This is a genomic window from Rothia sp. HMSC069C03, assembly GCF_001811075.1.
In the GTDB taxonomy this organism is placed as follows: Bacteria; Actinomycetota; Actinomycetes; order Actinomycetales; family Micrococcaceae; genus Rothia; species Rothia mucilaginosa.
Genome location: NZ_KZ627140.1, coordinates 300,512 through 358,182, shown reverse-complemented (window position 1 = coordinate 358,182; position 57,671 = coordinate 300,512). Strand labels below are relative to the sequence as shown.

Below are 57,671 nucleotides of genomic sequence, written 5' to 3'. Positions count from 1 at the left end.
GGGGTTTGGTTCGGGCGGGGTGGGGTTTGGTGCGGGGCTCCGGCTAGGGCGAAGCGCCGGGGGTATTAGAACAGCGAGCCCGCTTAGAAGAGCAAGCCCGCTTAGAACAGAGAACCCTGCACCCTCACCCGCGTGAACTCCTGCGCCGGCTCCACCAGCACATTCCGCCACGCGGCAGTATTCACCAGGAACGCCGCGTCAGCATCGCCGGTGTGGGCGCTCAAAAACTGACCCGCCGCGCCCGTGCAGAAGAAGCCAGCCGCCCCGCTCTCAGTACCGGAACCACCCAGACCAGATTCACAGGGCGCCAGCGGTTCGGGCGATTGCGCGCGCAGAGCCGCATACGGGCGGTTCATGGCAAGCGACGGAATCCACGGCTCATCCAGGGCGGTGAGCGGCACCTCCGGGTCGGTACGTGCTAGTTCGGCGAGCGCTTCGCGGGCGCGGGCAACCGCCTCCTGATGGGCAACACGAAGCTGCGCACCGGGCAGCGGGTTCGTCCAGGCGCGGTACTTGCTCGCCACCTGCTTGACCTGCGGAATCTTCGCGAGGGCGGTCACGGCGTCCTCGGCGCGGCGAATGGCAAGGCCGTCAGGTGCAAGCGCAATGTAGGTGGCGGTGGCGACCGCCTGCTCATCCAGGCGGCGCGGGGTCGAATGCAGAGAGCTCGTGCCGACCTTGTGCGTGCCGTCCGGGAAAGTCGCGATGTAGAGGCGATGCTCCAGCATGGCGTAGGCGCGCATGGATTCGGTGAGCGTTCCGGGGTACAGGTGCGCGCTGTGCAGGGCGGTGAATTCGTCGCGGGCGGTGCAGCGCGGGCACTGCTGGCCACGCTGGATGCGGGTGCCCTCGGGGCAGGGTACGCGGCGGATTCCCGCAGATTCGGGGGCGGCGTTATTGCTCGTGCCGGTGGTGTATCCGGCGCAGTAGCGGTAGAGTTCCCCCTCGCTATCGCGCGGAATACGCAACCCCAGGTAGGCGCCGGGGGTCAACGGAATCTGGATGCGAACCCCGCTTGGAACGCCACGCTGCGCGGGGCTGCTTTCCTGATTAGGGGCACTCTCCCCCGTCATATGGGGCGCCCCCGCCGCTTGAGATGCCCGGTTATGAGCTCCTTCAGGGACCCCGCCGGGCACGACCGGTTCCACCTCAATGAGCGGGCGGCGGTTGGACCAGCGGATCTGCCTCCAGATGAGTAGTTGCGGCGCGCCTGCAGAATCACCGGCGGCGGGCACAGCGCTAAACTCGTCGAAAGCAGTCTCAAGCAGGTTGGGGTAGTCCATAGCATTCCACTCTAGCGGGTCTGGCGGGTTCTTTCTCCTGGGTTCTTTCTCGAGGGGTGCGGGTGCATCCGGGTATCACGTCTTCGGCGGCGCATCCTGGCGCAACGTCCCTGAGGGGCAAAAGCAGTGCCCTCAAAAAGCAAAAAAGAGGCCAGCGTCCTTCACGCTAATCCGCACCCCCGCAGTGTTGCCGTGCGTTCACGCACGACGGGGTGGATTCTCAGCTGAGGCGCTGACCTCTGTGGTTGAGGCAGGGCGTTCACCCTGCCAAGCCCGAAAGCGATCGGTGACCGCTATTTTTCGGTGAGCTATGCGGTGTTCATGGAAGCCGGAAGCTTCCCCGCAGCGTCGCTGCATTTAAAACTTTGCCATACATAGCAGACGTAACATCATTCAAATGAGCGTTAAACACCTAATCTACGCATTTATGAAGCAAATTTTTTCTGCACTGGTTTGCAAATTAAAGCAATTAGTGCAGATTCGCAAACTCACCAAGCCTCTCAACCAGTGCACCGAGCTATCTAGCTGAGGCGGGCAAACCCCTCCGCAATGGCCACACGCATATCATCCAGCGTGCGTGACATGGTCTTGGTGTGAGCGATAATCGGCAGGAAGTTCGTGTCCCCACTCCAGCGCGGCAGAATGTGCTGATGCAGGTGATCAGCAATGCCCGCGCCGCCCACCTTGCCCTGATTAATGCCAATGTTGAAGCCATCATTATGCGACACCTCACGCAGAACCTTCATGGCGAGCTGAGTCAGCTGCGCGATCTCAACGGTTTCCGCCTCGGTTGCATCATCGTAGAACGGGATGTGGCGGTACGGGCAGACCAGCAAGTGACCGGGGTTGTACGGGTAGAGGTTGAGAATCACGAAGGCATGCTTGCCGCGATGCACAATCAGCGACTCCTCATCACTGCGGCTGGGCGCAGTGCAGAAGGGGCAGGTCTTCTCGGTGTAGTCCTTCTGGCCACCGCTCACGTAAGCGGTGCGGTGAGGGGTCCACAGGCGCTGGAACTGGTCCGGTGCGCTGGGCAGCTCGAAGGAATCCTGCACCGAGGCTGCGGTGCCGTGCTCGGGGGTCATGTTCTCGCTCATAGTCCCATTCTATAGCCCGCACGCGGCAACGGGAACGCCTCATCCGTCATGCATGCCAGATATGAGATGACTCCCCCGGCAGTGCGCTTAGCCGTGAAGCTTTTCCAGGTGAATGATGCGGGTGGCACCCTCAAAGGTCATGGGTAAGCTCAGCACGCCGTCCTCCATGGTGAATTCCTTAGTTTCCTTGTTGGAGGCATATGGTGCGCGGGTCAGCTTCACACGGTCCACGTGAGAAACGTGGGTGAAGTTACCGTCTTTCGCTTCGAAAGTACCAAACCAGAAGGGGGTTGCCAGCTCTTCGTGGTTCAGGTGGTAGGTGACTTCAATAATGCCGTCGTGGATGACGGCGTCCATGTAGTTCTGAAGGTCGGCGGCACCCTGCTGAATCCAGGTGCCGTCCATGATTTTCTGCGAGCGCGCAACGGCTACCGAGGAAGGCATGGGTGCCGCGGTGGAGATGGTCTGCTCCTGAGCATCCGGCGTATAGCTACCGGCACCCGCCGGCGCGGGGGTCTCAGTGGGCTGAGTCGCGGTCGGGTGAATCGACGGGTCATGCGAGGCATTAACCGCCGCCTTAATTCCGGTGCTGTCATCGCCGGGGGCGGAAACGGCACTAGGCTCGACGGTTTCAAAAGCTGCGGGGTCAACAACCGCACTTGCGGAGGCGTTATTCGGTGCGGATGCGCACGCGGTGAGGGAGAGCGCGCCGAGTAGTGCGAGCGCGCTCAGAGTTGACTTAGGTGCCACGAACGTGTCCTAACAGAGTATGTGTTTGAGTGAGTTTGTGAGTTGAGTGGTGCCTCCCCGTGAGTGAGGTGGGGATACGACGACACCCCGTAGCGCATTGAGGCTACAGGGCGTTCGATAACCGGCACGGTAGATAGTTTATAGGCTCTGGCTAGGAGTTTCACCAGTAGCGGTCATTTTTAAAAAGATAGTTTGGTCACATTAGACCTTAAGTTGAGGGGTTTTTCACGCACATGAGCCCCAATTTGCACTCCGCGGGCTAATTTTGCCTCGACAAGGCGAAATATCTCGCACGGTGGCGTGGGTGGCAGTTTTCTTGCCTTCGTCTTGCCTTAACGTGGGCTCGGCACCCAAACCCACCGCCACAACGGGTATGCGGTGTGGGTTTGAGTGCCGAGCCTCAACCAAACTGTCATATCTGCGCTACCGCAACCGAGCCGCTACAGCCCGGTTACTGTCCGCAGGGTATTTGCGAGCGGACTACTGCTTGCGGGAACGTAGCGAGAACTTCTCACGAATAATCGTGAACGTCTGGCGGGTCTCCTCCAGCAGGGCGACCGGCTCCTGCTCGCGCACCGCAACCTCATGAGATGCCGAGGAGTCGGCAGGTTCACCAGCCCGCGCGGCGCCGGGCGCGGTGTTCGGGGTAGCCTCCGCAGAAGCTGCCGCAGCAGCACCCGGAGCGCCAGGAGTACCAGGGGCAGTAAAGCCCGCGGCGGCGCTGAAACCGGCGCGGCGTGCCGCCTCCGCCTCCGAAGGAACGGGGTGCACGCCCTCCTCATCTACGACCTCACGCAGCCTGCAGTCGTGGGCTTCACGGCGCGCATACTCACGAGCTAGCAGGGCGCGCAGCTCAGAAATCTCCTGGCGAAGATCGTCCACGTCAGCCTTGGTTGCGGGGTACTCCTGCTCCTCCCTGCCACCAAACTTTTCGATAATCCAGCTCGCGAGCGCACCGGTAGCAACCGCGACCAAGCCCCCGCCGTACAGCATGACGATCACGGCGATGACCCTGCCGATACCGGTGACCGGGTAAACGTCTCCGTAGCCGACCGTGGCGAGGGTCGTGAACATCCACCAGTAGGCGGTGGGCAGGTCACGAATCATCGCGCCCGGCTCGGAGGACTCCACCGAATAGATCGACAGGGCAAACATGATGATGAAGATCGCGGTGTATCCGAAGAGCTTCACCGCCAGCTCTGAGAGCCTCTTATATTGGCGGTTGGCGGTCATATAAATCATGGAGAGGAAGCTGACAATACGCCACGCGGGCAGCAGCACAATCGCCAGGTTCATCAGGTTATGCGTGATGAAGTAGAGTCGCCGCGGCGCCAAGTACAGGCGAATGCAGTAGTCGGCGGCGAATAGGCCCCACAGGATCATCTGAATGATGTTGAGGTACGCGTCGTACGGCTCCTGAATGCGTGTGCTCATGATGGGCGCGGCGAACGCGAGCAGGTACAGTACGGACGCCACGAACATGGGCGTGGAGGAGCGTTCCTCCCACGCCGCCAGGTTCTTCTCGCCGCGGTACTTGCTGAGCGTGCGGAACAGGCGGGTGCGCGGGGCGCGACGCGGCGGGTCCGTGACGGTGCGGGTGACCGTGCGGATAGTCGTGGTGTGCGTTTCAGGTTCGCCTACATCAATAATCTCGGCGTCACCATCGGGGTTACCCTGGGTGCCCGCTTTCTGGTCGCCCTTGCCGTGCGGGTGATGCGTGGTGCGGGTGATGCGACGCTCCTCGCGGTGCGTACCGTCCGGCGCGTCGGTGGTGGCGTATTCTTCGACGACCTCTTCGTAGTCGTCGGGGTCCAGGTCGGTGGAGTAGACGGAGTGGGTGCTGTCCAGGCGGGCGCTATCAATCTGCACGGCATCAACCTGTACTGCCTCCATGCCGGGGGCGGTAGCCTCTGCGGGGCTACTTGCTGCAGCACTAGTTTTGGCGGCACTGGATTCTGCCGGTGCCGACTGGGTATAACCAGCCTTCGTGGTATTCTCAGCGGCGGCTTCAGATGCGGTAGTTTCAGATGCAACAGTTTCAGGGCGCGCAGACGCACCCACCGGGCTGTTCCCCGGAATATTGCCCGAGGTATTCCCCGAGGTATTGGGTGCTGTGCCGTTCTTTACCGTGTTGTCTGTCTGGTTCTGTTCTGCCTTATCCATAGTGTGAATGATACTCCACGCCGTTGCGTTTGCGTTTCTATTTCGTTGCACTGTGACCTTGTGCTGTGACCTTTGGGCGGCGGTCTTTACACCGCGGTTTTGTGCACGATACTGTGTCGAAATCGGGCGGCGGTTCGGTTGCGGTGGAGAACCGTTCGGGTGCGAAGATGACGGTGTATTGTGCGGGTGTGGATCGTAAGGAGCGTAGTGTGCCTGCGGGTGGCCGCGTGTTTGTGGAGGATTTGGGGGTGCGTGCTTCGGCGGGTTCTCCCCTATTTTGTGGTGTGGTGACTTCTGATAGTACTGCTAGCTGGAATGTTACGGCCCTCGGCGGGCGTGCCTAAGAGCAGCTGCGGCGCTAATAAAGCCTGCACAAGGGAAAACAGGCACCTCTGGTAACGATTATCTTTTGTATTAGAGGTATATTAAGAACGGACTACCCGCCGTTATTAACCAGCCGTTATCAATCAATGGAGATACACCGATGACCGCTCAGTCGCCTGATACCACTGAGGTTGAACTTCCCAAGTTCTACGAATTCATTCCCAGCATTCTTGCTTACCTATCTGACGGCAACTCCCGCACCAATAAAGAGATTTATAGCGCTGTAGCAGAGCGCTACCCGCTTTCTGACGAGCAGCTACTACCCTACCTGCCGAACGGCAAGCGTCCCGTCTATGTGGACCGCATTAGTTGGGGCTTGACCTATCTCAAGATGTTCGGTGCGGTTGATTCCCCTCGCCGCGGTCAGCAGGTTATTTCTGACGAAGGCTTGAAGCTGATTGAGGCTCATCCTGGGGGCATCCCCGATGATGTCGTCGCGCATATCGTTCGTTCCGCCCGCAGCACGCGTGAGCGTTCCCAGTCTGATAGTTCCGAGCAGGACCCGCAGGAAACCCCGAAGACCGCTACCAAGACTGTTGCCGTCACGACTGCACCCGCTGAGGTGTCTGATAGCACCCCGCAGGAACTCATCGACGAAAGCATCACTCAGATTGAGTCCGCCCTGACGCACGACATTTTGGAACGCGTCCGCGCAATGTCTCCGACTGCGTTTGAGCATCTGGTGGTGGATATTCTCTTGGCGATGGGCTACGGTGGCCCTGCAGGACGCGGCACCGTTACTCCGGCTTCCAATGACGGCGGCGTGGATGGAATCATTGACCAGGATGCGTTGGGTCTTTCAAAGATTTATGTCCAGGCTAAGCGTTACGCCAAGGACAATGTGGTGAGCCGCCCCGACCTTCAGAACTTTGTGGGCGCGCTGCACGGCAAGGCAACGCAGGGTGTGTTCATCACGTCGAGCTCCTTTACGTCTGGCGCACGCGGCTACGCGGAGGAACTTGGTAGCGGAATTTCTCTCGTTCTGATTGATGGTGAGCACCTGGCACGCTTCATGATTAAGTACGGTGTTGGTGTGCAGGTGGCACGTACGTACACCATCATGAAGCTTGATGAGGACTTCTTCGACGAAGCCTAAACATTACATAAGCGTGGGGTGGAAAGCATGTAGCTTTCTGCCCCACGCTTTCTTTTGGGTTAGCCGCTGGAATGTTACGGCACTCGGCGGCCGCGCCTAAGAAAAACTCAAACCAGGTTGAGGGAGGCGAGCGCGCCTCCACAGATGCGCGCGGGCAACCCCGCGAAACACCCCGGGAAGCCCGCCAACACGCGGCACACCCCGCCGCTCGCTTCGGTGTAAAACCGACACCCAGTATGGTGACAAGTAGTCGCCAAGCTTAGCCATAACTAACCAGAAAAGACGGCGTTCAAAGGAAGATACTGGAATAAAGACAGCATTCACACACCTGTCACCAGTAAGGAAGCAAGATTATGACCGTCGTGTCAAACACGTCCGAAGCACTCAAGTCCCCCTACGAAGACACCCTCAAGCGCCTGCTCTCTGACGCGCGCGCCGAGGCAGTCGAATCCAGCGTCTCCGAACTCGAACGCCTGGCAATCTCGCACGACGCATCCCACTACCTGCTCGTGCCCGCCGGCCTGATCCGCCCCGACTCCGCCGAAGACGTCGCAAACATCTTCCGCGCAGCCGGCGACCTCGGCCTGCCGCTCACCTTCCGCTCCGGCGGCACCTCCCTCTCCGGCCAGGCAAGCGGTGACGGCCTCATGATCGACACCCGCCGCCACTTCAAGAAGATCGAGGTCCTTGAAGACGGCAAGAAGGTGCGTGTGCAGCCCGGCGCGACCATCATGATGGTCAACAACTACCTGGCACCCTACGGCTACAAGCTCGGCCCCGACCCGGCATCATGGTCCGCATGCACCATCGGTGGCGTGGTTGCGAACAACTCCTCCGGTATGTCTTCGGGTACCGCCTACAACACGTACAACACCCTGGACTCCATGGTGTTCGTGCTCCCCAGCGGCACCATCATTGACACCGCCGAGCCGGACGCCGACCAGAAGCTACGCTCCCTCGAACCTGAACTTCACGAGGGCCTGCTGCGCCTGCGTAAGCGCGTCACCGAGAACCCCGAGTCCATGGCGAAGATCCGCCAGCAGTACTCCATGAAGAACACCATGGGTTACGGCCTGAACTCCCTGGTCGACTTTGAAACCCCCGTGGACATTCTGCAGCACCTGCTGATCGGTTCGGAAGGTACCCTCGGCTTCGTTGCTTCGGCAACCTACCGCACCCTGCCGATCCTGAAGAATACCTCGACCGGCCTGCTGGTGTTCAACAACCTGATTGATGCTGCACGTTCCGTGCCTGAACTGGTTGCTAACAAGCTCGCTACCGTCGAGCTGATGGACGCCACCAGTATTCGTGTGGCTCAGCGTACCGGTCAGGCTGCGGAGGCGCTCGCCGCCATTGATGTGAAGGACCACGCCGCCCTGCTGGTTGAGTTCCAGGGCAACTCTGAGCAGGAGCTGAGCGACCTTGCCGCCGCAGCAGCACCCATGTTCAAGAGCCTGCCCGTGGCTTCGCCGGTGTCGATGACCAGCAAGCTGTCTGAGCGTAACGCACTGTGGGCTGCCCGCCGTGGCCTGTACACCACCGTTGCGGGTAACCGCCGTTCCGGCACTAACGCGCTGCTGGAAGACGTGGTTGTGCCCGTCGAGGTTCTGGGTAACACCTGTAGCGACCTGACCAAGCTGTTCGATTCGCACGGCTACCAGGACTCCGTGATCTTCGGCCACGCGAAGGACGGTAACATCCACTTCATGCTGAACGAGCAGTTCCGCGACCCGAAGCAGCTGGACCGCTACCGCGAGTTCACCGAAGAAATGGTTCAGCTGATCCTTTCCGCTGACGGCTCGCTGAAGGCTGAGCACGGTACCGGCCGTATCATGGCGCCGTTCGTGAGCCGCCAGTTCGGTGAGGAACTCTTCGACGTGATGCGCCAGATTAAGCGCCTCATCGACCCGAAGGGCTTCATGAACCCGGGCGTTCTGCTCGCTGAGCCGGACACCGACTACGTGACCGACCTGAAGGTCGCTGAGACCGTTGAGGAAGAAGTCGACCGCTGTGTGGAGTGCGGTTACTGCGAGCCGGTCTGCCCCTCCCGCAACCTGACTCTGACCCCCCGTAAGCGTATTGTGCTGCGCCGTGAGATTGCTGCCGCTGAGGCGAACGGCGACCACGAGCTCGCTGAGCGCCTGCGTAAGGAGTACGAGTACTACGGCATTGAGACCTGTGCAGTGGACGGCATGTGCCAGACCCGCTGCCCCGTGAACATCAACACCGGTGACCTGATTCGCCGCCTGCGTTCCGAGAACCAGGACAAGCTGGCCGCTACCGGCTGGAAGATCGCCGCACAGCAGTGGGGCATCATGGATAAGGTTGCCGGTAAGTCCCTGACCGTGGCTAAGAAGCTGCCGTTCCCCGTGGTGCACGGCACCACCAACATTGCCCGCAAGGTCATGGGCGACGACATGGTTCCTTCCTACAAGAAGGACCTGCCGGTTGGTGGCCCGGCACGTAAGCCGCACAAGGACGCAACCGCTGAGATTGTGTTCTTCCCCGCCTGCGTGAACTCCATGTTCGGCGGTGTGGACGGCGACGGCAAGCACGACCCGGTCAACGCAACCCAGGCGTTCATCCGCCTGTGCGAGCGTACCGGCGTGAAGTACCGCATCCCGGACAATATTGGCGAGATGTGCTGCTCCACCCCGTGGAAGTCGAAGGGCTTCACCGACGGCTACTCGATCATGAGCGACCGCGTGCTGAAGTCCCTGTGGGAGGCTACCGACGGTGGCCGCCTGCCGGTCGTGTGTGACGCTTCGTCCTGTACTGAGGGCCTTGAGGTGATGCGCGAGAAGGTTATTAAGGCGCTTGAGCACAAGATCGTGAACGGTCTGAAGCCGGGTGAGCCGGACTACTCGCGTCTGCGCATGTACGATGCGGTTCAGTTCGCCGCCGATAACATGCTGGACAAGCTGAGCGTGTCCGCTCCCCTGCCGTCGGTTGCTCTGCACCCGACCTGCTCCATGACTCACCTGGGTACTCAGCCTGCGTTTGAGAAGATTGCGAACGCGATGAGCGACGACGTGTACGTGCCGAAGCACTGGGGTTGCTGTGGCTACGCGGGTGACCGCGGTATGTTGCACCCGGAGCTGACTGCGAGCGCTACCGAGGCGGAGGCTGCGGAGCTGAGCGAGCAGAAGCAGTTCGCCGCATACATTTCGGCTAACCGCACCTGTGAGCAGGGCATGACGGAGGCGACCGGCCACAGCTACCAGAACGTGCTGCAGCTGCTGGAACGCACCACCCGATAAAAGACTGAGCGCATAGCAACGATATAAAGAAGGGACCCGGCGGACTATCTTATGTGATAGTCCGCCGGGTCCCTTTATGCCTGCTTCCTTCTAGGCTGTCTTTAGGCAGTGACCAGGTGGGTTCCCAACGCGTTATGCGCAACTGCCTGCACCGGGCTCAGGTCGCTTTCTAGGACAACTGAGCCGGTCGGAATCATCTGTGCGTACTGCAAGAAAGTGCCGATTGTCAGGTCTTCGTGTGCGGTTTCTGGCTGGGTAACACCGGATGCGCTCGCAACGGTTGTTACACCGCGTGAGTCTTGCCCGAGGTTTCGGACGCGTTCGGCTTGGATAATCTGGGAGTAGAGCGTTCCGTTGATTTCGGTGACGATGATGACGGCTGATTCTCCAGCGATGTTACGGGAGCGGCGGAAAACGTCAGCGACTTTCTCGCCGGGTGCAGCGGGGATGACGTGGCATTCTCCTCCGGCACGTTGAGCCGCTAGGGTTACGAGTGCGCGGTGTTCTGGATTGCGGCGGGCAGACAGATTGAAACGACCCGCAATACGAGCCCGCTCCTTCATCACTTCGATGCTTGCCATTCTTCATCCTTTCAAATGCGCCTTCTACGATAAAGGCTGTTGCTTCTTCGTAAGCGACGTTGCTTTCCATAATACTATTCAGGGGTCGGTTCTCTTCGACTATGTAATAGCGAAGGCACGGGTATACCCGCGCAAGCACCGTGCTTGACCGCCGCCGTCGCGCAAAAAGATTGGGAACGACTAGGTGCGAGTACAGGATTTCAAACGAACCCTAGTGCGCTACCGTAGACACACCATATGCACAGACACACAAAAGAGAGGTAGGGCTGACAATAGCCCTACCTCTAAGATGTTTTAAGATAGCACGGTTGACTAGTCATGATTCCTGAATGCAAAGAAGTACATGGTAGCCGATACCAAACCCATACCTAAGGAAATCATAAGAACGTTTGGTGAACAAAGATTTCCCATTCCCTGAATCACTGTCAAGAACAGACAGGAAAGAGAAAATACGAGGATAAAAGCACCGATGCTCTGAAAAATAATACTTTTCATAATATACCTCCTTGGTTGCTTATAATGCACCTCGGCAACTCCATGCAGCTACTGCCAGCTGAGCGGCCAAACCGGGAAGACCCCCAGCCCCCTTTTCTCAGTTGCAGCACCTATTTTCGACTATTAGATAGTCCAATAATCAATACCGCTATTGAGATGCCGTAGAGAATTCCAAGTACTAGGTCGCTGACAGTTGACACTACGTTCAAGATAATTGCCAGGATCAAGAACAGCATCCCAACAGGAACATACTTATTCGACTTCATACGCTCGTGCTCCCTCAATAATCAACAGCGATACATCATTTTCAGGACCATCCAGCTACCCATTTTCTGAATGACTATGGATGTTCGCCTTACTACCACGCTAGCACTCTGGGGCTAAAAACTAGCCCGCGACACAACTTTCTGCTCCCAACCGCACTCCCCCACCCGCGCCTCCTCAAAGGGCACAAAGAAACCACCCCCTCCGCAGCTTGTCGCCGCAAAGGGGGTGGTTTCTATATGCGAGCTAGACCAGAAAGCCTAGTACTACTCAGCAGCCTCAGTGCTGGGCTTGGGGTCTTCGTTCACGCGGTTGCGGATATGCTCCACAATACGTGCCACAGCCTCATCCACGGGCACGCCGTTCTCCTGCTTGTTGCCGCGGAAACGGAACGAAACAGCGCCGTGCTCCGCATCCTCACCGCCAGCAATCAGAATGAACGGAACCTTCTCAGTAGACGCGGTACGAATCTTCTTGGTGAAGCGGTCCGAACCGTAATCCACCTCAACACGCACGCCGTGCGCACGCAGCTTGTCCGCGATCTCGGTCATGTAGTCGTTGAACGCCTCAGCCACCGGCACACCAATGACCTGAACCGGCGAGAGCCATGCCGGGAACGCACCCGCATAGTGCTCAGTCAGCACACCCAAGAAGCGCTCAATCGAACCGAACTTCGCCGAGTGAATCATGACCGGCTCCTGCACGGTGCCGTCAGCAGCCTGGTACTCCAGACCGAAACGGCTCGGCTGGTTAAAGTCGTACTGAACGGTCGACATCTGCCAGGTACGGCCGATAGCGTCCTTCGCCTGAACCGAAATCTTCGGGCCGTAGAACGCAGCACCACCCGGATCCGGGACGAGCTCCAGGCCGGTCTCCTTCGCAACCTGCTCCAGAACCGCGGTAGCCTCTTCCCACTGCTCATCAGTACCGATGAACTTATCCTTCTTATCACCCTCAGTGTCGCGGGTGGACAGCTCAAGGTAGAAGTCAGTCATGCCGAAATCCTCAAGCAGGCTCAGCATGAACTTCAGCAGGTGACGCACCTCGTCCGGTGCCTGCTCCTTCGTCACATACGAGTGGGAGTCATCCTGGCTAATCATGCGCACGCGGGTCAGGCCCTGCAGCACGCCGGACTTCTCGTCACGGTACACGGTGCCGAACTCGAAGAAACGCAGCGGCAGCTCACGGTACGAACGGCCACGAGAACGGTAAATCTCGTTGTGCATCGGGCAGTTCATAGCCTTCAGGCGGTAGTTACCGTTATCCAGCTCCATGGAGGGGAACATGCCATCCGCATAGTACGGAAGGTGACCGGAAGTGTAGAACAGGTCTTCCTTCGAAATGTGCGGGGTGCTGACGTACTGGAAACCCTCCTGAATGTGGCGGGTACGCATATAGTCTTCCATCTCGCGCTTAATCACGCCACCCTTAGGGTGAATCACCGGCAAGCCGGGGCCAATGTTCTTCGGGAAAGAGAACAGGTCCAGCTCACGACCCAGGCGGCGGTGGTCACGGCGCTCCGCCTCAGCGATGCGCTCCTTGTACGCCACCAGCTCTTCCTTAGTCGGCCAAGCGGTACCATAAATACGCTGCAGCATGGGGTTCTTCTCAGAACCGCGCCAGTACGCACCACCGGCACGCATCAGGGCGTAACCGTTAGCAATCAGCTTGGTGTTCGGCAGGTGCGGGCCGCGGCAGAGGTCCTTCCAGACGGTCTCGCCGGTCTTCGGGTGCACGTTGTCGTAGATGGTGATTTCACCCTCGCCGACCTCCACGGATGCGCCCTCGGCAGCATCCGCACCAGAACCGGGGCCCTGGGTCAGGGAGAGCAGCTCCAGCTTGTACGGCTCGTTCGCCATCTCGGCGACAGCCTCGTCGTGGGTGACCACGCGGCGGCGGAACAGCTGACCGGACTTGATGATCTTAATCATCGACTTCTCGATCTTCTTCAGATCTTCCGGGGTGAACGGCTCAGCCACATCAAAGTCAAAGTAGAAGCCGTCAGTAATGTACGGGCCAATGCCCAGCTTGGCGTCCTTGCGGTACTCCTGCACCGCCTGCGCCATTACGTGCGCAGCGGAGTGGCGCAGAACGTTCAGGCCGTCCGGTTCGTGAATGAAAACCGGCTCAACGGAATCGCCAGCAGACAGCTCGTGGGAGAGATCAACCAGCACGCCGTTCACGCGTGCCACAACAATCTTCGGGTCGTCAGCGAACAGCTCAGCGGCAGTCTTCGCGGTGACCTCGCGCTCCTCACCAGAAACGCTAATAACAATTGCTGAAGAATCAGCGGCAGACATAAGTCTCCTTAACTCAGGCGCAAGCGTGCCACTCGGGGCGCCGCCGGTGCGCATACTATTCCGCACTGTACTGGTGCACGGACACACACCATCTTACAACGGCTCCCAGCCAACGCTCAGCTTGAGGGCAAACTAGTCCGCATGATGTTCACGCGTATGCTCATACACGTCAACCACAATGTGGCTAATATGGTCGTCCTTCAGACGGTAAATAGTGGTGCGGCCCTGCTGCTCACGGTCAATCACGTGCGCCTCACGCAGGATGCGCAAGTGGTGCGATGCGAGCGGCTGCGAAATACCCAGGCAGGTGTGCAGTTCGCTCACGCTGTGCGGGCGGTGCATCAGGTGGTGCGCAATCGCCAGGCGCAGCGGGTTCGCGAGCGCAGAGAAAATTGCGACGGACGGGCCGAACTGTTCCTCCCAGTCCTTGGGGCTGTTGCCTTCGAGGAGGGGCGCGTTAGCGGGTATCTCGTGGCTGTGTTCCGAGGCGTGCTCGGCGACGTGGTTCGCTACCTGCTCGGCGGCATGGTCAGCGTGGTTGTGGGTGGTGTTAGTTTCGGTCTGGTCTGTGTGCTGGCTCTGAGTCATAGTATTTTCACCTTAGGTACAGGAAGGGGGCACGTCAAGAAAGTTACGCCTGCGCGGCGTGCTTTCTTGAGCGTGCCCCTCTCCCCTATGTGCGCTAATACTGCAGGTGCGTCTGGCTAGCGGTTAGCGACTGCCACCTGCAGGTAACCCTCAGCGGACTTTACGCCCTTGTCGGTCACTGCGCGGTAACGGACCAGCGGTGCGAAGCCCTGCTTGGACTTTGCAGAAACCGCGATGCCCTGGGTGCCGTCCGGCAGGGTCACCACGCGGTAGGTGCCGTACTCGTCGCTGTATGTGCTGACGACCTGGCCGCGCTGGTTCAGCAACTCCAGCTTCTTGACGGTCTCGCCGCGGCTGAATGCGCCGAAGGATGCCTCGTCGTTGTTCAGGACTGCCACGTTCTGGGTGGTGCCCGAGTACAGGGAGACGGAGTCCTCACGTGCGATGGGGCTGTTCTTGTCGACCACGTGCACCTTCAGCGGGATCGAGTACAGCTGCGCGGCAGAACCCTTCTTCGCCTTCACATCGGACATGCGTGCCGGTGCCTTGTCGGTGCGGTTCACGGTGATGTTCGTACCGTTGTCGCGGCGCAGGTCCCAGGTGGTGCCGGTGACGTCGTGGGTGTTCAGGTCAATCGAGTAGGTGCCGGTCTTGCCGTTGGAGGCAAAACGGATGCCGGTCTCCGCGCTGGAGAACTGGCCGCCAGCAGTGTTGACCTTCTCCTTGTTGACCCAGCGGCTGGGACGAAAGTTCGGGGTCTGCTCGATTTCCTGGAAGTTGTAGTCGCGGGCGTAACGGTAGTTCGGGGAGACCTTGTGCGACTGGTGTACGCTTTGCGCGACTGCGGTTTCGCCGGAGTAGACGGTAGCGTGGTGTTCGGCGGGCTGGTAGATCACGCCGGAGCCGGTACCGGTCTTACCGTAGGAGTCTGAGGGATATTTGAACTTCACGCTGGTATCTGCGCGGGCGGTGTTGCGGCCTGCACTGTTTTCAGCGGACTCGGTGTAGTTCACGGGCATCCACTGCACCTGCTGCCAGGGGAACTGAGTGCCAGTGAAACCGCTGGGCACAAAGTTCGCGAACATTGCCGCGAGCTTCGGGTCTTCCTTGTACACGTTCTTACCTTGGCGGGCGTAGGGCGCGTAGGAGCTTGCCGCCTCCAGGTTGAATGCGTTGGTGAAGAGATTACGGTCAGCGATGATGAAGCCGTATTCCTTCATGGCGGTCAGAATCATGCGGGAGAGCTGGTCATCGGCGTGGCCGGTGTTGCGCAGGTGCTCTTCCACGTCAAAGTTTGCGGGCAGGAAGCCGCGCTGGCCCGCACGGGGTGCGTTCGGGTGCTTGTTTACGTCGATCTTGCCGTCGGTGCCCTTCGCCGGGAAGGAGGAGGTCAGCGCTGCATAGTCAGCCGCGGTGATGGACACCATGTGGTTGATCTTGCCTGCCTTGAGCTCGTCCACACCGATCTGGGTGAGCTCGTTTGCCAGGCCCACCACGGAGGAGGTGCCGTTCTTGAGGGTCAGCCAGTAGTTGTCTTCGCCCACGCCGCCGAAGTTCGGCTTAGCGAGCATGTAGCCGCCGGAGGACACGTGGTAGGTCGCCGGGTAGTCAACCGCAACGGGGATGTCCACGGTACCGCGGGTGCCTGCGGGAATCTTGTAGGTAATGATGCCGGTGTTCGCGTCGATGGACGCGCCGGGTACGTTCTTTGCCAGGCGGAACTTCGCGCCGCGAGCAATCGGGTAGGAGGTGCGGGCGTTGCCGTATTTCGCGTCGATGCTCACGGGTGCGTTGATGGTGACGGTCTGGCCTGCGTTGCCGCGGCCGACGTTGTCGTACTGAATCTTTGCGCTCTTGGGGGTGGATACGTTGCCGCCACCCACCTGCACGCGGGCGGTGCTGGTGTAGGTCTGTGCGTCCGCATCCTTGACGAACTTGAAGTAGGAGCGCCAGATGCCGGTCGCCTCATCGTAGAGGGCGACGGACTGGTCGCCGGAGAGGCCGTGATCCTCGGCAAGCCACTTCGGGATCGGGACGCCGCCGGTGAGGATACGCTTGTTCTCTGCGTTGGCGTTGACGCGGTTGTCACGGGAGACGACCTCGACGTATTCCTGGTGCGGGTTGGCGGAGTTCACGGCGAGGGTCGGGATGTTCTCGTGGCCGCCGACGGTCTGGGCGCGGTCCTTCTTCACGGTGCCCGCGTTGATGGCGGTGGTGACGGGGTGGTTGCCCGCATCGCCGGTGTATTCGAGGAAGGTGCGGCTGATTTCGCTGCTGTTAGCGGCGACGGCTTCGGTACCGGTGAGCTTCTTGGCGGCGAATGAATCGCGGGCGAGCTTGCCGCTCAGGGGCGAGGTGTTCTCGGTGGTGGTCAGCTGCGCCTTGGTGAGGGAGGAGTTGACCGGTGCGAGGGTCGCGATGGTCTTCGCCTGCTGGTCGGGGGTCCAGTGGCAGGTCGGGCCGGGTGCGACGTTGGTGATGTTCGCGAGGGTCGGCACGGTGCGGTAGCCTGCGTCGACGCAGGTGGTACCGGCTACGTTGCGAGTGGAGGCGGTTGCACCGAAAGTCGCGGGGAGGTTCGCACCGGTGATGACGGTTGCCAATGCTGCGGAGGCAGCGATGGTGGCACGGCGGCGGTTTGCCGGGCGCTGTGCCGGGTTTTTGAATGCAGTTGCGGTCATGTTTTTCTTCCGTTCGTGTCGGCTTGTTTGAGTGAGTGCGTTTGCATGAACAAACACGGACGTGAGTGAAATATTCATCTGAGGGTGTGCCCGGGTGGGTCCTGATCTTCTGGCAGGAATTCTCAGGAAACTCTCAGATAATCCCCATACCCTACATAGTCTTTGGGGTGAACGCAAAACGAGTTTGTGATTTTGGGCACCGATTTTTTTGCTAAAGGTTCAGGTTTAGACTCATACTTCCTTACACCTTTGTGCATTTATTGGCGGTTGAAAACATAGAATTTGCACCCAGGTGCTCAGGCTTTACTCCTAGTCAAGCGAGGGTGATGTGAAGAAAACGAAAAATGCGTACGGGAAACTAAACTTTAAACCTTGAAGTTCCCTGAAAGACGCACCAAAACCCCCTGTTGAATTTCTCACAGGTGACCACAATCTGGGATTCTGCACTGAGAGCAGATAGCATCTCATGCACCGGAATGAGCACCCAGCCACCCCTCAAGGAGCATTTTTCAGGCAATCACCACCCCGCAAGGGCACCCCTCACTTCACCTGGCGACCCCTCAAAACCCACTCAAAATCCTAAAATTTACGTAAAAGTTTAAAGTTTCTGTGTGTTTGACAGCGTGTAACCATGCAAACGCGCCACTCCCCCACCTCGGTGCCGAATGCAGCTCCCAACAACGAATCCAAGCCGCCCACCGGGGGGATTTATCGACGCAAAAAAGTACTCCGCATGTGCCTCAAAAACACATGCGGAGTGCATATATATTCACTTATAGCTGCCGCGGGTACACCCCGTAGCTGGTATCGGCAGCTCCCAGCGTGGGTTCACGTGGGTTCATTCGCACGAGGCGACCTCCACCCACCCGCTGGGCTACCCAGCTGCATGCCAGCCATCTGCTGGGCTACCAGATAGCTACAGTGCGCCCGCCTCCGAGCAGACATTCACCAGCTCACCAATGCCCTCAATGCGGGTGCGCACCGTCTGACCCGGCTTCAACCACTGACGCGGATACAGCGACAGGCCAACCCCGGCGGGGGTACCCGTCGCCACCAGGTCGCCCGGCTCCAGAGTCATGAACCGCGAAATATAGGACAGCAGCTGCGCCGGGGTGAACACCATATCCGCCGTCGTGCCGCGCTGACGCACCACGCCATCCACCTCGCAGACCAGTTCCAGGCCGGCAACCGGGTCAACCTCATCGGGGCTCACAATCACCGGACCGAACGGGGTCATCGCATCCCAGTTCTTGCCCTGGAACCACTCCGAGGAACGGCCCTGCCAGTCACGCACCGACACATCATTCATGACCGTGTACCCCATCAGAGCCTCAAGTGTCTGCTCCTCCGTGGCGTTACGCAGGCGAGCGCCCACGACCAGGCAGAGCTCAACCTCCCAGTCGATTTTCGTGCTGCCGGTGCCGTCATCGGCGGGCATACGGATCTGTTCACCGGGACCAATCAGCGCGTTCGGGAACTTCGCGAATAGCGCCGGGTGCTCGGGTACCTCAAGGTTCATTTCCGCGGCGTGGTCGCGGTAGTTCAGACCGGCGCACACAATCTTGCCGGGCTTATCCAGCGGGCGAATAAAGGGCAGGGAGTTCCACAGTTCCTCGCCGTGACCCATGACGGTCGCGCCGTTCTCCTTCAGGATTGCCACGGAGTTCTTTGGGTCGCCAAAGTTCAGGCGGAACCGGCTGTAGAAATTCAGTAGCGGGCTGAGCTTCGCCGGAAGCTCGTACACGGTCTCTTCGAAAAAGCAGACCGCGCGGCTGCCCTTCGAGTCTTTAATCTGCGCCCAACGCATGGATGCTCCTTCGCTTCAGGTGGGGGTAGTTCAGGGTGGGTTAGGGGTAAAAGTCAGGGATAAAAATGAGCGAAATCCGCCCTGCGAATCGCTCCAGCGAATCGTTCAGTGAGCCACTTCAGCGAAAACCGTTTTGGGCGTACACCTCAACGATGGCGTCTTCCAGGTCTTCCATGAGCAGCTCGGGGTTCGCATCCTGCGCCGCGCCAACCGTGGCGGGGTCCAGTTCCATGCCGAGGGCACGGTACACATCCGCTGTGACAGCCCGCAGGGGTGCAGAATCAGAGACCACGATGCCGGTGCTGAACCACCAGCCGCCGGTCACCACACGCTGGGCGGTGCCGACCAGTTTAATGCGGCCGCCACCTGCGGAGGCGGGAAGCTGCGCGTGCACCGAATACTCACCGGGGCAGTACTCCCCCGGAATTTCGCCCATGCGCGCATCCACGCCGACTTCGCGTAGCGCCTGCGCGTACATGGATCCGAACAGTTCGTAGCGTAGAGTGTTGCCGCTGCGGGCGTCGGAGGCGGGCTGAAAATGGTCCACAACCAGGCACCCCTGATGGTAGGCGGCGGCATGCCCGCCGACCTTGCGCACCAGCACCTCAAAACCGTGCTCGGCACACGCCGCGGAGGCAGCCGCGAAGCCGGGGTTCAGTTCGTCACGGCGGCCGAACGCGACCGTCGGGTTCGGCTGATACATGCGTAGGGTGGCTTCACGCTGCCCGCTTGCCACCTCGCGGAGCATCTGCACCGTCTGATCGTGGTGGATGAGGATATCGCCGGATTCGGGGCCGGTCTCTCGAATAATCTGCACGCTCCTATTCTACGGTTACGCCCGCCACAGCTCCTACGCCTCCCCACAATACGGAAACGCCCACCCGAGTAGCTAAAACCTAGCAATCCCCTACCCCCTCCGCTAGGGTAGAAGAAAGACCCAAAACACCTTGGAGGATGCCGTGCATCAGGACCAGCACATCACCGCCCAAACCACCGCGCTACCGCGCGTCAGCACTGAACAGCACACCAGCGCGGCGCTGACTGAGCCGCAGCCGCTCGGCGCATTCCCCGCCGGGTTCCTCTTCGGAGGCGCCACCGCCGCCAACCAGTTCGAAGGCGCATGGAACGAAGACGGCAAGGGCCCCAGCCTGCAGGATGTGTTGCCCGCCGGCGGCCTGTACCCGCGCACCGCAGAACCCACCGAGGACAACCTCAAGCTGGAGGGCATCGACTTCTACCACCGCTACCGCGAAGACATCGCCCTGCTCGCGGAAATGGGCTTCAAGGTATTCCGCTTCTCCATCGCCTGGTCGCGTATCTTCCCCCGCGGCGACGAAGAAACCCCGAACGAGGCGGGCCTCGCCTTCTACGACCGCGTGCTCGACGAGCTCGAAAAGCACGGCATGGAACCGCTCATCACCCTCAGCCACTACGAAACCCCGCTGCACCTGGTCGAGCAGTACAACGGCTGGACCAGCCGCGAGCTCATCGGCTTCTACGAACGCTACGCCCGCACCGTGTTCGCCCGCTACGGCAAGCGCGTGAAGTACTGGCTGACCTTCAACGAAATCAACTCGATGCTGCACCTGCCGTTCATGTCCGGCGGCATTAACACCCCGGCGGATCAGCTCAGCGACGCCGACCTGTATCAGGCGATGCACCACGAGCTGGTCGCCTCCGCACGGGCTACCGCTGCGGCACGCGAACTGGCACCGGGCGCCCAGGTTGGTTGCATGATTCTTGCCATGCCCACCTACCCGCTCACCCCCGACCCCGCCGACGTACTCGCCGCCATGCAGACGGAACAGGCGAACTTCGCGTTCGGTGACGTGCACGTGCGCGGCGCGTACCCCGGCTACTTCCTGCGTGCTCTGCGTGAGAAGGGTGTGGAGCTGAACATCACCGAACAGGACCGCGAGGATCTGAAGAACACCGTGGATTTCGTGTCGTTCAGCTACTACATGTCCACCTGCGCGACCGGCGACCCGGCACGAGGCGAGCGCGGCGAAGGCAACATCCTCGGCGGCGTGGCGAACCCGACCCTGCCCTCCAGCGAATGGGGCTGGCAGATTGACCCGACCGGCCTGCGCGTGGTCCTCAACCAGTATTGGGACCGTTGGCAGAAGCCGCTGTTCATCGTGGAGAACGGCCTGGGCGCCCGCGACGAACTGGTCGAGGTGAACGGTGAGCTCACCGTGGAGGATGACTACCGCATCGACTACCTGCGCCAGCACCTGCACGCGGTACGCGAGGCGATTGAGGACGGCGTGAACGTGCTTGGCTACACCACCTGGGGTTGCATCGACATGATTAGCGCCTCCACCGCGCAGATGTCCAAGCGCTACGGGTTCATCTACGTGGACCGCAACGACGACGGCACCGGCACCCTGGCGCGTTACCGTAAGAAGTCCTTCCACTGGTATCGCGAGGTGATTGCCAGCAACGGCGCGGAGCTGTAACTGGTAAGGCTCTAGAAGTTGTTCCTTATACGGCGAGTCTAGACGCTAAACCCCGCGAAAATCCCTGCACGCTGAACCCCGCTCGGCTAACACGCGAAACTCAGCAGCAAAAAGCCCCCGAGATTCTAATCTCGGGGGCTTTCGCGCATATGCTGTTTGTCTAGTGCCTGTTATACCTAGCGCGGGCGGCTCTAGTCTGTAGGCAAATCTAGTCCATGGGTAGGTCGTTCAGGCTGGTGGATACGTACTCCCACCAGGTCGGCACCAACCCGGCATTCATCGCAACCCTCTGCGACAGCATGTGCGACGGGCTCGTACCGTAGAACGGCAGGTACCCTTCCGCCAGGGTCAGGCGTGCCGCATCACGCACCAGCACGCTGGCGATGCCTGCGCCACGCCAGGCGGGCAGCACATCAATACCAATCTGGCGCATAATCGGCGAATCGTCACTCAGGCCAACCATAGCGATAGGGTCTGCGAGCGCGGCGCTCTCCCCCGCCGCGGGTGCATCAGGTGCCTTAGATGCGTTCTCATCCACCTGGTATGCGGCGAGCACCAGCACATCCGGGCGGGTCACGCTAAAGCCCAGCGCGTTCGAGTAGCGTTTATCCCCGCGGAAGCGCTCAAACTGCTCAGCGTCCAGCAGCTCCACGCGCAGGTGGGTTACGCGTGCCTGCGCGTCCTGCGGGTCAACCTCAAGCGCACCCGCGGAGGCATTCGCCTCCCTGCGGATGGTGCGCTCGCCGGTGATTTCGGCGAGCAGCGCCGCCTTCAGCTCGGCGGGGTCAACGCGGCGCATCATACCCACACCGGGCACGGCGCACTTGACCTCCTGTGCCTGCACGCCCTCGGGTATGACCGAGTTCAGCAGGGCGCGGCCGGGCGTGTAGTAGATGCTCGTACCGCTAACCTGCTGGGTGTAGGGGGTGAGCAGTTCGTTGAGCTGGCGCAGCTGCGCGTAGTCGCCCAACCAGTTCGACTGGTCGCCGAGCATGTAGTCGATGGCCTTGTCCAGCACACGCGGATGCTTGGCGCAGAGAATGCCGACGCTCGCGTAGTTGGCGACGCGCAACTCCCAGATATCGTCGTTGCGGCGGCGTGCGGCACCCATCTTCTCGGAGGGAGGCTGCACGGTAGCGAGCAGCGGCAGGCTTTCGGCTTCCGGGTAGTCGCGTAGCTCTTCGAAGGCGCGGCTAATCGAGCCGGGCGCCTGGCAGAAGTCCGCCTCAAGCTGGGTGTGCAGGATGTGCCGCGCACGGTCCGCGGTGGTCACAGCGCCACGGTTCGCAGCACCCCGGTTCACGGCGCCACGGGTTGCCTGGGCTCCCCGAGTGGGTTCGGTTCCTTGAGTTTCAGTCACGTAGGTTTCCTCTAGATCAAGTTCTTGACTAGTTCAGGATCTCAGCAAGGAACGCGCCGGTGTGCGAGCCCTTCACCTGAGCCACCTGTTCCGGGGTGCCCTCTGCGATGACGGTGCCGCCGCCGCTACCGCCTTCGGGGCCCATGTCGATAATCCAGTCGGCGCACTTGACTACGTCCAGGTTGTGCTCGATGGTGATGACGCTATTTCCCTTGTCAACCAGCGATTGCAGCACGGCGAGCAGCTTGCGGATGTCTTCAAAGTGCAGGCCGGTGGTCGGCTCGTCCAGCACGTAGATGGAGCGACCGTTGGAGCGCTTCTGCAGTTCGGTTGCGAGCTTCACGCGCTGCGCTTCACCACCGGAGAGGGTGGTTGCGGGCTGGCCCAGGCGAATGTAGCCCAAGCCCACATCCACGAGGGTGTTCAGATGGCGCGCAATCGGGGTGAATGCGGCGAAGAACTCTGCTGCCTCCTCCACGGGCATTTCGAGTACGTCGGCAATGGTCTTGCCCTTGTAGTGCACTTCGAGGGTTTCGCGGTTGTAGCGCTTGCCGTGGCAGGTTTCGCAGGGCACGTACACGTCCGGCAGGAAGTTCATTTCAATCTTCAGGGTGCCGTCGCCGGAGCAGTCCTCGCAGCGGCCGCCCTTGACGTTGAAGGAGAATCGACCCGGGGTGTAGCCGCGCATTTTCGCCTCGCTGGTCTCTGCGAACAGCTTGCGGATGTGGTCGAACACGCCGGTGTAGGTGGCAGGGTTCGAGCGCGGGGTACGACCGATGGGCGACTGGTCCACGTGAATGACCTTGTCCAGATGTTCCAGGCCGTCGATGCTCTTGTGGCGGCCGGGTACCTGCTTGGCGCCATTGAGCTTGTTCGCCAGGGAGGTGTACAGAATGTCGTTGACGAGGGTGGATTTACCCGAGCCGGACACGCCGGTCACCGCGGTGAACACACCCAGAGGGAAGGATGCGGTCACGTTCTTGAGGTTGTTTTCGCGGGCACCGTGCACGGTCAGCTGACGCTTCTTGTCCACGGGGCGGCGGGATGCGGGCACCTCAATAGTGCGGCGGCCAGCCATGTAGTCGCCGGTAATGGACTTGGTATTCTTCAGCAACTCCTCAAAACTGCCGGAGTGCACGATTTCGCCGCCGTGCTCGCCGGCGCCGGGTCCTACGTCCACGATCCAGTCAGCTTCGCGCATGGTGTCTTCGTCGTGTTCAACCACAATAAGTGTGTTGCCCATATCGCGCAGCTTGGTGAGGGTTTCGATGAGGCGGCGGTTATCGCGCTGGTGCAGACCGATGGAGGGCTCGTCGAGCACGTAGAGCACGCCGACCAGACCCGAACCGATCTGGGTTGCGAGGCGGATGCGCTGCGCCTCACCGCCGGAGAGCGTACCGGCGGAGCGTGAGAGGGTCAGGTAGTCCAGACCCACGTCCAGCAGGAATTGCAGGCGCGCGTCAATTTCCTTGAGGACCTGCTCGCCAATCTTGGCTTCGCGGGCGCTGAGATGCAGGCCGCGCACAAAGCTAAGTGCGTCAGCCAGGGACAGGTCAGTAATGTCTGCGATGGACTTGCCGCCGACCTTCACGCCGAGGATGGTCGGGTTCAGGCGCGCACCACCGCAGGAGGGGCAGGCGACCTGGCGCATGTACTGTTCGTAGCGGTCGCGGGCGAAGTCCGATTCGGTTTCTTCATGCTTGCGCTTAATGTACGCCTTCACGCCCTCGAATCCGGAGGTGTAGCGGCGTTCGCGGCCGAATCGGTTGCGGTAGGACACCTCAACCTTGTAGTCCTTGCCGTCCAGAATGGCGGCGCGGGTCTTGGCGGGCAGGTCCTTGAAGGGGGTGTTCAGGTCGAAGCCGAGCTCCTCCCCCAGGCCCGCGAGCAGGCGCAGCCAGTATTCGGTGGTTGCTTTGCCCTGCGACCAGGGGGCGATAGCGCCCTCACCGAGGGTCAGGTCGGGGTTGGGTACGAGCAGTTCGGTATCTACTTCAAGGCGCGAGCCGATGCCGTCGCAGGCGCTACATGCGCCGAACGGCGAGTTGAAGGAGAAGGCGCGCGGCTCGATGGTGTCGATCTGCAGCGGGTGGTTGTTGGGGCAGGCGAGGTTTTCGCTGAAGGAGCGGGTGCGTTCGGGGTCGTCCTGCTCGCGGTCCACGACGTCGATGAGTACGCGGCCGTCGGCGAGCTTGAGCGCGGTTTCGATGGAGTCGGTGAGTCGCTGGTGAATACCGTCCTTAATGACGATGCGGTCGACGACCACCTCGATGGTGTGCTTGTACTGCTTGGCGAGCTTGGGCGGGTCGGAGAGCTGCACGGTTTCGCCGTCCACGCGGGCACGCGAGTAGCCCTGGGTCAGCAGGTCCTTGAAGAGGTCTACGAACTCGCCCTTACGTGCGCTGACGACGGGCGCGAGGATCTGCAGGCGGGTGCGTTCGGGATACCCCTGCAGAATGTCCACGATCTGCTGCGGGGTCTGCTGGGTGATTTCTTCGCCGCATTCGGGGCAGTGCGGGTGGCCGATGCGTGCCCAGAGCAGACGCATGTAGTCGTAGATTTCGGTGATGGTACCGACAGTTGAGCGCGGGTTTTTGGAGGTGGACTTCTGGTCGATAGACACCGCCGGGGAGAGGCCCTCGATGAAGTCTACGTCGGGCTTGTCAACCTGTCCGAGGAACATGCGCGCGTAGGAGGACAGCGACTCGACGTAGCGGCGCTGACCTTCCGCGAAGATGGTGTCGAAGGCGAGGGAGGATTTACCGGAGCCGGAGAGGCCGGTGAAGACGACCATCGCATCACGCGGAATGGTGAGGTCTACGTTCTTGAGGTTGTTTTCGCGGGCACCCTGAACCCGGATACTGGTCAGGTCGTTCGCTTTGAGTGCGGTGCTACCGTGTGCCGGGCGGGGTGTCATCGAAAATCCTTTCGTCTTATCTTCGAACTTAAATTCTACACCCTCACGCCTTTCACCAGCGGGATTATGCGGCGGGTGAAGGCATGAGGGTGCAGTACTTATATGAGGCGGACTGGCAGGCGCGGTTTACCAGCCGCGGGTTCCCCACTCTTCAAGGTCGGGGCGCTCGTCGCCGAGGGTGGTGGAGCGACCGTGGCCAGGCAGCACGATGGCGTCATCTTCAAAGCCGCCGAAGAGCTTTTCGAGTACGTTGGAGAAGAGCTCACCGAACTGCTGCGGGGAGTCGGTCTTGCCCACGCCGCCGGGGAAGAGAGTGTCGCCGGTGAACAGCAGGGTTGCGGGGGTACCGTCTTCCCAGGTGGTTTCGAGGGTGTAGACGATGGATCCGGGGGTGTGGCCGGGCACGTGCAGGGCGCAGATGACGGTGTCAGAGAGGTAGAAGTCGAAGCTTTCGCCGCCGGCCAGCTCCTCTTCGATGGTGTAGTCTTCCTGCTCCTTAATAGCGGCTGCATCAGCTGCACCCGCGGAGGTCACGGCACCGGTGAGGTGGTCGAGCTCCTTAATAGCGCGGATGTGGTCCCAGTGGCCGTGAGTAACGAGGATGCCGGTCAGACCGATCGCACGGGGCCTGATGGAGTTGAAGTCCTCTTCCTTCTCCATGACGCGCACGCGGCGTTCTTCGCCGTCTGCTAGTTCGAGCTGCGGGCAGTCCTTCAGGAGCGCATCGAGAGTGAAAGCGTAGAGTTCTTCTGCGTCGTCTGCGGGGTCGATGAGTACCTGCTCGCCGGTGGCGCGCATGGTGATGAGGTAGACACTGTTGTCCATCTCGGAGACACTGAACGCACGGACAGTCAGTTCGGGGTTCTCAAAGATGAGGGTGGGTTCGGGGTAAGTAGTCATAGTTCCAGTGTAGGGGTTGTGACCACACAGCATGCGCCTATGCGGTTCGCTCCCCTATCAGCGCATTCGGCGTTGAACGTGCGGGATACATGTACGGGTTGCATGTGCTGGATGCATGTATGGGATGCACAGGGAACAGATTCTGGAGCACGCTCGGTACGGATTGGGTTCAGCGCGGATTAGGTTCCGACTGGACCCCGCCCGGTTGAGGGTTCAGTGAGATTCAAAAGTTAAACAGAGAAGCGACTGCGCATCGATACACAGTCGCTTCTCATGACACCCAGGGGTATCTATCACTCACTCAAACACAAGCAACCCGAGGACTTTGGAAATCTCACGATTACTTGATGACTCAATAGTAGCGAACTTTTTGGGGACTGTTTTACCACCCAATTTGGTACGGAGAGCCAGATTTGGTGACCTGCGCCTCATTGTAATCATTCCGTAATAAAAACAGGTGTTTTTTTAGGGTATCCATACATACCAATTTCATTTTTTTCGAATTTATATGTGATTTATTTCACTCAAAATAATTTTAGAATTTCCCCCTTTTGGCACTTCGGTGCACCTTTAACTCAAGCTTCACGCTCGGCAATCCCAAAGGTTCAATACCCGGTTTTAGCCCGGTATTCCGCAGAAGTAGAGGGTTAAGGTGAAAGTACTTTCAAGTACTTGCAACTTCATAAGCAGGAAAAAATGCACCGCCCACTGTTCAAAAAGTGCACAAATATACACTTGGGGGAAAAATCAATTGGTCTGTTTCACCCCCTTTGGGAACCTTTGAAGATAGGGCTTTTATAACAAAACAATAACAATACCTCATCCAAAAGGGGTCCTAGAGCCACCCAAAAAAACATCTTTCAAAAAACAAAGCACCTAGTCAATACCATATTTTCACAAAATGTAAGACAGTGTGTCACTAAAAAATCAACCTCTACAGATTGTTTAATAAAACCTCACTTTCAAGCATAAATAGAGCCCAATTATTAACCAGCACGTACCAATCCCACCCTCAAAACAGGCGCACTAGAAGCCTCAATGAAAGGTTGAGAGACTCCTCCACTAGGAGTTTCAGGATCCTTCACTCCCCCGGTTGCAGCCCGGTTGTAGCCTAGTTTCAGCCCGGTTGCAGCCTAGTTTCACTCTGTTTTCAAGAGCTCCGCTCCCCAGCCCTCAAGCGTTGCACACCTCGTATTCGCCCCTCATGCTTCCATATATCTGGGGCAGAGCACTCCACAAAAGCACCATAGAGCACAGCAAAGGCGGCGCCCCTCCCTCACTGTGGGGAAGGAGCGCCGCCTCCACTAGCTATAAATCAGCTGGAACAGCTGCCTTAGGACAGGCCGACCATCACGCCGTTCTCGTCGAATCCGATGCGCTCAGCTGCGGGGCTCTTGCTCAGGCCCGGCATGGTGCGCATGGTGCCGCAGATAGCGTAGACGTAGCCAGCACCTGCAGCCAGGCGAACCTCGCGCACGGGCAGGGTCCAGCCGGTCGGTGCGCCCTTCAAAGTGGCATCCGAAGAGATGGACAGGTGGGTCTTCGCGATAACCACGGGCAGGTGCGAGTAGCCCAGCTCAGCGAAACGCTTCAGCTGCTTAGCAGCGGCGGGAGCAATCGAAATGCCGTCCGCGCCGTAGACCTTGGTCGCAACCTTCTCGATCTTGGTCTCGATGGAGTCCTCAAGATCGTAGGTGTACTTCAGATCCGAAACGTCGTCACATGCCTCAGCAACCACGTCTGCCAGGTCGGTGGTGCCCTTACCACCCTCAGCCACACCGCGGTGGATAGCGACGCGAGCGCCAGCCTCCTCAGCGATACGGCGGATAGTCTCGTGCTCGGACTCGAAGTCGGTCGGGAACGCGTTGATTGCCACGACCGGCTGAACACCGAAGTTGCGCACAATCTCGATGTGCTTCTTCAGGTTCTCTGCGCCCTTCTCCACGTCGGAGGGGCTTTCCTGCAGCATGCCTTCGGGCAGGGGCTTACCCGGAACGATCTTGTACAGGCCGGAGTGGGACTTCAGGGAGCGCACGGTCACGACGAGCACTGCGGCGTCCGGCTTCAGGCCGGAGACGCGGCACTTGACGTTGAAGAAACGCTCCGCACCCATGTCGGCGCCGAAGCCAGCCTCGGTAATCACGTAGTCGGAGTACTCCAGGCCAACGTAGTCGGCGACCACGGAGGAGTTACCGGTTGCGATGTTGCCGAAGGGGCCCGCGTGAATCAGTGCGGGGGTGTGCTCCAGGGTCTGCAGCAGGTTCGGGTTGATTGCGTCTGCCAGGATGACGGACATTGCGCCGTCAGCCTTCAGGTCGGCTGCGGTGACGGGCTCGCCGTCGTAGTTCAGGCCGATGACGATCTTTGCCAGGCGCTCACGCAGGTCCTTGAAGGAGGTTGCCAGCGAGAGAATCACCATGATTTCGGAGGCGCTGGTGATGTCGAAACCGGTCTCGCGGACCACGCCGTCCATCCGTTCGCCCAGGCCCACGACGATGTTGCGCAGGGAGCGGTCGTTCATGTCGATAACGCGGCGCCACTCGATTGCACGCGGGTCGATGCGCAGCTCGTTGCCGTGGTGCAGGTGGTTGTCAATCATGGCGGCAAGCAGGTTGTGCGCTGCGGTGACGGCGTGGAAGTCGCCGGTCAGGTGCAGGTTCAGCTTCTCCATGGGAACGATCTGGGAGTAGCCGCCGCCTGCTGCGCCGCCCTTGATGCCGAAGGTCGGGCCCATTGCGGGCTGGCGCAGAGCCAGGATTGCCTTGCGGCCGGTCTGGGCGAAGCCCTGTGCGAGGGAGACGGAGGTTGCGGTCTTACCTTCACCGAGCGGGGTGGGGGTGACTGCGGTAACCACGATGTACTTGGAGCCGCGCTTGCGGGCGGTCTCTGCGTTGGTGGTTTCGTCGAGGAGGACCTTAGCGACATACTTGCCGTAGGGTTCAAGGCGATCTTCGCTGATGCCGTTGTCTGCTGCGATCTTGTTAATAGGCCAAAGATCGGCGGCAAGTGCGATTTCGAGGTCGGAAGGGAAAGGCTTCTTCGTCATTGTCATCCTTCGAGTTGTACGAATCATGCTCTTTTATTCTATGCCTTGGCTCACTCATTTGTCCCTCACCTCGCCGAAAGGTGGCAAATAAACTCAATTTTTAATGCACTAATCCCCGCAACCGGTGACCTCCGCTCACGTGGAGCGGCAGGGTCGGTGCGGGGATTAGTAGCGCATACACGCCGGGCTACCGGTACAGGAACCGGCGATACGACCGGCTATTACGGCATGGTCAGCAGAACCTTGGTGGCGGTACGCTGGTCCATTGCCTCGTAACCCTTAGCCGCCTCGTCGATGGGCAGAACCAGGTCGAAGACACGGCCGGGCTCAATTTCGCCCTTGTAAATCAGGTCGATGAGGGTCGGCAGGTACTTGCGCACGGGGGCGGGGCCACCCTCCAGGTGAACCTGCTTGCCGAAGAGCTTATCGGTGCCGATGGAGCTGTCGTGCGGCACGCCCACGAAGCCGATGTAGCCGCCGTGGCGTACGCAGCCGAGAGCCTGGTCGAAAGACTGCTGGGTGCCGACAGCCTCCGCAACGCCGTGTGCGCCCACGCCGTCGGTGAGCTCCATGACCTTGGCGATGCCCTCTTCGCCGCGCTCTTCCACGATGTGGGTTGCACCGAATGCCTTAGCGAGCGCCTGACGTTCGGGATTGCGGGACATGATGATGATCTTCTCCGCGCCGAGCTGCTTGGCGCCGATGACTGCGCTCAGGCCGACTGCGCCGTCGCCAACAACGACGATGGTTTTGCCGGGGCCTGCCTGCGCTGCGTCTGCTGCGTACCAGCCGGTGCCGAGCACGTCGGATGCCGCCATCAGGTGCGGGATCTGCTCTGCGGTGGGTGCGGCGGGGGTCTTGACGAGGGTGCCATCTGCGAAGGGTACGCGGGCGTATTCTGCCTGGGTGCCGTTGGAGCGTGCGCCAATGAAGGCGTCGCCTGCTGCGATGGCCTTGAGGCAGCGGGAGGGGTAGCCTGCGGTGCAGGTTTCGCATTCGCCGCAGGAAATGCAGAAGGAGCCTACGACGAAGTCGCCGGGGGCTACGGTGGTGACCTCGGAGCCGACCTCGACGACTTCGCCGATGTATTCGTGGCCCATTGCGCTGTGGTCGACGGGCTGTGCGCCGCGGTAGGGCCACAGGTCGGAGCCGCAGATGCAGGATGCTGCGAGCTTGATGATGGCGTCGGTAGGTTCGAGGAGGGTCGGCTTCTCAACTTCGTTGACGACGACCTTGCCGGGGGCTTCCATAACAACTGAACGCATGATGTTCCTTTCAAATCTGCGTTGATGGTTAGTCGTATCAGAGTACGCCCCACACCCCGATATATCAATAATTTTTTATGCTACGGGGTGAAGGTAAAAATTCCGGCCATCGGAACAGCCAGAACCGGCAAAACCGCTCCCACTCCCCTGCTTCTCTGCCGATTTCACGCCAGATTACACCGGGGAAGCCTGGGCATCCCGGCACGCTAAATAGCCCGGTTAAACGGCGGAACCCCCGCGCATCCACAGTGGACACGCGGGGGTTCCGCTCGGTTTATCTCAGCCTCATAACTAAAGGCAAGAAAGGGGGCTCAGAAGTCCCAATCCTCACCCCCCTCTAAAACCCTGCCCAGCAAAGGCTTTCACCTGATTTTAAAATATTTTTGACCATAGTTACCCAAACAAAGCACCGGCAACTTTTTCGACGGCGTCTTGCTCCATCTCATCAAGCACATGCTAATACCGCACCAGAATGGATGTGGAAGACCATCACATAATATCTACCGCCATCTACAGACTAACACCCATAGCAAGAAACACAGTTCCGCGGTAGGCCTAGCACCATGCCCCTGCACCTCTTCTATAACTTTGCGAGACGGTGAATTTGTTCCAACATTGCAAGTCTACATTGAGCATAACGAAGTCATCGCGGTCGACGGTAAAGGCTACCCCCATTTCTGCCATAGGCATCAAAGCCTCAACCCTTTTAGATCCTGTCACTAGACGCAACTGTCTTTGTTGTTTGCAGTGTTCTCGTAGCATTGCCAGGAATGGTGAGGCAGTAGGATGATGCGTATGCTGGCTTTGTTTTTGGGTGGTTCTGTGCGCATGCCCCGTGTCTTTTGGGGCAATGTTGGGCGTGTACTTTTCCGCCGCTGGGGTGGCCAACAGTATCCTGTTCGCCCCCCCGTTGCGACAGGGTCTAATGATAATGACAGATGATTCTTTCAAGGAGGGGTGCAGTAGGTTGAGCCCGCTACAGGTTCAGGCTGGTGTGGTGGTAATGCGGGCGAGCCAAGCTTCGTTTGGAATCAGCTAGAGATTGTGTACGCGGGAGCTTTGATTTTCCCATCTTCTAAAGAAACCCGAAGTTTTGGCATAGGAAATCCTTTTCCTATTACAGTATTTAGGCCATTGTTTCTTCCTTGCAGAAAGTTCAGGGCGCTTTCATATACTTCGGCGTCGGATAGCTGGTCTGTGACTAAGTATCCTTTTATGGTCGGTCCCGCTAACAGATTCCTGATGTGATACACGTATTAGGCGACCTCTTGCCTTCGCCCACTGGTTTGCAAAGCTAGCGATTAGGGATCAAGGATAGCCAGAATAACCTCTGACATAAAAACTAACCTAACCCATCACCTTTAAGGTAATCTAGAAAAAAGTAATCATGAGACCTGGTGCACTTTGTGCACTCAAAACTCCTCTGTTGCGGTGTGCAACAGGGACAAAACATGCACGCCACGTACAAGAAAGGAGTGAAATCAATGACTGGTACAGCACCTGAACCAGTTGCGCACCCCGCCCCGAGACAGGAAGAACCTCTTGTCTATCAGGCCGCGCGACAAGAAGCAGACAAAATACTAGCAAGCTTCGGGGATGCTCTCACATTCCCCGTTGATCTCGGCGTTGTCTCTAATCTCATGTACGCACGCATGCGTCTTGATAACCAAATGGATGACATGTCAGGCATGATTGTCAAGAATCCTGGCATGCCCGCAGAAATTCTCATAAACTCCTACGACCACCCAACACGGCGCCGTTTCACTTGGGCACACGAGCTCGGTCACCTAGCCGAGCGCACAACCGTGGCAAGAGACTTTGAGTATTCCTTCGTTGACTGGCGTTCCACTAGCGGCGTTCGGAACTACACTGTTCACGAATTCTACGCCGATGAATTCGCTGGCGCCCTATTAATGCCAGCGTTTAAAGTGAAAGAGCTAAAAGAACAAGGAAAAAGCACCGTTGAGATGGCACGCTTCTTTGGTGTCTCCCCTGCTGCTATGGACATGAGACTCCACCGACTCAGCGTAGACCCAGAGTAAGGAAGATAAGCATATGGTAGCCGCTAAATCAGGATTCTTACAATATCACGATAGTGTAGCGAGACAGCCCATTTCGCAAGGTAGCACAGCCGATGTGTTACCAGATAAGCAGGCCCAACGAAAGCTGAAACTGACTAATGATGGAATAGAACAAAATCTGTGGCATCAGAAGATACTGTTTTACTTCATCATTGGAATTGTCGTTATTTCGGTTGTGTCCATCATTGTAGTTAACGCTGGTGCAGCCATCGGGGGTACGCATCTTGAAGCATCCGTACTGGTTTCTTTTAATGCAGCTATCGCGGTCCAATCTTTCCTCTTGCTTGGCGTCCTAGCACGGTCGCTATTCCCTACAGCACCAAAGGGTAAGCAAGACCCACAAGACAGTAACGAAGCGTAAAACAAGCAGAAGCCCCGACAACCACCATTGGTTGCCGGGGCTTAGACATTATTTAGATGTAGATAACCTCTGGTACTGGTTTGAGTACTGCGACCCAGCCTACACACAGCGATAAGATAGCGAAAAGCGCCCCACCTGTCTCCTTTGTGTAGGAGATATGTGGGGCGCTTCTTTTTGTATATCTGGTACGAGTGACAAGGCTAGTTCTCGACCATAGTTAAGTTCTGCGGCCTAGAATGGCCCTGAGTGTAATCCGTTAGAAGTCCCAGTCCTCGTCCTCGGTGTTCACGGCCTTACCAATCACGTAGGAAGAGCCGGAACCGGAGAAGAAGTCGTGGTTCTCATCAGCGTTCGGGGACAGCGCCGACAGGATCGCCGGGGACACGTTAGTCACGGACGCCGGGAACATCGGCTCGTAGCCCAGGTTCATCAGAGCCTTGTTAGCGTTGTAGTGCAGGAACTTCTTAACGTCCTCACTCCAACCCACACCGTCATACAGGGAGTGGGTGTACGCCACCTCGTTCTCGTACAGTTCGTACAGCAGGTTGAAGGTGTACTCCTTCAGCTCTGCCTGACGCTCCGCGGACTCCTTTGCCAGGCCGCGCTGGAACTTGTAGCCAATGTAGTAGCCGTGCACTGCCTCGTCACGAATAATCAGACGAATCAGGTCAGCGGTGTTAGTCAGCTTCGCGTGCGAAGACCAGTACATGGGCAGGTAGAAGCCCGAGTAGAACAGGAAGGACTCCAGCAGAGTGGAGGCAACCTTCTTCTTCAGCGGGTCGTCACCGGTGTAGTAGGACAGAACAATCTTCGCCTTCTTCTGCAGGTGCTCATTCTCAGAAGCCCAGCGGAACGCCTCGTCAATCTCCTTGGTGGAGGCGAGAGTCGAGAAGATCGAGGAGTACGACTTTGCGTGCACGGACTCCATGAACGCAATGTTGGTGTACACGGCCTCTTCGTGCGCGGTCACAGCGTCCGGCAGCAGGGACACAGCACCGACAGTACCCTGGATGGTGTCCAGCAGGGTCAGACCGGTGAAGACGCGCATGGTCAGCTGCTTCTCTTCCTCGGTCAGGGTCTTCCAGGAGGGCACGTCGTTGCTCAGCGGCACCTTCTCCGGTAGCCAGAAGTTACCGGTTAGACGATCCCAAACCTCAAGGTCCTTCTCGTCCTCAATACGGTTCCAGTTGATAGCCTCGACCACGTGGTCGACGAGCTTCACCTTTTCACTCATTAGTAATTCTCCGATTCTTAAGGGGCGGTTATGGTCCCACGCGCGCCCAGCCAGTCGCGCAGGCGGGAGCGTGTTCACCGTAACCGCCCCTTCCAGTCTTTAGTTATAGTGTGCCAGCTCAGGCTGAATGCGTCACAGCATTCGGGCTAGAGCATGCAGGATACGCAGCCTTCAACCTCGGTACCCTCAAGAGCCATCTGACGCAGACGGATGTAGTAGATGGTCTTGATGCCCTTACGCCATGCGTAAATCTGGGCGCGGTTGATATCGCGGGTGGTTGCGGTATCGCGGAAGAAGAGGGTCAGCGACAGGCCCTGGTCCACGTGCTGGGTTGCCACAGCGTAGGTGTCGATGATCTTCTCGTAACCAATTTCGTAGGAGTCCTGGTAGTACTCCAGGTTCTCGTTGGTCATGTACGGTGCCGGGTAGTAGACGCGGCCGAGCTTGCCTTCCTTGCGGATCTCAATCTTCGAAGCGATCGGGTGAATCGAAGAGGTCGAGCCGTTGATGTAGGAGATGGAGCCGGTCGGCGGAACAGCCTGCAGGTTCTGGTTGTACATGCCGTACTGTGCCACGTCAGCAGCCAGCTGAATCCACTCTTCACGGGTGGGGATGTGGTGCTTAGCGAACAGTTCGCGGGTACGCTCGGTCTGCGGTGCCCATTCCTTCTCAATGTACTTTGCGAAGAACTCACCGGATGCGTACTTCGAGTTCTCGAAGCCCTCGAAACGCTGGCCGCGTTCCTTAGCAATCTGCATGGAGGCGCGGATTGCGTGGTAGGCGACGGTGTAGAAGTACATGTTGGTGAAGTCCAGTGCTTCTTCGGAACCGTAGTAGACGTGCTCGCGTGCCAGGTAGCCGTGCAGGTTCATCTGGCCCAGACCCACGGCGTGGCTCATGTTGTTGCCGCGCTCGATGGAGGGTACGGAGCGGATGTCGGACTGGTCGGAGACGGAGGTCAGCGAACGAATCGCGGTTTCCACGGTCTTGCCGAAGTCGTCGCCGTCCATGGTCAGTGCAATGTTCAGCGAACCGAGGTTGCAGGAGATGTCCTTACCGACGGTCTCGTAGCCGAGGTCAGCGTGGTAGGTGGACGGCTCAGAAACCTGCAGAATCTCGGAGCACAGGTTGGACATGATGACCTTACCGGCGATGGGGTTCGCGCGGTTGACGGTGTCTTCGAACATCACGTACGGGTAGCCGGACTCGAACTGGATCTCTGCGATGGTCTGGAAGAACTCACGCGCGTTGATCTTGCTCTTGGTGATGCGTGCATCGTCGACCATTTCGTAGTACTTCTCGGAGACGTTGATGTCGGAGAAGGGAACGCCGTAGATGCGTTCCACATCGTACGGGGAGAAGAGGTACATGTCCTCGTTCTTCTTCGCCAGCTCGAAGGTGATGTCGGGGATGACAACGCCCAGGGAGAGGGTCTTGATGCGGATCTTCTCGTCAGCGTTCTCACGCTTGGTGTCCAGGAAGGCGTAGATGTCGGGGTGGTGTGCATGCAGGTACACGGCACCGGCACCCTGACGTGCGCCGAGCTGGTTTGCGTAGGAGAAGGCGTCTTCCAGCAGCTTCATGACGGGGATAACGCCCGAGGACTGGTTCTCAATCTTCTTAATGGGCGCACCGGACTCGCGCAGGTTGGTCAGGGCGAATGCCACGCCGCCGCCGCGCTTGGAGAGCTGCAGTGCAGAGTTGATGGAGCGGCCGATGGACTCCATGTTGTCTTCCATGCGCAGCAGGAAGCAGGAGACGAGCTCGCCGCGCTGCTTCTTACCTGCGTTGAGGAAGGTCGGGGTTGCCGGCTGGAAACGGCCGGAGATGATCTCATCGACGATGTCTTCGGCGAGCTTCTCGTTGCCTTCTGCCAGCAGCAGTGCGACCATGCAGACGCGGTCTTCAAAACGCTCCAGGTAGCGCTGACCGTCGAAGGTCTTGAGCGCGTAGGAGGTGTAGAACTTGAAGGCACCCAGGAAGGTCGGGAAGCGGAACTTCACGGCGTAGGCGCGCTTGAACAGGTTCTTAATGAACTGGAAGTTGTACTTGTCGAAGAGTTCCGGCTCGTAGTACTGGTTCTCGATCAGGTACTCAATCTTCTCTTCCAGGTCGTGGAAGAAGACGGTGTTGTTGTTGACGTGCTGCAGGAAGTACTGACGTGCAGCCTGACGGTCGGCATCGAACTGAATCTGGCCGTTCTCATCGTAGAGGTTCAGCAGTGCGTTCAGCTCGTGGTAGCTCATACCCTTGAACTTCTCGGGCACGCTCTTGCCGTTGTGGCTCGCACCGAGAGTTTCTAGTGCTGAGGGCAGTTTTGCGTCCAAAATGCTTCCAATCCTTCGTTGACTTTTTCTACATCTGAATCGGTGCCCATGAGCTCAAACTTGAAGAGCACGGGCACATCGCACTTCTTGGCGACAATGTCTGCCGCGATACCGAAGAGCGGACCAAAGTTGGTGTTGCCGGAGCCAATCACACCGAGCATGTGGTGGCGATTTTGCTCCACGTTCAGGAATTTAACCACCTGCGGGGGAACGTTACCGGCGCCTTCAGGCTTGCCGTAGGTGGGGACGATGAGCACGAACGGCTCATCAAGAATGAGGGTGTCTTCGCCGGTGCGCAGCGGCAGGCGGAGGCGGCGGGCACGAATCTTCTCCACGAACTTGTGGGTGTTACCGGAGATTGAGGAGAAGTAGACGATGAGTGGCTCTGTGTCATCCAGTTCAACCTCGGTCGCTCGACCCTCGGAGGCGTTGCGTGCGTCCAGAAGGATCTTCCGGATTTCTGCGTGCTCGTCGACGGGGTTGGGCGTGAGGGCGGTACTCAATCTGTACTCCTTATTCTCGTGTGCCGGTGTAGTTCCGTGCCGATTTTCCGTTTGTACGGGTTTCGGCAGGGTTGTTACGCTGCCAGAGCGTTGATCTTGTCGGGCTGGAAGCCGGACCAGTGCTCGTCGCCTGCGATGACGACGGGTGCCTGCATGTAGCCGAGGGACTTGACCATTTCGAGGGCCTGAGCGTCTTCGGTGATATCAACCTTGGTGTAGCTGATACCCTTCGCGTCGAGGGCGCGGTAGGTCATGTTGCACTGGACGCACTGGGGCTTGGTGTACACGGTCACTACCATGGGAGTGCCTCTTACTTTCTCCCGCTCGGGCGGGGCTATCTCGTGAATGAATCGGGCGTGTTTCGTCGGTGGTTCGCCACGTGTTGTTTACGGCGGGCGCTGTGCCGTCCGCTGCCCCCTCTTAGTGGGGCGTGGCGGTTTCCTGCACTGGGGGCAGGGCACCTAAAAGTGCCGTAGTGGTGGAACCGAGTATTAATACTACATCTAGTGTCGAGATTTTTCTGCACCACAAGATGATGTGGTGCGAGGGTCGTGTTTCATTCGATAAACCCACAGTTGAACCCACTTAAGAGGGGGTGTCTACAGCTTATCCACACCCTGCCGCGGGGCTAGTTCGCCGTATTTTCGCGGGGTGCGCTGGGTTATCCACAGGTGGGGTTTAAGTTGGACAGGATTTTTAAGGGTTCATTCGCCCGCCAAGTTGAGGTTCAGTTAACCTCATGTATGCGTTTGGGGGCATAAAACCCGGCAGATTCGGGCTTGATTTTAAAGAGATCTTAACTCTCGCCCATTCTTGCGCGGAACGGCGCGGTTTTAAAGCAGAATGGACTTTCTTAAAGGCGGGGGTTAACCCCCTTCGGGCGGGTTTAAGCTATGTGATTAAGGCTGTAGAAAAGATTTTTAACTCTTTTTCAGCAGCCGGTGTGTCGTGGGTTTAAGTTGGTTAATGCTTCTGGAATGGCAAAACCCACCGCATATACCGGTATTTCACGGTATTTGCGGTGGGTTTACTGGGTATCAGCGCTGGTTTTAGCAACCGGCGAGCAGTAACCGTCTAGAAATCGATTAGGCCCAGCTCGCGCAGCTTCTTGCTGAGCGTTACGCCGTCGGTGGCTTCAATCCACAGCGGCGAGCGCATCATCTGTTCGGCGCGGTAGTCGCTCCACACGCGGCCGGAGGCGAGCATGGTCTCCCCCACGGTCAGGTTGCGGATGACGATTGCCGCCACGTTGTCCGGGTAGCGTACCGCGAAGCCGTTGTAGATGTACGGGTCGCGCTGCCCGTCGTCACCGACGAGGATCCACTTCATCTGCGGAAATTCCTCGGCGAGGCAGCGTAGGGACTCGACCTTGTGGTTGGTTCCGGAGCGGAACCAGCGGTCGGGGGTGGGGCCCCAGTCGGTGAGCAGGAACGTGCCGCGCGGGTAGCCGTTGCGGCTGAGGAAGCGGCGCAGGGTCGGGGTGATGTTCCAGGCGCCGGTGGACAGGTACATGAACGGCGCATCCGGGTGGCTACGGCGGATACGGTCGGTCATGACCGCCATGCCGGGGGTGGGGATGCGTGCGTGCTCGTCGAGAATGAAGGAGTTCCAGGCGGCAACGAGGGGGCGCGGCAGCATGGTGACCATGACGGTGTCGTCGACGTCCATGATGACGCCGAGCTTCTGGCTTTCGGGAACGATGTAGACGCTGGTTGCTACGGCGCGGGAGCCGGGCACGTACATGATGACTTCGTGCATGCCGGGGTCCAGGTCGATGCTGAGTTTGACGTCGAGCACGCCGCCGCGGTCGGTGTACGCCTCATACTTGGTGCCGTCGATGACGATGGTGACGGGCGCATCGGACATTGCGGTTGCGGTGAAGGAGCGCCAGCCGCGCATGGGGTTGGCGGTGTCTTGGGTGCCTTCTACGACCTGTAGCAGGCGTTCGAGGTTGACCGTCTTGTAGAGTGCGCGGGCGATGATGCGGACCCAGCCGGGGTTTCCTTCGGAGGCGGCGCGGCCGTAGCCTTCGGTGGGCACGAGGATAGGCTCGCGACCGGCGGCGATGGCGCGCTTTTCACGCCACCTGTGTAGCCGGTCTGCAACACGGTAGCCGATGTTGACTGCCTCATCGGCAGCATCGTTCACAAGGTTGCGCAGTTCGTGAGTGCCCAAATTCTCCATCCCACTAGTGTAGCGGAGCATTACCGGCTTGCGGCTTTAGGATTTTGTGTTCTTATACCTAGTTTTTATACCTATTAATACTGTGGTGCTGAGCGCGCGGTGTGATGTGCACATTATTTAGGGTGTATTCGCTGTTCAGATTCGTTCCTTGCAGGTGGGCGCGTTATCCTGGAGAGTATGACCCACTCACAGCCTAACCGCCGACTTTTTGTGCTCGGCACTGCTATGCTTCCGCTGATCGCTGCCTGCTCGAAGAAGTCGAATGACTACGACGGCACCAGCGGTAATTTCACTCCGTATCAGGCTGGCGGCGAGACCTCCGCTGCTGCTACTCGCCCCGCGCCCACGAATTCGCCGACCGTTGCCGCTGCTGGCAACCCGGTTGATAAGCCGCGCGAATGGCCCGGCATCGGCAACTCCCTCATTGGTGACGGCAAGTATGTTGCGTGGACTGTTGATGACGGCGTAAGCCCGGAGGCGATTCGCGGCTACGCTGAGTTCTCGAAGCGTACGAATACTCGCCTGACGTTCTTCATTAACGCTTCTTACACCGGTTTTAAGGAGCATGTGTCGTTGCTGCGTCCGCTGGTTCAGAGCGGTCAGATTCAGGTTGCGAACCACACCTACAGCCACGCCGACCTGACCACCCTGGATGCTGAGGGCGTGAAGGAAGAGCTGCAGCGTAACGAAGACGAGATTATGAGCATGTTCGGTGTCTCGTCGAAGCCGTACTTCCGCCCGCCGTATGGCCGCTATAACGATGCGGTGCTGAAGGCTGCCGGTGAGATTGGTTTTACCCGCCCGGTCATGTGGAACGGCACTACCGGTGATGAGGCGAAGACTAGCTCCCGCGTGATTTACATGCGCTGCATCCGCTACATGCTGCCGCAGCAGATTGTGCTGGGCCACCTGAACTACGAGACGATCATCCCGATCCTGGATAAGGTGAAGGGCCTGATTGATGACCGCGGCCTGACTGCGGTGACGATTCGTGACTACTACGGTGACGCATCCGAGGAAGAGATTAAGGCGGCGGCTCCTTCGCCGACCGCGACCCCGGAGGAGAACACCCCCTCCCCCGAGGCAACTACGGAGGCGCCGGCCCCTACCCAGGAGCCGACTACTGAGGCTCCGACTCAGGCGCCGACTACCCGCTATGAGGATGAGGCAGCGGCGACCCAGCAGGCTACGACTGCACCTGCGGCGGCACCCACTACGGCTCCGCCGGCTCGTGCGACCGCCGCACCTGCGGCTACGACTGCTCCCGCGGCTACTGCCACTACCGCACCGGCGGCTGCCCGCCGATAGGGCGCGTATTTCGCGTGTGCTAAGCCCCCTTGACCCGGTTCCTGTACGGACATTCCTGTACAGAAGATTCTGTACGAACCGGCGCGAGGGGGCTTTGCCGTACCCGACGGGAATAACGCTGGGGAATAACGCTGGGGAATAACGCTGGGAATAGCCGGGAATAAACACGGCAGCCGGGGCGTTAGGTGAGCATACAGGCGGCAATGTGCCGCATCCGAGTATGAGAGGAATAGATAACGTGCGTATTGATATTTGGTCCGATATTGTGTGCCCCTTCTGCTACGTGGGCAAGCGTAACCTGGAGCAGGCGCTCGCCGAGTTTGAGCACCGTGACGAGGTTGAGGTGGTGTGGCATAGTTTTGAGCTGGACCCGTCGGCTACGGAGCATCCTGCCGGTTCGCTACCTGAGATGATTGCTGGTAAGTATCAGATGTCGTTGGAGCAGGCGATTGCGAGCCAGGAGTCGTTGGCGGAGCGTGCCCGCGAGGTGGGTTTGGATTTCAATTGGCGTCAGGCGCGGTACGGTAACACGTTTGATGTGCACCGTGTGATTCACTATGCGGCGGAACAGGGTTTGGCGTCGGCGGCGCAGGAGGCGTTTAAGCTGGCGTACTTTACGCAGGGCCGTTCGGTGCAGGATCACGAGTCGATTCTGGATATTGCTTCTGAGATTGGCCTGGATACTGCCGAGGTTGAGGCGGTGTTGAAGAGCGACCGTTACGCGGCGGATGTGCGTGCTGATGAGCAGTTGGCGCGCCAGCTGGGCATTAATGGTGTGCCGTTCTTCTTGATTGAGTCGAAGTGGGCGGTCAGTGGTGCGCAGCCTGCGAAGATGCTGGTGCAGGCGCTGCGTCAGGTGTGGGAGGAGACTCACCGTGTTGAGTTTTTGAACCCGCTGGCGGGCGCGGCTGGTGATACTGCGGGTGACGGTGCTGCGGAGGCGGGTCCGTCCTGCGATATGAACGGCAACTGCTCCTAGCGACAGTTCTGGATGGAGCTGTCCCGGAGGGGGTGCTACTCCCCTAACGCCCCCGGCTCATGCAGCCCCAGATATGGCGAAGCCCTCTTGTGCCGGTTCTTGGCTAAACCGGTACAAGAGGGCTTTGGCGTGCCAGATTGGCGTTTCTTCCCTTGTCGGAATGTTTGGGGGCTCAATATTACCTGCGGATGGGGCCGTTTTCCTTTACACTTGAGTGTGTGTTCTACGGTGAACACACTTGTCCACTCACTTTATAAAGGAATATTGTGTTGAAAATTCACACCGCGACCGCTGGTGTTCTTGCGGGTGCTCTGCTGCTGACCGGTTGCTCTTCGTCTGTTCGCGCCCCGAAGCCTGTGCCTTCTGCGTCATCGTCGACGTCTGTTTCTGCTAGCCCTTCGGTTTCAGCTACTCCTAGTTCTTCTCCGACGCCGAGTGCGTCTGCAACTCCTTCGGAGTCTCCTACCCCGACGGTAACCCCGTCTCCGGCTCCGACCACTGAGGCGCCCGTGCAGGCACCGGCTACTGAGGCACCTTCCGCGGAGGCGCCGGCGGCTCCGGTTTCTGCGGTTCCCGCGCAACAGGCTGAGCCTGTTCAGCAGGCGCCGGTAGCTACGGAGGCGCCCGTCCAGCAGGCACCCGCCCAGGCTCCGGCGGCTGAGGCTCCCGCTCAGCAAGCTCCCGCGCAGCCGGTTCAACAGGCTCCGGCGCAGTCGAGTGTTTATTACAAGAATTGTGCTGCGGCTATTGCTGCGGGTGCGGCGCCGTTGCATCGTGGCGAGCCGGGTTACCGTCCTGGTCTTGATTCTGATGGTGACGGCGTGGCGTGCGAGCCGAAGAAGCGCTAGGCTTCCGTCTGTCCTTATGACGAAGCCCCCTCGTACTATTTCTAGCACGAGGGGGCTTCGTCATATCAGCCTCGTTCTATCAGCTCAGTCGGTGAGGCTAGCGCGGCTGGTAGGCGCGGGCACGCTCAGCACGAGCACGGCGCGCCTCCGCATCCTGCAGGACCGGCACCAGCATACGCACCACCTGGTCCATGCCACGCACCACCAAATTCAGCCACAAACCCACAGACCACACCGCCGCCACACGCGGATGCCCCGTGCGCACCCACCGCACACCCAGAAAAGACAGCGAGTAATACAGCAAAAGCAGCAGCGACTCACGGAAGCGGTGCACCTGCCGAAGGAGAGGATTCTGAGGAAGCTTCATCATGCCTCCCAGTATACCCACCGGAACCCCTCGCCGGGGCTCCCCCGCACTACCCGTAATAGTCACGAATCGTCACCGTCTTCAACCCGCGCCGATCCAACAACGCCCGAATACGGTCCAGCTCAGACACCACACCCCGATAATTCAAATGCCCAATCACAATATGTTGAGCCAACGCATACTTCTCCGCATAGGCATACACCTCAGCCGAAGAAATATTAGACGAATCCGCCAACGACCCGTACCACAGAACCGGGCGCGTAAAACCACACGACGCCGCAGCCGCCAACACGCGCGCATCATAATACCCGTACGGCGGGCGGAAATACGGCTTCGAAGACACCCCAAAAAGCCGCATAATCTCCTCATCATTACGGGTCAACTCCTGAACAATCTGCTCATCCGTCAGGCTCGTCAACGCCGCATGACTATACGTATGGTTCGCAATCTGCAACTGACCACTCTTCACCAGCGGCAACAACAGGTCACGATGCTGCCTAAACGCCGGGTACTGACCGTTGATAAAGAAGGTGAGGCGCGTGCCGGTACGGCGAGAAAACTCCGCGTAGGCGCGTACCACCTCCGGGTCGGCGCCGTCATCGACCGTCCACGCAATGTACTTGCCCTCACCGGGCAGGCCGGTCTGCGGTCCAGTCCAGGCACGAGCTTCGGGAATCGGGTTCGACGACGTCGCAGTCGCAGAAGCGGTCTTAGATGCCGCGGCGGTCGGGGATGGGGTACCCGTTGCGGAGCCAGATGCGGAAGGGGTACCCGCCGAGCTTGCCGAAGGGGTCGAAGAAGGGCTCGCCGAGGCACTGCCCGACGGGGTGTTCGACGGGGTACAACCGGTGAGGCCAAGACCCAGCACGCCGAAGCTCACCGCGCCTAGACCAAAGGTACCAACGTGTTGTAAGAGTTCCCGTCGCCCCATGGAGGCGCGGGCAGAAGCACCCGCCGCCGCCGCCTGGTCAGCGGTGGGGTTGACGATAGCGGACTGACGAGTAGTGATAGGTGTTTCTGAGTGTGGAACAGTGTTCATATTACGAGTGTATGATGAGACCACTGTTAGCTATCGAAAAATTCAAAATATTACTTAATGATTAACAACGGCACTATTAAAGAACCTTTATACATGTTCAGTCCACTCACTCACCGAAGACCACGCTCAGTACACTAAGCTACCCGCACGCCAGGTAATCCAGGTACAGCTCCAGCTACAGCGCAAGGTACAGCTCTAGGTAAGCACAGCAAGACCCCTCCCCCAGAACGCATTCACAACGCGCACGGGAAAGGGGCCTCAATATATAAGTTCACACAATCGTACAACCAAGTACGCGGAGAGAAACCTACTCAGACTCCGAAGCTTCCGGCTGTTCCGACTTAGCGGATTCCAATGCATTCAGCGCCTCCAGAGCCGCAGCCTCCGCAGCCTCTTCGGCGTCCGCCTCAGCCACACGCTCAGCATCCGACTCAGCAGAAGTCACCACCGCCGGGTTCGTCAAAACCTTCACACCCATGCTGCGCAGCGCATCCGTGTTCGTGATCGTCTCGTCATTATCAATCAGGTACACCTTGTACCCGTCATTCCGCAGACGACGCATCAGCTCCAGGAGCATGCTCTGAGCGACCTCATCCACCGCGTACACGCGAGTCACATCCAGGGCTACCTTGGAACCCTCCATCGGGGCTTCCACAATCTCACGGATCACGCGCTCCACACCCGCAAAACGGATACGGCCCTGCAACTGAATCAGGCGCATAGACTCATCGCCCGAACCGATCTGGTAGTTCGCACGCAACGCCGAACGAGCCACCGTCGGCACGTTCATCACGTGCATGCCCATGTCATCAGAGAACTGCTCGAACAGCTCTACACCGCGCACACTATTACCGTGACCGTCCAGACGCGGCGAGAACGTCGCCACGCCCAGCTGACCGGGCACCGCACCAATAATGCCGCCGCCCACGCCGCTCTTCGCCGGCACACCCACCTGGGTTGCCCAGTCACCCGCAGCGTTATACATGCCGCACGTGAACATGACGCTCAGCACCTGACGCACCACGGTCTTAGGAACCACCTGCTCACCCGTCACCGGATGCACACCATAGTTCGCCAAAGTCGCCGCCATCAACGCCAAATCCTTAACCGTCACCATCAGCGAGCACTGGCGGGTATAACCCTGCACCGCCACGGTCGGGTCACCGGTCAGGATGCCGTGGCCGCGCAGCATGTGCGCAATCGCGTAGTTGCGGTGCGCGTGCTCCAGCTCAGACTCGTACACGCGCTCGTTCACCGACAGGCGGCGGCCCGCAAACGCAGACAGACCAGAAATGACGCGCTCCATGCGCTCGCCCTGAGTCGCACCGGGAGGACCCACCAGCGAATGGGTGGTAATCGCGCCGGCGTTAATCATCGGGTTCAGCGGCTTACCGGAACCGTCCTCCAGGGACAACTCGTTGAACGGCTCACCGGAAGGCTCCACGCCCACCTTCGCAAGCACGTCATCATAGCCGCGGTCCGCGAGCGCCAGGGCGTACACGAACGGCTTAGAAATCGACTGAATTGTGAACTCCACATCGGAGTCACCGGCGGCGTACTGCTCACCGTCAACCATCGCAATAGACGCGGCGAGCTTGTCCGGGTCCACGGCGGCAAGTTCCGGAATATAGTTTGCCAACTCACCGGAGGTATCAGAAGCGACCGACTCGAGGGTCTCGGTCAGGTAAGTGGCAATAGGTGAATGCATAGTGTTCCGTATCTGCTGCTAATCGTGGTTGTTCTCGTCAAAAATCTATGGATGCGCCCGCCCGCTGTTCCGTTTCAGCTATTCCGTTTCAGCTGGGCTGAGGCGCTCATCGTTGCAGGCTACCGCGACTGCCAAACTAAAGAGCCAGCCAGCGGACCTGTCAAAGTGTGTGGGTGAGGAGCACCTTTTGCTCCCTAAAGAGTGTATCTTTTGCGTGTTGAAGCCACCAAATATAACGGTCACTACTCCCCCACTATTTCAGGCTCTGGTACCTGTTCTGGCTTGCTATTTCTGCTCTATCTACCGCGGCGGGCAGAACCGCCGACGAAGCCCAGGCAAAACCTACGCGAGCCAGCCTATGGGGCACAACCTACGGGTGGCGAATCGAAGCCGGCTCACGACCACCCAACTCGGCAGTCTCCAACTGGAACGTCGAATGCTCCACCGACACCTCAAAATGACCCGCCACGCACGAACGGATACGGTCCAAAATCGCCACCGCAGACCCGTCATGGAAGCACGAATCGGCAACCACCACGTGCGCGGTCACCACCGGCAGACCGGTCGCCACCATCGAAGCGTGCACATCGTGCACCTCCACAACGCCCTCAACTCGCAGCATGTGCTCACGCATCGCGTCCAGGTCCAGGCCGTCCGGGGTGAACTCCATGAGCACCGCAGTCGTCTGCCTCATCAGACGCGCCGCACGCGGCACAATCAGCGCCGCAATCAGCAGACCGGCAAGGGCATCCGCCTGATAGAAGCCCGTCAGCCAAATCACGATAGCCGCCACAATCACACCCAACGAACCCAGGGCGTCATTGAGCACCTCCAGGAACGCGGCACGCATATTGAAGTTCGCGTTCCTCGCCGTAGCCAGCACCGCAATACCAATAGCGTTCGCCACCAGGCCAACCACACCAAAGATCAGCAGTTCGGTGCCGGGCACCTCCGGCGGGGCGAACAGGCGATGCACGCCCTCCACCGCCGTGTAGATACCCACCGCCAACAGCAGCACCGACTGCCCGAGAGCGGCAAGCACCTCAATGCGGCGGAAACCCCACGTGCGGCGGGACGTCGCGGGCCGCGTCATCAGCGAAGCCGCCGTAAGCGCCACCAGCAGGCCCGAGGCATCCGCCAGAGCGTGCGCCGTATCAGTCAGCAGCGCAAGACTTCCCGTGACCAACGAACCAATCGCCTGCGCCAACACAATAACGACCGCCAAGCTAAACGCAATCAGCAGGCGCGGACGCATCGAGGCGGCGTCCTCCGGGCTCGGGGCATGCGAATGATGATGCCCGTGGTGGCCGTGGTGGCCGTGGTGTGCGTGCGCTCCCATGCGCTTCTCCTCAACTATGAATGCGTTGTTGACTATCGAGAGTTATCGGCAGATAGCAAAATCGCCCGATTCACAAGAACCGGGCGAAAAGCTCCTCAACCGAGGAAAACGTGGAGATAAGGGGACTCGAACCCCTGACCCCCTGCATGCCATGCAGGTGCGCTACCAGCTGCGCCATATCCCCATATTCAGTTAGTGACCTCAACGAGGCAACATGAATATATTACACACACCACGGACAACGATGCAAACCAGCGCACCCAAAAATCCAAAAAAGTTCCGGGCGGGTAAGCAAGAGGGGCGGACCCCGCGGCGCCGTACAGCGCCAGCAGAGCCCACCCCTCATCAGCTAAAAATCAAGCAGAAGCCTACGCCTCATCCTGAGCGGGAATGATGCGTGCAGCATCTTCCTCAGTCTCACCCTCAATGTCGAAGGGAGCCTCGTTCTCAACGCCCAGCTCAATACGCGGAGCCTCAGCCCACAGACGATCCAGAGCGTAGAACTCGCGGTCCTCCTCATGCTGAACATGCACGACAATATCGCCGAAGTCCAGCAGAATCCAACGACCCGAGGAACGACCCTCACGGCGGACCGGCTTCAGGTCAGCCTGCTCACGCAGAGCGTCCTCAACCTCATCCGCAACAGCGTTCACGAGGCGCTCATTGTGGGCAGAAACCACCAGGAAGCCATCAATCAAACCCATCGCATCGGATGCATCCACAGCGAACAGGTTCGTTCCCTGCTTCTCCTCCGCAGCGCGGGCGGCAATGCGCAGAGCCTCAATCGAGGACTGTGCAGCAGTCATATTTTCCTTCCTTGCCGGCAGAACACCCACCGGCAGCACCCGCAACAGGGGTGCATTGTTCACGGCCTACTTAGGGCCAAAAATCATAATCAGACCAACAACGACCAGGGCGAGCAGCAGCACAATCCACAGCCACGTCAGGGAGGCCTTCTGCGCAGGCTGCAGAACCTCTTCAGCCTTCTCGACAGCGCTCTCAGAAGCAGACTTTTCCTCAGCTTCCTTCGACGCCTCAGCAGAGACAGCCGATGCAGACTTCGACTCAGCCGGCTCAGACTCTTCAACCTCAGAATCCTCTTCGGACTCTTCAGCAGTCTCCTCAACCAGTGCCTCTTCGGGATCCTGACGATCCACCATGCGCTGTAGCAGCTCCTCAACCTCATCCGGGCTCAGAGCAACAGTCGGGTCGCCGTCCACCGAATCCACGGTGTCACCGGCGGAGGCGCTATCCAGCACGCTCAGGTCAAGACCCTGCGCGTTCACTGCGCTCACGCGGGTGGGCAGCTCGTCAGCAGACTCTTCAACCTCAGCAACCTCAACAGTCTCTTCCTCAACGGAAGCGACCTCGGTCTGCTCGGCCTCAACGTCAGAGCTGTCCAGCTCCTCAACCTTCGGCTCATCGCGCACCAGGTACTGGTGCAGCTCGGGTTCCGGCTTCTCCTCCTTGACCACGGCAATGACCGGGATCGAAGAAGTCATCGGGTTATCCACCGCGGAGGGGCTGGTCGCATCCACACGGTTCTGCGCGATCTCTTCGGGACGCAGAACACGCAGGCTACTGGTCAGAGGAGCAGGCTCGTGCAGCTTCTCCTCATCGTTCGCCTCAGTGTCAATCTTGCCCTGAGCCGCCAGCGCCGCAAAACGACGCTGAACAGCCAGAACCTGCGGGTCAATAGCACCCGCATGAATCACGGATCCCATGTTCTCAACAGGCTTCGCGGGCTCACCGCGGCGGGCTGCACGCAGGTACTCGGCAACTTCTTCACGGTAGCGGGCAAGACGGCGCGGACCCATCACCTTAGTAGGCGGCGGCACCTCAATGCCGTCCTCGGTCACGTACGTCTCGTAGAGGTACGCTTCGTCCTCGCTATAGGGCTTCGAACCCGTAGCTTCACTCATGTGTTCCCTCATTATTCGTCGATTGGGGTGCCTGCCCAGACTCATCCTTCACGCGGGGTAAGCCGTCACGGTACGCCGTCAAGGCGTCCTTCTTGTACAGGCCGTACTTAGCAATGTACTGCACCACACCATCGGGCACCAGGTACCAGATGGGGGCGTCTGCAGCTGCGCGGCGACGAATATCAGTTGAAGAAATCGCCATCGCAGGAATCTTCAGGGTCGTAATATGACGACCCTCAGCCAGCGGCGGATCCAGATTGTGATCGGGGCGGGTCACACCCACAAAAGTCGCCAAATCCCACAGCTTATGGGCATTGCGCCAGGTCATAATCTGGCTAATCGCGTCCGCGCCGGTAATGAAGAACAGGTCAGCATCCGGGCGCAGGGCGCGCAGCTCGTTAAGCGTATCAAAGGTGTAGGTGGCGCCGCCACGGTCAATATCAATACGGCTCACCGTAAAACGCGGGTTCGACGCGGTCGCAATCACCGTCATCAGGTAGCGATGCTCAGCGTCGCTCACGTGCCGCTCCCCCACCTTCTGCCAGGGCTGACCGGTCGGAACGAACACGACCTCATCCAGGTCGAACACGGCGGCAACTTCACTAGCTGCCACCAGGTGTCCGTGGTGAATCGGGTCGAAGGTTCCACCCATCACACCCAGACGCACCCGACCGGGAGTGCGCGGGGGAATCGACTCGGTGCTCGGAGCACCAAAATCAAGGTGAACAGGCTGGTCAGTCACAAATGCCGTCCTTGCTGGGGACAGAGACCGCACCACGGCAGCTAAAAAGCCACCACAGGTGCGGATGCGGGCAGGTACACAGAAGGTACGCAACACCGAAAAAGGTGCCCGCGTACATTCCCCTCTATGCTACCTGCTTACGGTCAAAAACACCGAAATGACGGGGGTGAGCTAAGCCGCCAGTGGAATACCCAGCCAGCACGCCCGGCCACAGGCTCACCTGCGTGTTCCGACACGCGCATCCGGCGCGAGCGGCAACCACAGGACCTACAAGAAAACACCGCGCACAAGAAGGCGCCGCGTACCGGAGCCAAACCCCGGTACGCGGCACCATCAACAACTAACGCCTAGATATTAGTCATCAATGTTCGGCATGTCGATATTCTCGTCGACCTTGCCTTCCTTCAACTTCTTGCGGTACTCAACTGACTCGGTCCACACGCCTGCAGCGCGCTCGGACTCCAGCTCGGCACGAGCCTCCGCCTTCGCATCCATACGCTCCTTGTACTCCACACGCTTCTGCGCACGAGTCGGGCGAATAATCTCTTCCAGACGAGCATCCGTACCACGCGGGGAGGACAGCAGCTCAGCGCCACCGACCATGGTCGGCTCCCAATCGAAGATCACCGAGTTGTCGTTCTCGCCAATCACCACGGCGTCACCGGCACGAGCACCAGCCTTGAACAGCTCATCCTCAACACCCAGGCGCGCCAGGCGGTCCGCCAGGTAGCCGACAGCCTCATCATTATTGAAGTCAGTCTGCTGAATCCAACGCTCAGGCTTCTCACCAATCACGCGGAACAGCGGCTCAAGGTTACGCTCCTCGCGGCGAATAGTGAATTCCTGCTTCTTCTTACCGCGGAAGCCCTTCGGGCGAACCACAGGAGCCTCAACAACCACGCGCTCCGCTTCCTTCTCGGCAGCGGCACGAGCCACGCGGTCCTCCTCCACGAGCTTTGCCATCGCAAAGATCAGGGACTTCAGACCCTCATGGGAAGCAGTCGAAATCTCGAAGACTTTGAAGCCCATCTCCTCAAACTCGGGGCGAACAAACTCAGCCAGCTCACGAGCCTCAGGAACGTCAATCTTATTGAGCACCACAATCTGCGGACGCTCATGCAGCGGCACGGTTACACCCGCAGTCGGGTCAACCTCATAGTTCTGCAGCTCACCGCGGATCACCTCAAAGTCACTGATCGGGTCGCGGCCCGGCTCCAAAGTAGCGCAGTCAATCACGTGCACCAGAGCCGAAGAACGCTCCACATGGCGCAGGAAGCGGTGACCCAGACCGCGGCCCTCCGAAGCGCCCTCAATCAGACCGGGAACATCCGCGACGGTGTAGCGAACATCGCCCGCCTGCACCACGCCCAGGTTCGGGATCAAAGTGGTGAACGGGTAGTCAGCAATCTTCGGACGCGCCGCAGAAATCGCAGCAATCAACGAAGATTTACCCGCCGAGGGGTAACCCACCAGAGCCACATCCGCAATGGACTTGAGCTCCAGAACAATATCAGTCTCTTCACCGGGGGTGCCCAACAGAGCAAAACCGGGAGCCTTACGCTTAGCCGAAGCCAACGCAGCGTTACCCAGACCGCCCATACCGCCACGGGCAGCAACGTACTCGTCGCCCACACGCAGCAGGTCAGCCAAAACATTACCCTCGCGGTCCTTCACCACAGTACCCTGCGGCACGGTCAGAATCAGGTCCTCACCGTTAAAGCCGTGGTGCATATCGCCACGACCAATATCGCCATTCGGGGCGTGCTGGTGCGGGCTGTGGTGGTACTCCAGCAGGGTCGTGGTCTGGTTATCCACGCGCAGAATCACCGCGCCACCATTACCACCGTTACCGCCATTAGGGCCGCCCAGAGGCTTAAACTTTTCACGTCGCACGGAGACGCAGCCGTTACCTCCGCGACCGCCAGATACATGCAAGACCACGCGGTCCACGAATTCTGCCACGGGTTCTCCTTATCTTGGAAAATCTTCACTTCGCCACCGCACGGCACACACCAATCATGCTGCGGATGCGGTAGCAGGCGCGACCGGGTTGGGGTGCGCCTCATCGTGGAGCCCAGCACGGGCGTCCACGGCATTGGAGGTCATAGCGAGAGGGGGTAGACTAACGCCTACCCCCTCTGCCCTAGCGGTGAGTATTACTCAGCTGCTGCCAGGATGTTAACGACCTTGCGGCCCTTGCGGGTACCGAATTCGACGGTGCCTGCTGCCAGAGCGAACAGGGTGTCGTCGCCACCACGGCCAACGTTCAGGCCGGGGTGGAAGTGGGTGCCGCGCTGGCGAACGAGAATCTCGCCTGCGTTGACGGACTGGCCGCCGTAGCGCTTAACACCGAGGTACTGGGGGTTCGAGTCACGGCCGTTACGGGTGGAGCTTGCGCCCTTCTTGTGTGCCATTCTGTATTCCTACCTTAGGGTTGAATTCCGGTCGTTTCGATTACGCGTTGATAGCGGTAATCTTGACGGTGGTCAGCTCGGCGCGGAAGCCCTGACGCTTCTTGTAACCGGTCTTGTTCTTGTACTTCTGAATAACGATCTTCGGACCGCGCAGGTCCTCAACCTTCTCAGCAACAACCTTGGCGGAAGCCAGGGACTTTGCGTCAGCGGTGACCTTGTCACCGTCGACGAGCAGCAGCACGGGCAGCTCGATGGTGCTGCCGGGCTCGCCTGCAACACGGTCAAGGGTAACGAGGTCGCCTACGGAAACCTTCTCCTGGCGGCCGCCAGCGCGTACAATCGCGTATGCCACTATGGGACTCACTTTTCTCGACAACTTGCTTCTTGAATCTCACACGAATGAGCAGCCTGCGCTTTCATTGCTGTGCGCCCTCCCCCGCCAATCGAATGACCGCGAACAAGGAGGAACGGCCCGTGCGTTCCGGCGGGATTGCCCGCCGAAGCCAACACGCGAGGCTCACCGGTGGTGTCTCTCTCCCGCACGTTCCAAACTCAGCCGAATACTCGACTGCGCCGAAGACGATGCGGGTGGGAGCGGTGTCTCCCGCTGGCCCTGCGTCGATAGGGCTTCACTGAGATAAACACCAGTCCTTAAGGATACGGCATGATCTACGCGCCGCGCAATAGATAATTTTGCGGAACGCCCAAAGTCGGCACGTGATGCTACTCAACCTGCGCGCGCACCGTATATAAACCGCGCACCGCTCGGTTGCATAAATAACGCTGAGGCAGCCGCAGGTAGGCAGGCGCGCATAGACAAGCCCCGGCGCAGTGGATCACTGAACTGCGCCCCGAAACTTGGACGCATTTAATAGTAGCCGCTACGCGGCCTCCTGCAGGGCCTGATCCCGGTACTCTACCGGGGTCAGGCCCTTAAGCTTTACCTGGCGCCTTACCGTATTCCAGTGCATGATATAGGCCTCGAGGTCGGCTTTGAAACTCTCAAAGGTCTGCCAGTCTTGGCCGCGAAAAAACTCGTCCTTAATGTGTCCGAAGACCTGCTCGGTGGCGCCATTGTCGATGCAGTTGCCTTTACGCGACATACTCTGGATAAAACCGTTCTCAGCGAGCATACTGATGTAAATCTCGTGCTGATACTGCCAGCCCATATCCGAGTGCAAAATCGGCTTAGCTCCCTCGGGTTTGGCATCCATGAGTACCTGAAGCATCTCCTGCTGCTGAGCAAGATTAGGGCACATCGAGATGGAGTGGGCAACAATCTCCTTGCTGGCAAAGTCATAGACCGGCGCGAGGTAGGCCTTACCAAAGGAGAGCTTAAACTCGGTGACATCGGTGCCCAACTTCTGCCAGGGACCGGTCGCCGTGAAGTTGCGACCGATGATGTTGGCGAACCTTTGCCCCACATCCCCCTTATAGGAGTTATACCTACGGTAGGGCCTCTCACGGCGTATACCGCAGCGCAGCCCCATCTGGCGCATCATCTTCAAGACCGTCTTATCGGCAATGCGCACCCCTTCCTCAGCGCGCAGGCACATGGCTATCTGCCTGTGACCGCACCCGTTGGGGGTTCGCGAAAAGATTTGGGCGACCTTGGGACGTAGCTGCACTCTGGTTGGCTGTTGGGGATGAGCCAACGCGTAGTAGTAGCTCGACCTGGCAAGGCCAGCAGCTTCGAGGAGATCACGCACCGCGTGTCCATGCCCTGAAAGCTCAGCGACCACTAGGGCTTTGTCCCGGTTTGGGAGCGCTTCTGCGCCTTCAGGGCAATCGATTTTTTTAGGTACGCCACCTGTGCCTCAAGCTTGCGCACACGCTCTTCGAGTTCCTCCTCACGCGTTGGCGGCACCGCCCGCACCGACCCCTTCGGCCTGCCCTTGGGCTTAGGCTTAAGCGCCTGCGCGCCGCCCTGGCGGTACAGCCTGCACCACTGCTTCAACGGTGTTGCGCTTGCAATACCGAAATGCACCATCGCCTCAGGCTTACTCATCCCACCATCAACCACAGCCTTCGCTGCGGCGACCTTGGTCTCATAGTCGTATTTGGTTCGCTTTACTCCCATGGTAAGAAGCCCGTCCCTCCCGATGACGTGGTACATTTTCTGCCACTCTCTCACAGTCGCGGCGGACACACCAAGCTTCCTGGCGGTCAGACCATAGCCGAATCCTCTCTCGAACATTTGCGCTGCTTGCTCCCGGAGCAAACGATCATGTCTTAATCCCAGATTGATAGACATGAAAAGCCTCCTGTTTCTTGGACTTTAGTTTTGATGTCCAAGAAACGGGAGGCAGTTCATCACTCCACCCCGCCGGGGCTTGTTATACACACACCATCGGAATTCCGATGATCGGAAGCTAAAGACTAATCGTCCTTACCTTCACGCTTAATGTCGGCAGCAGCAACGCCAATGCCGAACAAGACAGGAGCCAAAGCGTCATCAGCCACCGGAGCCACATCCGCAACAGAAGCGGAAGCAACCACGGAACCCTCAGCACGCTCGGAAACGTCCACGGTCACGACCTGAGCACCGGCACCGGCGCTCGAAGCCGCACGGCGAGTGCGACGCTTACGCGGGGTCGAACCGGGCACCTGAGCCGCAGGCTTCTGAGCCTCCTCAACCGGAGCCTCAACCGCTGCGGGAGCTGCGCCCACCACACCGGTCACAGCCGGAGCACCAATCACGCCGGTCACAACCGTGCGAGACTCAGACTTCTCAACCTTATCAGCCTTCGCGGGTGCCTGCTCGGATGCCACGCTCTGCTCAGCTGCCTTCTCGGCGCGCTTCTCATCAGCGGCGCGACGAGCACGGCGGCGGGACGCACGCGGAGTCTCGCGAACATCCTCAATGCGCAGGTCCTCACGCTCAACACGCTTGGACTCCTGAGCCTTCTGCACACCCGAGTTTACCTCAGCGGAGGTTGCCTCAGTATTCTGCTGTTCGCGGTTCTGACGCTTGGACGAACGACGCTCCTCCGAACGATCCTCACGGCCCGAACGGAATGACTCACCCTCAGTGCGGGCAAGACGGCCAGCCTTCTGAGAAGCACGAGCCTTCGCCTCGCCGGCGCGAATCGCCTCAAAACGATCCGAGGAGCGGCTAAAGCGCGGGTCAAGCTCCGGGTCAACGTGGTGCTCGTCCTCCAGCGCACCCGCGCCGGAATCCTCCATAGCGGCGATATCCGCATCGGTCAGCTCGCGGCGCTGGCGGTTACGAGAAGACTTCTTCTCGCCACGCTTGGACGAACGACGCTCCTCAGAACGGTCCTCCGAACGCTCCTGTTCAGAGTCCTTCGAGGAATCCTCAGCGGACTCCTCCTCCACGCGGTCGAACGCGCTCGCCAGCTGCTCCAGGGAGAAACCGCCCTGCTCACCAATCCAGTTGCCCTCGGTGACCTCAGCGACCTTGTCCTCACGCTGAGCAACCTCCGCGTGAGCCTGCTCGCTGGCAGCCTCAGCAATACCCTGAATCTCCTGCTCAAGCGAAAGCTCAGCGGTCTCCGCGCGGCGCGAACGCTTGCGGCGCTTACGCTTCTTGCGGGTCGAAGCGGTCTCCTCCGAAACGTCCTCGCTCTGAGCGGATGCGGCAGCCACCGCAGCCATAGCGTTACGGCGCTCAGCCTTCTTCGACTCCAGAGCATCCTGCTTCTGCTGGTCACGAGAATCCTCACGGGCAGCGGCACGGCTACGCTTACGGTCATTACGCTCATGGCGGTGGATGTAATCCGACGCACCACCGCTACGACCGCTCAGCGGCTGATCGTGAACCACCAGGCCACGACCGGCACACTGCTCACAGGGCTCCGAGAAGACCTCAAGCAGACCGGTACCCAGGCGCTTACGGGTCATCTGAACCAGACCCAGCGAAGTCACCTCAGCCACCTGATGCTTGGTACGGTCACGACCCAGGCACTCAATCAGGCGACGCAGAACCAGGTCACGGTTCGACTCAAGCACCATGTCAATAAAGTCAATGACGATAATGCCGCCGATATCGCGCAGACGCAGCTGACGGACAATCTCCTCAGCAGCTTCCAGGTTGTTCTTGGTGACAGTCTCTTCAAGGTTGCCGCCGCTACCGGTGAACTTACCGGTGTTCACGTCCACCACAGTCATGGCTTCGGTACGGTCAATCACCAGCGAACCACCCGAAGGCAGATACACCTTACGGTCCAGTGCCTTCGCCAGCTGCTCGTTAATGCGGTAGTGGTCGAAGAGGTCGTCAGCGGAATCCCACTGCTGCAGGCGGGAAACCAGGTCCGGCGCCACGTACGTCACGTACGCCTCGATGGAATCCCACGCATTCTCGCCCTGAACAATCATCGCGGTGAAGTCCTCGTTGAAGACGTCACGCACGGTCTTAATCATCAGGTCGGGCTCCTGGTAGAGCATCTCCGGAGCCAGCACCTTGCGGGAGTTAGCCTTCTCCTGAATCTCTTCCCACTGCGCACGCAGACGGTTAATGTCGTGGGTCAGTTCCTCCTCAGAAGCGCCCTCCGCCGCAGTACGAACGATTACGCCAGCACCCTCGGGCAGCTTGTCCTTCAGAATCTTCTTCAGGCGAGCACGCTCGGTGTCGGGCAGCTTGCGGGAAATACCGGTCATCGAACCACCCGGCACGTACACCAGGAAGCGACCGGGCAGAGAAACCTGGCTGGTCAGGCGGGCACCCTTGTGACCAATCGGGTCCTTGGTGACCTGCACCAGAACCGAATCGCCGGGCTTCAGGGCGTTCTCAATCTTGCGGGGCGCACCGTCCAGACCGGTGACATCCCAGTTGACCTCGCCCGCGTACAGCACAGCGTTGCGGCCACGTCCAATGTCAACGAACGCAGCTTCCATGGACGGCAGAACGTTCTGAACCTTACCCAGGTACACGTTGCCAATCAGGGAATCCTGCTGGGTCTTGGATACGAAGTGCTCAGCCAGCACGCCGTCCTCAAGCACACCAATCTGGATGCGGCCGTCCTTCTGACGAACCAGCATCTGACGGTCCACAGACTCGCGGCGAGCCAGGAACTCAGCCTCGGTCACGATGTGGCGGCGGCGGCCCAGGGAGCGGGACTCGCGGCGGCGTACACGCTTCGCTTCCAGGCGGGTAGAACCGCGCACACCGGTCACAGTGTTGGATGTGTGAGAGTCAGCCAGGCGCGGCGCACGCACCTTGGTGACGGTCTCAACCTCATCATCGACGCCGCCCTCAATCTCAATATCTTCGGTACCGCGGCGACGGCGACGGCGACGGTGGCTCGTCACCTCAGCCTCAGCGGCAGCCTCCTCGCGGCGGCGCTCCATGCGCTCCTTACGCTTCTGCTCCTCGGCAGCGGCGCGGCGTGCCTCACGCTCCAGTTTGGCGGCAACAGCGAGCTCACTCAGTTCCTCCGGCTCGGGAGCCATGAACAGCGGCATCGCACCCATGGGGGTACGCGAGCGCAGCTCCTGCAACTTTTCGCGCTGCAGGTCGCTAATGGTCTTTACCGGCTCGGGAGCTTCTGCAGACTCCTCAGCTACGGGCTCCTCAGCAGACTCTTCTGCGGCGGGCTCTTCTGCGGCGGGTGCCTCGGGTGCAGCTTCTTCAGCCTTCTGCTCAGTATCCTCAGCAAC

General features: G+C 59.4%; 42 protein-coding genes and 1 tRNA gene. 9 read left to right on the top strand and 34 right to left on the bottom strand.

Annotation, left to right across the window (positions count from 1 at the left end):
• Positions 1 to 101 precede the first annotated feature (101 nt).
• The 4 genes from HMPREF2779_RS08560 to HMPREF2779_RS08545 form a co-directional block, all read right to left on the bottom strand.
• A complete protein-coding gene (locus tag HMPREF2779_RS08560; RefSeq protein WP_070686431.1) occupies positions 102 to 1,283 on the bottom strand; it encodes a hypothetical protein in 1,182 nt (393 codons plus the stop codon).
• A 521-nt stretch (positions 1,284 to 1,804) separates the two neighbouring features.
• Positions 1,805 to 2,380 carry an HIT family protein gene (locus HMPREF2779_RS08555; protein ID WP_070686433.1) on the bottom strand — a complete coding sequence of 192 codons (576 nt, stop codon included), beginning with the start codon at positions 2,378 to 2,380 and terminating at the stop codon, positions 1,805 to 1,807.
• Between the two features lie 87 nt (positions 2,381 to 2,467).
• Entirely contained in the window at positions 2,468 to 3,130 is a 663-nt protein-coding gene (locus HMPREF2779_RS08550; RefSeq protein ID WP_070686435.1) for a hypothetical protein, read from the bottom strand.
• 480 nt (positions 3,131 to 3,610) lie between these two features.
• Positions 3,611 to 5,293: a potassium channel family protein gene (locus HMPREF2779_RS08545; protein WP_070686436.1), complete on the bottom strand. Its 1,683-nt coding sequence runs from the start codon at positions 5,291 to 5,293 to the stop codon at positions 3,611 to 3,613.
• Positions 5,294 to 5,406: 113 nt separating this feature from the next.
• On the opposite strand from HMPREF2779_RS08545, the gene HMPREF2779_RS08990 reads away from it, so the two are divergent.
• The 3 genes from HMPREF2779_RS08990 (at position 5,407) to HMPREF2779_RS08535 (ending at position 10,033) form a co-directional block, all read left to right on the top strand.
• Positions 5,407 to 5,637, top strand: coding sequence for a hypothetical protein (locus tag HMPREF2779_RS08990; protein WP_141744435.1), 231 nt, complete (start codon positions 5,407 to 5,409; stop codon positions 5,635 to 5,637).
• A 140-nt stretch (positions 5,638 to 5,777) separates the two neighbouring features.
• Positions 5,778 to 6,773 carry a restriction endonuclease gene (locus HMPREF2779_RS08540; protein WP_105361309.1) on the top strand — a complete coding sequence of 332 codons (996 nt, stop codon included), beginning with the start codon at positions 5,778 to 5,780 and terminating at the stop codon, positions 6,771 to 6,773.
• 353 nt (positions 6,774 to 7,126) lie between these two features.
• Positions 7,127 to 10,033: an FAD-binding and (Fe-S)-binding domain-containing protein gene (locus HMPREF2779_RS08535; RefSeq protein ID WP_105361308.1), complete on the top strand. Its 2,907-nt coding sequence runs from the start codon at positions 7,127 to 7,129 to the stop codon at positions 10,031 to 10,033.
• A 101-nt stretch (positions 10,034 to 10,134) separates the two neighbouring features.
• Here HMPREF2779_RS08535 and HMPREF2779_RS09270 read toward each other — a convergent pair whose 3' ends face one another.
• The 6 genes from HMPREF2779_RS09270 to HMPREF2779_RS08500 all read right to left on the bottom strand — a co-directional run bounded on the left by HMPREF2779_RS09270 (position 10,135) and on the right by HMPREF2779_RS08500 (position 19,566).
• Positions 10,135 to 10,614: a hypothetical protein gene (locus HMPREF2779_RS09270; RefSeq protein WP_233992334.1), complete on the bottom strand. Its 480-nt coding sequence runs from the start codon at positions 10,612 to 10,614 to the stop codon at positions 10,135 to 10,137.
• 1,025 nt (positions 10,615 to 11,639) lie between these two features.
• A complete protein-coding gene (gene thrS / locus HMPREF2779_RS08520) occupies positions 11,640 to 13,673 on the bottom strand; it encodes a threonine--tRNA ligase (RefSeq protein WP_105361307.1) in 2,034 nt (677 codons plus the stop codon).
• A gap of 132 nt (positions 13,674 to 13,805) precedes the next feature.
• Positions 13,806 to 14,261, bottom strand: a complete 456-nt coding sequence (locus HMPREF2779_RS08515) for an ArsR/SmtB family transcription factor (RefSeq protein ID WP_105361306.1) — start codon at positions 14,259 to 14,261, stop codon at positions 13,806 to 13,808.
• 116 nt (positions 14,262 to 14,377) lie between these two features.
• The gene (locus HMPREF2779_RS08510; RefSeq protein WP_105361305.1) at positions 14,378 to 16,942 is read right to left on the bottom strand and encodes a Rib/alpha-like domain-containing protein; all 2,565 of its coding nucleotides are present in this window, start codon (positions 16,940 to 16,942) and stop codon (positions 14,378 to 14,380) included.
• Positions 16,943 to 17,858: 916 nt separating this feature from the next.
• On the bottom strand, positions 17,859 to 18,749 hold the full coding sequence (locus HMPREF2779_RS08505; RefSeq protein WP_070686450.1) for a fumarylacetoacetate hydrolase family protein: 891 nt from the start codon (positions 18,747 to 18,749) through the stop codon (positions 17,859 to 17,861).
• A gap of 118 nt (positions 18,750 to 18,867) precedes the next feature.
• On the bottom strand, positions 18,868 to 19,566 hold the full coding sequence (locus HMPREF2779_RS08500; RefSeq protein ID WP_070686452.1) for a lipoate--protein ligase family protein: 699 nt from the start codon (positions 19,564 to 19,566) through the stop codon (positions 18,868 to 18,870).
• 142 nt (positions 19,567 to 19,708) lie between these two features.
• Between HMPREF2779_RS08500 and HMPREF2779_RS08495 the strand changes: the two genes are divergently transcribed.
• Positions 19,709 to 21,208 (top strand): glycoside hydrolase family 1 protein, encoded by a 1,500-nt coding sequence (locus HMPREF2779_RS08495; RefSeq protein ID WP_105361318.1) that lies wholly within the window; start codon positions 19,709 to 19,711, stop codon positions 21,206 to 21,208.
• Between the two features lie 208 nt (positions 21,209 to 21,416).
• Here the strand turns inward: HMPREF2779_RS08495 and HMPREF2779_RS08490 are convergent, their stop codons facing one another.
• The 5 genes from HMPREF2779_RS08490 to HMPREF2779_RS08470 form a co-directional block, all read right to left on the bottom strand.
• Complete coding sequence (locus tag HMPREF2779_RS08490; RefSeq protein ID WP_105361304.1) at positions 21,417 to 22,568, bottom strand: GNAT family N-acetyltransferase; 1,152 nt, start codon at positions 22,566 to 22,568, stop codon at positions 21,417 to 21,419.
• Positions 22,569 to 22,596: 28 nt separating this feature from the next.
• On the bottom strand, positions 22,597 to 25,485 hold the full coding sequence (uvrA, locus tag HMPREF2779_RS08485) for an excinuclease ABC subunit UvrA (RefSeq protein ID WP_105361303.1): 2,889 nt from the start codon (positions 25,483 to 25,485) through the stop codon (positions 22,597 to 22,599).
• 126 nt (positions 25,486 to 25,611) lie between these two features.
• Positions 25,612 to 26,385 carry an MBL fold metallo-hydrolase gene (locus tag HMPREF2779_RS08480; RefSeq protein WP_233992333.1) on the bottom strand — a complete coding sequence of 258 codons (774 nt, stop codon included), beginning with the start codon at positions 26,383 to 26,385 and terminating at the stop codon, positions 25,612 to 25,614.
• Positions 26,386 to 27,718: 1,333 nt separating this feature from the next.
• Entirely contained in the window at positions 27,719 to 29,431 is a 1,713-nt protein-coding gene (locus HMPREF2779_RS08475) for a formate--tetrahydrofolate ligase (RefSeq protein ID WP_005508799.1), read from the bottom strand.
• A 221-nt stretch (positions 29,432 to 29,652) separates the two neighbouring features.
• Complete coding sequence (locus HMPREF2779_RS08470) at positions 29,653 to 30,696, bottom strand: zinc-dependent alcohol dehydrogenase family protein (protein WP_105361301.1); 1,044 nt, start codon at positions 30,694 to 30,696, stop codon at positions 29,653 to 29,655.
• Between the two features lie 1,484 nt (positions 30,697 to 32,180).
• Between HMPREF2779_RS08470 and HMPREF2779_RS08465 the strand changes: the two genes are divergently transcribed.
• A complete protein-coding gene (locus HMPREF2779_RS08465; RefSeq protein ID WP_070686463.1) occupies positions 32,181 to 32,738 on the top strand; it encodes an ImmA/IrrE family metallo-endopeptidase in 558 nt (185 codons plus the stop codon).
• A gap of 13 nt (positions 32,739 to 32,751) precedes the next feature.
• Positions 32,752 to 33,138 carry a hypothetical protein gene (locus HMPREF2779_RS08460; RefSeq protein WP_105361300.1) on the top strand — a complete coding sequence of 129 codons (387 nt, stop codon included), beginning with the start codon at positions 32,752 to 32,754 and terminating at the stop codon, positions 33,136 to 33,138.
• Positions 33,139 to 33,394: 256 nt separating this feature from the next.
• Here the strand turns inward: HMPREF2779_RS08460 and nrdF are convergent, their stop codons facing one another.
• The 5 genes from nrdF to HMPREF2779_RS08435 form a co-directional block, all read right to left on the bottom strand.
• Positions 33,395 to 34,372, bottom strand: a complete 978-nt coding sequence (gene nrdF, locus HMPREF2779_RS08455) for a class 1b ribonucleoside-diphosphate reductase subunit beta (RefSeq protein ID WP_049352870.1) — start codon at positions 34,370 to 34,372, stop codon at positions 33,395 to 33,397.
• A gap of 146 nt (positions 34,373 to 34,518) precedes the next feature.
• Positions 34,519 to 36,699: a class 1b ribonucleoside-diphosphate reductase subunit alpha gene (nrdE, locus tag HMPREF2779_RS08450; RefSeq protein WP_105361299.1), complete on the bottom strand. Its 2,181-nt coding sequence runs from the start codon at positions 36,697 to 36,699 to the stop codon at positions 34,519 to 34,521.
• Complete coding sequence (nrdI, locus tag HMPREF2779_RS08445) at positions 36,672 to 37,202, bottom strand: class Ib ribonucleoside-diphosphate reductase assembly flavoprotein NrdI (RefSeq protein ID WP_070686469.1); 531 nt, start codon at positions 37,200 to 37,202, stop codon at positions 36,672 to 36,674. Before nrdI ends, nrdE begins: the two co-directional genes overlap by 28 nt.
• Positions 37,203 to 37,276: 74 nt before the next feature.
• Positions 37,277 to 37,501 carry a glutaredoxin-like protein NrdH gene (nrdH, locus tag HMPREF2779_RS08440; RefSeq protein ID WP_005505794.1) on the bottom strand — a complete coding sequence of 75 codons (225 nt, stop codon included), beginning with the start codon at positions 37,499 to 37,501 and terminating at the stop codon, positions 37,277 to 37,279.
• Between the two features lie 775 nt (positions 37,502 to 38,276).
• On the bottom strand, positions 38,277 to 39,386 hold the full coding sequence (locus HMPREF2779_RS08435) for an App1 family protein (protein WP_070686665.1): 1,110 nt from the start codon (positions 39,384 to 39,386) through the stop codon (positions 38,277 to 38,279).
• A gap of 177 nt (positions 39,387 to 39,563) precedes the next feature.
• Between HMPREF2779_RS08435 and HMPREF2779_RS08430 the strand changes: the two genes are divergently transcribed.
• The 3 genes from HMPREF2779_RS08430 to HMPREF2779_RS08420 all read left to right on the top strand — a co-directional run bounded on the left by HMPREF2779_RS08430 (position 39,564) and on the right by HMPREF2779_RS08420 (position 42,521).
• The gene (locus HMPREF2779_RS08430) at positions 39,564 to 40,694 is read left to right on the top strand and encodes a polysaccharide deacetylase family protein (RefSeq protein ID WP_105361298.1); all 1,131 of its coding nucleotides are present in this window, start codon (positions 39,564 to 39,566) and stop codon (positions 40,692 to 40,694) included.
• Between the two features lie 238 nt (positions 40,695 to 40,932).
• Positions 40,933 to 41,673 (top strand): DsbA family oxidoreductase, encoded by a 741-nt coding sequence (locus HMPREF2779_RS08425; RefSeq protein WP_105361297.1) that lies wholly within the window; start codon positions 40,933 to 40,935, stop codon positions 41,671 to 41,673.
• Positions 41,674 to 41,939: 266 nt separating this feature from the next.
• A complete protein-coding gene (locus HMPREF2779_RS08420; protein ID WP_105361296.1) occupies positions 41,940 to 42,521 on the top strand; it encodes an excalibur calcium-binding domain-containing protein in 582 nt (193 codons plus the stop codon).
• Positions 42,522 to 42,618: 97 nt separating this feature from the next.
• Here the strand turns inward: HMPREF2779_RS08420 and HMPREF2779_RS08415 are convergent, their stop codons facing one another.
• The 14 genes from HMPREF2779_RS08415 to HMPREF2779_RS08350 all read right to left on the bottom strand — a co-directional run.
• Positions 42,619 to 42,891 (bottom strand): hypothetical protein, encoded by a 273-nt coding sequence (locus tag HMPREF2779_RS08415; protein WP_233992332.1) that lies wholly within the window; start codon positions 42,889 to 42,891, stop codon positions 42,619 to 42,621.
• A gap of 46 nt (positions 42,892 to 42,937) precedes the next feature.
• Complete coding sequence (locus HMPREF2779_RS08410) at positions 42,938 to 43,927, bottom strand: polysaccharide deacetylase family protein (protein WP_070686486.1); 990 nt, start codon at positions 43,925 to 43,927, stop codon at positions 42,938 to 42,940.
• A 307-nt stretch (positions 43,928 to 44,234) separates the two neighbouring features.
• Positions 44,235 to 45,635, bottom strand: coding sequence for a glutaminase (locus HMPREF2779_RS08405; protein WP_070686488.1), 1,401 nt, complete (start codon positions 45,633 to 45,635; stop codon positions 44,235 to 44,237).
• 370 nt (positions 45,636 to 46,005) lie between these two features.
• Positions 46,006 to 46,974: a cation diffusion facilitator family transporter gene (locus HMPREF2779_RS08400; RefSeq protein ID WP_105361294.1), complete on the bottom strand. Its 969-nt coding sequence runs from the start codon at positions 46,972 to 46,974 to the stop codon at positions 46,006 to 46,008.
• A gap of 111 nt (positions 46,975 to 47,085) precedes the next feature.
• Positions 47,086 to 47,158 (bottom strand) — tRNA-Ala (locus HMPREF2779_RS08395).
• 184 nt (positions 47,159 to 47,342) lie between these two features.
• Positions 47,343 to 47,780 (bottom strand): ribosome silencing factor, encoded by a 438-nt coding sequence (gene rsfS / locus HMPREF2779_RS08390; RefSeq protein WP_005505774.1) that lies wholly within the window; start codon positions 47,778 to 47,780, stop codon positions 47,343 to 47,345.
• 66 nt (positions 47,781 to 47,846) lie between these two features.
• On the bottom strand, positions 47,847 to 48,896 hold the full coding sequence (locus HMPREF2779_RS08385) for a sulfite reductase subunit alpha (protein WP_105361293.1): 1,050 nt from the start codon (positions 48,894 to 48,896) through the stop codon (positions 47,847 to 47,849).
• The gene (nadD, locus tag HMPREF2779_RS08380; RefSeq protein WP_070686494.1) at positions 48,889 to 49,638 is read right to left on the bottom strand and encodes a nicotinate-nucleotide adenylyltransferase; all 750 of its coding nucleotides are present in this window, start codon (positions 49,636 to 49,638) and stop codon (positions 48,889 to 48,891) included. Before nadD ends, HMPREF2779_RS08385 begins: the two co-directional genes overlap by 8 nt.
• Positions 49,639 to 49,992: 354 nt before the next feature.
• Positions 49,993 to 51,600, bottom strand: a complete 1,608-nt coding sequence (gene obgE / locus HMPREF2779_RS08375; RefSeq protein WP_105361292.1) for a GTPase ObgE — start codon at positions 51,598 to 51,600, stop codon at positions 49,993 to 49,995.
• Positions 51,601 to 51,794: 194 nt separating this feature from the next.
• Positions 51,795 to 52,052 (bottom strand): 50S ribosomal protein L27, encoded by a 258-nt coding sequence (rpmA, locus tag HMPREF2779_RS08370; RefSeq protein WP_005505766.1) that lies wholly within the window; start codon positions 52,050 to 52,052, stop codon positions 51,795 to 51,797.
• 40 nt (positions 52,053 to 52,092) lie between these two features.
• Positions 52,093 to 52,404 carry a 50S ribosomal protein L21 gene (gene rplU / locus HMPREF2779_RS08365; protein WP_005505764.1) on the bottom strand — a complete coding sequence of 104 codons (312 nt, stop codon included), beginning with the start codon at positions 52,402 to 52,404 and terminating at the stop codon, positions 52,093 to 52,095.
• 529 nt (positions 52,405 to 52,933) lie between these two features.
• Complete coding sequence (locus HMPREF2779_RS08360; RefSeq protein ID WP_233992335.1) at positions 52,934 to 53,761, bottom strand: IS3 family transposase; 828 nt, start codon at positions 53,759 to 53,761, stop codon at positions 52,934 to 52,936.
• Positions 53,762 to 53,793: 32 nt separating this feature from the next.
• On the bottom strand, positions 53,794 to 54,132 hold the full coding sequence (locus HMPREF2779_RS08355; RefSeq protein ID WP_233992331.1) for a helix-turn-helix domain-containing protein: 339 nt from the start codon (positions 54,130 to 54,132) through the stop codon (positions 53,794 to 53,796).
• Between the two features lie 299 nt (positions 54,133 to 54,431).
• Positions 54,432 to 57,671 (bottom strand): Rne/Rng family ribonuclease (locus HMPREF2779_RS08350; protein WP_233992330.1); only part of this gene is annotated, 3,240 nt, incomplete at its 5' end.

Excerpts from the sequence above, each read along its gene's own strand:
- HMPREF2779_RS08435 (WP_070686665.1), bottom strand. The coding sequence starts at position 39,386 with ATGGAGAATTTGGGCACTCACGAACTGCGCAACCTTGTGAACGATGCT.
- HMPREF2779_RS08430 (WP_105361298.1), top strand. The coding sequence starts at position 39,564 with ATGACCCACTCACAGCCTAACCGCCGACTTTTTGTGCTCGGCACTGCT.
- rpmA (WP_005505766.1), bottom strand. The coding sequence starts at position 52,052 with ATGGCACACAAGAAGGGCGCAAGCTCCACCCGTAACGGCCGTGACTCG.
- HMPREF2779_RS08460 (WP_105361300.1), top strand. The coding sequence starts at position 32,752 with ATGGTAGCCGCTAAATCAGGATTCTTACAATATCACGATAGTGTAGCG.
- HMPREF2779_RS08510 (WP_105361305.1), bottom strand. The coding sequence starts at position 16,942 with ATGACCGCAACTGCATTCAAAAACCCGGCACAGCGCCCGGCAAACCGC.
- HMPREF2779_RS08410 (WP_070686486.1), bottom strand. The coding sequence starts at position 43,927 with ATGAACACTGTTCCACACTCAGAAACACCTATCACTACTCGTCAGTCC.
- rsfS (WP_005505774.1), bottom strand. The coding sequence starts at position 47,780 with ATGACTGCTGCACAGTCCTCGATTGAGGCTCTGCGCATTGCCGCCCGC.
- HMPREF2779_RS08560 (WP_070686431.1), bottom strand. The coding sequence starts at position 1,283 with ATGGACTACCCCAACCTGCTTGAGACTGCTTTCGACGAGTTTAGCGCT.
- HMPREF2779_RS08400 (WP_105361294.1), bottom strand. The coding sequence starts at position 46,974 with ATGGGAGCGCACGCACACCACGGCCACCACGGCCACCACGGGCATCAT.
- HMPREF2779_RS08475 (WP_005508799.1), bottom strand. The coding sequence starts at position 29,431 with ATGACGAAGAAGCCTTTCCCTTCCGACCTCGAAATCGCACTTGCCGCC.
- HMPREF2779_RS08415 (WP_233992332.1), bottom strand. The coding sequence starts at position 42,891 with ATGATGAAGCTTCCTCAGAATCCTCTCCTTCGGCAGGTGCACCGCTTC.
- HMPREF2779_RS08385 (WP_105361293.1), bottom strand. The coding sequence starts at position 48,896 with ATGAGTGAAGCTACGGGTTCGAAGCCCTATAGCGAGGACGAAGCGTAC.
- HMPREF2779_RS08545 (WP_070686436.1), bottom strand. The coding sequence starts at position 5,293 with ATGGATAAGGCAGAACAGAACCAGACAGACAACACGGTAAAGAACGGC.
- HMPREF2779_RS08535 (WP_105361308.1), top strand. The coding sequence starts at position 7,127 with ATGACCGTCGTGTCAAACACGTCCGAAGCACTCAAGTCCCCCTACGAA.
- nrdF (WP_049352870.1), bottom strand. The coding sequence starts at position 34,372 with ATGAGTGAAAAGGTGAAGCTCGTCGACCACGTGGTCGAGGCTATCAAC.
- uvrA (WP_105361303.1), bottom strand. The coding sequence starts at position 25,485 with ATGACACCCCGCCCGGCACACGGTAGCACCGCACTCAAAGCGAACGAC.
- HMPREF2779_RS08480 (WP_233992333.1), bottom strand. The coding sequence starts at position 26,385 with ATGACTACTTACCCCGAACCCACCCTCATCTTTGAGAACCCCGAACTG.
- HMPREF2779_RS08555 (WP_070686433.1), bottom strand. The coding sequence starts at position 2,380 with ATGAGCGAGAACATGACCCCCGAGCACGGCACCGCAGCCTCGGTGCAG.
- HMPREF2779_RS08515 (WP_105361306.1), bottom strand. The coding sequence starts at position 14,261 with ATGACTCAGAGCCAGCACACAGACCAGACCGAAACTAACACCACCCAC.
- HMPREF2779_RS08465 (WP_070686463.1), top strand. The coding sequence starts at position 32,181 with ATGACTGGTACAGCACCTGAACCAGTTGCGCACCCCGCCCCGAGACAG.
- thrS (WP_105361307.1), bottom strand. The coding sequence starts at position 13,673 with ATGTCTGCCGCTGATTCTTCAGCAATTGTTATTAGCGTTTCTGGTGAG.
- HMPREF2779_RS08540 (WP_105361309.1), top strand. The coding sequence starts at position 5,778 with ATGACCGCTCAGTCGCCTGATACCACTGAGGTTGAACTTCCCAAGTTC.
- HMPREF2779_RS09270 (WP_233992334.1), bottom strand. The coding sequence starts at position 10,614 with ATGGCAAGCATCGAAGTGATGAAGGAGCGGGCTCGTATTGCGGGTCGT.
- nrdH (WP_005505794.1), bottom strand. The coding sequence starts at position 37,501 with ATGGTAGTGACCGTGTACACCAAGCCCCAGTGCGTCCAGTGCAACATG.
- HMPREF2779_RS08355 (WP_233992331.1), bottom strand. The coding sequence starts at position 54,132 with ATGGGAGTAAAGCGAACCAAATACGACTATGAGACCAAGGTCGCCGCA.
- HMPREF2779_RS08405 (WP_070686488.1), bottom strand. The coding sequence starts at position 45,635 with ATGCATTCACCTATTGCCACTTACCTGACCGAGACCCTCGAGTCGGTC.
- HMPREF2779_RS08505 (WP_070686450.1), bottom strand. The coding sequence starts at position 18,749 with ATGCGTTGGGCGCAGATTAAAGACTCGAAGGGCAGCCGCGCGGTCTGC.
- HMPREF2779_RS08470 (WP_105361301.1), bottom strand. The coding sequence starts at position 30,696 with ATGCGTTCAGTTGTTATGGAAGCCCCCGGCAAGGTCGTCGTCAACGAA.